General features: G+C 54.0%; 47 protein-coding genes, 3 tRNA genes and 2 pseudogenes (1 of these 52 running past the window's edge). 23 read left to right on the plus strand and 29 right to left on the minus strand.

Annotated features, from left to right (window positions below; translation table 11 throughout):
* Positions 1–41 precede the first annotated feature (41 nt).
* The 7 genes from AC2A1E_RS13300 to AC2A1E_RS13330 all read right to left on the minus strand — a co-directional run bounded on the left by AC2A1E_RS13300 (position 42) and on the right by AC2A1E_RS13330 (position 5,044).
* A complete protein-coding gene (locus AC2A1E_RS13300) occupies positions 42–632 on the minus strand; it encodes a DUF2913 family protein (RefSeq protein WP_484384241.1) in 591 nt (196 codons plus the stop codon).
* 328 nt (positions 633–960) lie between these two features.
* On the minus strand, positions 961–1,587 hold the full coding sequence (locus tag AC2A1E_RS13305; RefSeq protein WP_484384152.1) for an ECs1377 family protein: 627 nt from the start codon (positions 1,585–1,587) through the stop codon (positions 961–963).
* Positions 1,588–1,783: 196 nt separating this feature from the next.
* On the minus strand, positions 1,784–2,191 hold the full coding sequence (locus AC2A1E_RS13310; protein ID WP_484384153.1) for a putative zinc ribbon protein: 408 nt from the start codon (positions 2,189–2,191) through the stop codon (positions 1,784–1,786).
* 194 nt (positions 2,192–2,385) lie between these two features.
* A complete protein-coding gene (locus AC2A1E_RS13315; protein WP_484384154.1) occupies positions 2,386–3,015 on the minus strand; it encodes a hypothetical protein in 630 nt (209 codons plus the stop codon).
* A 180-nt stretch (positions 3,016–3,195) separates the two neighbouring features.
* Positions 3,196–3,804: a hypothetical protein gene (locus tag AC2A1E_RS13320; protein ID WP_484384155.1), complete on the minus strand. Its 609-nt coding sequence runs from the start codon at positions 3,802–3,804 to the stop codon at positions 3,196–3,198.
* A 288-nt stretch (positions 3,805–4,092) separates the two neighbouring features.
* The gene (locus tag AC2A1E_RS13325; protein ID WP_484384156.1) at positions 4,093–4,320 is read right to left on the minus strand and encodes a helix-turn-helix transcriptional regulator; all 228 of its coding nucleotides are present in this window, start codon (positions 4,318–4,320) and stop codon (positions 4,093–4,095) included.
* A gap of 154 nt (positions 4,321–4,474) precedes the next feature.
* The gene (locus tag AC2A1E_RS13330; RefSeq protein WP_484384242.1) at positions 4,475–5,044 is read right to left on the minus strand and encodes an inovirus Gp2 family protein; all 570 of its coding nucleotides are present in this window, start codon (positions 5,042–5,044) and stop codon (positions 4,475–4,477) included.
* 588 nt (positions 5,045–5,632) lie between these two features.
* Here AC2A1E_RS13330 and AC2A1E_RS13335 point away from each other — a divergent pair.
* On the plus strand, positions 5,633–7,633 hold the full coding sequence (locus AC2A1E_RS13335; RefSeq protein ID WP_484384157.1) for an autotransporter outer membrane beta-barrel domain-containing protein: 2,001 nt from the start codon (positions 5,633–5,635) through the stop codon (positions 7,631–7,633).
* 700 nt (positions 7,634–8,333) lie between these two features.
* Here AC2A1E_RS13335 and AC2A1E_RS13340 read toward each other — a convergent pair.
* The 7 genes from AC2A1E_RS13340 to rtcR all read right to left on the minus strand — a co-directional run bounded on the left by AC2A1E_RS13340 (position 8,334) and on the right by rtcR (position 17,305).
* Entirely contained in the window at positions 8,334–9,257 is a 924-nt protein-coding gene (locus AC2A1E_RS13340; protein WP_484384158.1) for a LysR substrate-binding domain-containing protein, read from the minus strand.
* A gap of 202 nt (positions 9,258–9,459) precedes the next feature.
* Positions 9,460–10,068, minus strand: coding sequence for a helix-turn-helix transcriptional regulator (locus AC2A1E_RS13345; RefSeq protein ID WP_484384159.1), 609 nt, complete (start codon positions 10,066–10,068; stop codon positions 9,460–9,462).
* Between the two features lie 761 nt (positions 10,069–10,829).
* Positions 10,830–11,753: a LysR substrate-binding domain-containing protein gene (locus tag AC2A1E_RS13350; protein WP_484384160.1), complete on the minus strand. Its 924-nt coding sequence runs from the start codon at positions 11,751–11,753 to the stop codon at positions 10,830–10,832.
* A gap of 136 nt (positions 11,754–11,889) precedes the next feature.
* Positions 11,890–12,867 (minus strand): GTPase, encoded by a 978-nt coding sequence (gene yjiA / locus AC2A1E_RS13355; protein ID WP_484384161.1) that lies wholly within the window; start codon positions 12,865–12,867, stop codon positions 11,890–11,892.
* Between the two features lie 22 nt (positions 12,868–12,889).
* Complete coding sequence (locus AC2A1E_RS13360; protein ID WP_459401157.1) at positions 12,890–13,093, minus strand: YbdD/YjiX family protein; 204 nt, start codon at positions 13,091–13,093, stop codon at positions 12,890–12,892.
* Between the two features lie 191 nt (positions 13,094–13,284).
* Positions 13,285–15,438 (minus strand): carbon starvation CstA family protein, encoded by a 2,154-nt coding sequence (locus AC2A1E_RS13365; RefSeq protein ID WP_484384162.1) that lies wholly within the window; start codon positions 15,436–15,438, stop codon positions 13,285–13,287.
* A gap of 292 nt (positions 15,439–15,730) precedes the next feature.
* A complete protein-coding gene (gene rtcR / locus AC2A1E_RS13370) occupies positions 15,731–17,305 on the minus strand; it encodes an RNA repair transcriptional activator RtcR (RefSeq protein ID WP_484384163.1) in 1,575 nt (524 codons plus the stop codon).
* 190 nt (positions 17,306–17,495) lie between these two features.
* Between rtcR and AC2A1E_RS13375 the strand changes: the two genes are divergently transcribed.
* The 3 genes from AC2A1E_RS13375 to AC2A1E_RS13385 are packed head-to-tail and all read left to right on the plus strand — an operon-like array spanning position 17,496 to position 21,170.
* Positions 17,496–18,719 carry an RtcB family protein gene (locus AC2A1E_RS13375; RefSeq protein ID WP_484384164.1) on the plus strand — a complete coding sequence of 408 codons (1,224 nt, stop codon included), beginning with the start codon at positions 17,496–17,498 and terminating at the stop codon, positions 18,717–18,719.
* Positions 18,720–18,721: 2 nt separating this feature from the next.
* On the plus strand, positions 18,722–19,516 hold the full coding sequence (locus tag AC2A1E_RS13380) for a nucleotidyltransferase domain-containing protein (RefSeq protein ID WP_484384165.1): 795 nt from the start codon (positions 18,722–18,724) through the stop codon (positions 19,514–19,516).
* 43 nt (positions 19,517–19,559) lie between these two features.
* Positions 19,560–21,170: a hypothetical protein gene (locus AC2A1E_RS13385; RefSeq protein WP_484384166.1), complete on the plus strand. Its 1,611-nt coding sequence runs from the start codon at positions 19,560–19,562 to the stop codon at positions 21,168–21,170.
* Positions 21,171–21,292: 122 nt separating this feature from the next.
* On the opposite strand, the pseudogene AC2A1E_RS13390 reads toward AC2A1E_RS13385, so the two are convergent.
* From AC2A1E_RS13390 to yncE, 4 genes and pseudogenes are all read right to left on the minus strand, one after another.
* Positions 21,293–21,698 (minus strand): annotated as a pseudogene (locus tag AC2A1E_RS13390) (UbiD family decarboxylase); the annotation flags it as partial.
* A gap of 174 nt (positions 21,699–21,872) precedes the next feature.
* The gene (locus AC2A1E_RS13395; protein WP_484384167.1) at positions 21,873–22,649 is read right to left on the minus strand and encodes a helix-turn-helix domain-containing protein; all 777 of its coding nucleotides are present in this window, start codon (positions 22,647–22,649) and stop codon (positions 21,873–21,875) included.
* 357 nt (positions 22,650–23,006) lie between these two features.
* The gene (locus AC2A1E_RS13400; protein WP_484384168.1) at positions 23,007–26,027 is read right to left on the minus strand and encodes an autotransporter outer membrane beta-barrel domain-containing protein; all 3,021 of its coding nucleotides are present in this window, start codon (positions 26,025–26,027) and stop codon (positions 23,007–23,009) included.
* A 276-nt stretch (positions 26,028–26,303) separates the two neighbouring features.
* On the minus strand, positions 26,304–27,380 hold the full coding sequence (yncE, locus tag AC2A1E_RS13405; protein WP_484384169.1) for a 7-bladed beta-propeller protein YncE: 1,077 nt from the start codon (positions 27,378–27,380) through the stop codon (positions 26,304–26,306).
* Positions 27,381–27,662: 282 nt separating this feature from the next.
* Here yncE and AC2A1E_RS13410 point away from each other — a divergent pair.
* Together AC2A1E_RS13410 and AC2A1E_RS13415 are read left to right on the plus strand one after the other, a co-directional pair.
* A pseudogene (locus tag AC2A1E_RS13410) lies at positions 27,663–27,806 on the plus strand (SDR family oxidoreductase); the annotation flags it as partial.
* Positions 27,807–28,150: 344 nt separating this feature from the next.
* Positions 28,151–29,071: a L,D-transpeptidase family protein gene (locus AC2A1E_RS13415; RefSeq protein WP_484384170.1), complete on the plus strand. Its 921-nt coding sequence runs from the start codon at positions 28,151–28,153 to the stop codon at positions 29,069–29,071.
* 65 nt (positions 29,072–29,136) lie between these two features.
* Here AC2A1E_RS13415 and AC2A1E_RS13420 read toward each other — a convergent pair whose 3' ends face one another.
* Complete coding sequence (locus AC2A1E_RS13420; RefSeq protein WP_459401170.1) at positions 29,137–29,853, minus strand: GntR family transcriptional regulator; 717 nt, start codon at positions 29,851–29,853, stop codon at positions 29,137–29,139.
* Positions 29,854–30,100: 247 nt separating this feature from the next.
* On the opposite strand from AC2A1E_RS13420, the gene mngA reads away from it, so the two are divergent.
* Both mngA and mngB read left to right on the plus strand, forming a co-directional pair.
* Positions 30,101–32,026 carry a PTS 2-O-a-mannosyl-D-glycerate transporter subunit IIABC gene (mngA, locus tag AC2A1E_RS13425; protein ID WP_484384171.1) on the plus strand — a complete coding sequence of 642 codons (1,926 nt, stop codon included), beginning with the start codon at positions 30,101–30,103 and terminating at the stop codon, positions 32,024–32,026.
* Between the two features lie 192 nt (positions 32,027–32,218).
* Positions 32,219–34,870 (plus strand): mannosylglycerate hydrolase, encoded by a 2,652-nt coding sequence (mngB, locus tag AC2A1E_RS13430; protein WP_484384172.1) that lies wholly within the window; start codon positions 32,219–32,221, stop codon positions 34,868–34,870.
* Between the two features lie 46 nt (positions 34,871–34,916).
* On the opposite strand, the gene AC2A1E_RS13435 is transcribed toward mngB, so the two are convergent.
* From AC2A1E_RS13435 to AC2A1E_RS13445, 3 genes are all read right to left on the minus strand, one after another.
* Entirely contained in the window at positions 34,917–36,029 is a 1,113-nt protein-coding gene (locus AC2A1E_RS13435) for a class II histone deacetylase (protein ID WP_484384173.1), read from the minus strand.
* A 200-nt stretch (positions 36,030–36,229) separates the two neighbouring features.
* On the minus strand, positions 36,230–36,889 hold the full coding sequence (locus AC2A1E_RS13440; RefSeq protein ID WP_484384174.1) for a LuxR C-terminal-related transcriptional regulator: 660 nt from the start codon (positions 36,887–36,889) through the stop codon (positions 36,230–36,232).
* A 387-nt stretch (positions 36,890–37,276) separates the two neighbouring features.
* Positions 37,277–38,911 carry a DUF4139 domain-containing protein gene (locus AC2A1E_RS13445; RefSeq protein ID WP_484384175.1) on the minus strand — a complete coding sequence of 545 codons (1,635 nt, stop codon included), beginning with the start codon at positions 38,909–38,911 and terminating at the stop codon, positions 37,277–37,279.
* 211 nt (positions 38,912–39,122) lie between these two features.
* On the opposite strand from AC2A1E_RS13445, the gene AC2A1E_RS13450 reads away from it, so the two are divergent.
* The 4 genes from AC2A1E_RS13450 to AC2A1E_RS13465 are packed head-to-tail and all read left to right on the plus strand — an operon-like array spanning position 39,123 to position 42,755.
* Positions 39,123–40,616: an APC family permease gene (locus AC2A1E_RS13450; protein WP_484384176.1), complete on the plus strand. Its 1,494-nt coding sequence runs from the start codon at positions 39,123–39,125 to the stop codon at positions 40,614–40,616.
* Complete coding sequence (locus AC2A1E_RS13455) at positions 40,591–41,178, plus strand: DUF3156 family protein (protein WP_484384177.1); 588 nt, start codon at positions 40,591–40,593, stop codon at positions 41,176–41,178. The genes AC2A1E_RS13450 and AC2A1E_RS13455 overlap by 26 nt, the downstream gene beginning before the upstream one ends.
* The gene (locus tag AC2A1E_RS13460) at positions 41,171–41,953 is read left to right on the plus strand and encodes an SDR family NAD(P)-dependent oxidoreductase (RefSeq protein ID WP_484384178.1); all 783 of its coding nucleotides are present in this window, start codon (positions 41,171–41,173) and stop codon (positions 41,951–41,953) included. The genes AC2A1E_RS13455 and AC2A1E_RS13460 overlap by 8 nt, the downstream gene beginning before the upstream one ends.
* A 10-nt stretch (positions 41,954–41,963) precedes the next feature.
* Positions 41,964–42,755 (plus strand): MoaF C-terminal domain-containing protein, encoded by a 792-nt coding sequence (locus AC2A1E_RS13465; protein WP_484384179.1) that lies wholly within the window; start codon positions 41,964–41,966, stop codon positions 42,753–42,755.
* A gap of 43 nt (positions 42,756–42,798) precedes the next feature.
* Here the strand turns inward: AC2A1E_RS13465 and hpaR are convergent, their stop codons facing one another.
* Positions 42,799–43,251: a homoprotocatechuate degradation operon regulator HpaR gene (gene hpaR, locus AC2A1E_RS13470; RefSeq protein ID WP_484384180.1), complete on the minus strand. Its 453-nt coding sequence runs from the start codon at positions 43,249–43,251 to the stop codon at positions 42,799–42,801.
* A 297-nt stretch (positions 43,252–43,548) separates the two neighbouring features.
* Here hpaR and AC2A1E_RS13475 point away from each other — a divergent pair, with 297 nt between their 5' ends.
* From AC2A1E_RS13475 to hpaA, 9 genes are all read left to right on the plus strand, one after another.
* Positions 43,549–44,181 carry a fumarylacetoacetate hydrolase family protein gene (locus AC2A1E_RS13475; protein WP_484384181.1) on the plus strand — a complete coding sequence of 211 codons (633 nt, stop codon included), beginning with the start codon at positions 43,549–43,551 and terminating at the stop codon, positions 44,179–44,181.
* A complete protein-coding gene (locus AC2A1E_RS13480; RefSeq protein WP_484384182.1) occupies positions 44,178–44,942 on the plus strand; it encodes a fumarylacetoacetate hydrolase family protein in 765 nt (254 codons plus the stop codon). Before AC2A1E_RS13475 ends, AC2A1E_RS13480 begins: the two co-directional genes overlap by 4 nt.
* Positions 44,939–46,393, plus strand: coding sequence for a 5-carboxymethyl-2-hydroxymuconate semialdehyde dehydrogenase (gene hpaE, locus AC2A1E_RS13485; RefSeq protein ID WP_484384183.1), 1,455 nt, complete (start codon positions 44,939–44,941; stop codon positions 46,391–46,393). Before AC2A1E_RS13480 ends, hpaE begins: the two co-directional genes overlap by 4 nt.
* Positions 46,394–46,498: 105 nt before the next feature.
* Positions 46,499–47,356 (plus strand): 3,4-dihydroxyphenylacetate 2,3-dioxygenase, encoded by an 858-nt coding sequence (gene hpaD, locus AC2A1E_RS13490; RefSeq protein WP_484384184.1) that lies wholly within the window; start codon positions 46,499–46,501, stop codon positions 47,354–47,356.
* Positions 47,357–47,365: 9 nt separating this feature from the next.
* Positions 47,366–47,752, plus strand: a complete 387-nt coding sequence (locus AC2A1E_RS13495; RefSeq protein ID WP_459401186.1) for a 5-carboxymethyl-2-hydroxymuconate Delta-isomerase — start codon at positions 47,366–47,368, stop codon at positions 47,750–47,752.
* 19 nt (positions 47,753–47,771) lie between these two features.
* Entirely contained in the window at positions 47,772–48,575 is an 804-nt protein-coding gene (gene hpaH / locus AC2A1E_RS13500) for a 2-oxo-hept-4-ene-1,7-dioate hydratase (RefSeq protein ID WP_484384185.1), read from the plus strand.
* A 360-nt stretch (positions 48,576–48,935) separates the two neighbouring features.
* The gene (gene hpaI, locus AC2A1E_RS13505) at positions 48,936–49,730 is read left to right on the plus strand and encodes a 4-hydroxy-2-oxoheptanedioate aldolase (protein WP_484384186.1); all 795 of its coding nucleotides are present in this window, start codon (positions 48,936–48,938) and stop codon (positions 49,728–49,730) included.
* A gap of 11 nt (positions 49,731–49,741) precedes the next feature.
* Positions 49,742–51,112, plus strand: a complete 1,371-nt coding sequence (hpaX, locus tag AC2A1E_RS13510) for a 4-hydroxyphenylacetate permease (RefSeq protein WP_484384187.1) — start codon at positions 49,742–49,744, stop codon at positions 51,110–51,112.
* Between the two features lie 62 nt (positions 51,113–51,174).
* Positions 51,175–52,062, plus strand: a complete 888-nt coding sequence (hpaA, locus tag AC2A1E_RS13515) for a 4-hydroxyphenylacetate catabolism regulatory protein HpaA (protein ID WP_484384188.1) — start codon at positions 51,175–51,177, stop codon at positions 52,060–52,062.
* A 45-nt stretch (positions 52,063–52,107) separates the two neighbouring features.
* Here hpaA and ampH read toward each other — a convergent pair whose 3' ends face one another.
* Together ampH and AC2A1E_RS13525 are read right to left on the minus strand one after the other, a co-directional pair.
* Complete coding sequence (ampH, locus tag AC2A1E_RS13520; RefSeq protein ID WP_484384189.1) at positions 52,108–53,247, minus strand: D-alanyl-D-alanine-carboxypeptidase/endopeptidase AmpH; 1,140 nt, start codon at positions 53,245–53,247, stop codon at positions 52,108–52,110.
* A 134-nt stretch (positions 53,248–53,381) separates the two neighbouring features.
* The gene (locus AC2A1E_RS13525) at positions 53,382–54,455 is read right to left on the minus strand and encodes a GGDEF domain-containing protein (RefSeq protein WP_484384190.1); all 1,074 of its coding nucleotides are present in this window, start codon (positions 54,453–54,455) and stop codon (positions 53,382–53,384) included.
* Positions 54,456–54,720: 265 nt separating this feature from the next.
* Between AC2A1E_RS13525 and AC2A1E_RS13530 the strand changes: the two genes are divergently transcribed.
* On the plus strand, positions 54,721–55,005 hold the full coding sequence (locus AC2A1E_RS13530) for a DUF1435 domain-containing protein (protein ID WP_484384191.1): 285 nt from the start codon (positions 54,721–54,723) through the stop codon (positions 55,003–55,005).
* A 78-nt stretch (positions 55,006–55,083) separates the two neighbouring features.
* Here AC2A1E_RS13530 and AC2A1E_RS13535 read toward each other — a convergent pair.
* The 4 genes from AC2A1E_RS13535 to AC2A1E_RS13550 all read right to left on the minus strand — a co-directional run bounded on the left by AC2A1E_RS13535 (position 55,084) and on the right by AC2A1E_RS13550 (position 56,633).
* Positions 55,084–55,170: transfer RNA gene (locus AC2A1E_RS13535), tRNA-Leu, on the minus strand.
* A gap of 43 nt (positions 55,171–55,213) precedes the next feature.
* A tRNA-Leu gene (locus AC2A1E_RS13540) sits at positions 55,214–55,300 on the minus strand.
* A 33-nt stretch (positions 55,301–55,333) separates the two neighbouring features.
* Positions 55,334–55,420 (minus strand) — tRNA-Leu (locus AC2A1E_RS13545).
* A gap of 319 nt (positions 55,421–55,739) precedes the next feature.
* The gene (locus AC2A1E_RS13550) at positions 55,740–56,633 is read right to left on the minus strand and encodes a LysR family transcriptional regulator (RefSeq protein WP_484384192.1); all 894 of its coding nucleotides are present in this window, start codon (positions 56,631–56,633) and stop codon (positions 55,740–55,742) included.
* A gap of 119 nt (positions 56,634–56,752) precedes the next feature.
* On the opposite strand from AC2A1E_RS13550, the gene AC2A1E_RS13555 reads away from it, so the two are divergent.
* Positions 56,753–57,671: the 5' portion of an aldo/keto reductase gene (locus AC2A1E_RS13555; RefSeq protein ID WP_484384193.1), read on the plus strand. Its footprint extends 74 nt past the window's final position; 919 of the gene's 993 nt are visible here — the first part of the coding sequence; it begins with the start codon at positions 56,753–56,755; the stop codon falls past the right edge of the window.

The following is a 57,671-nucleotide window of genomic DNA, read 5'->3' on the forward strand; positions in this document are numbered from 1 at the left end:
CACGGCTTGATGCTGTAGCAGCCTAAATAACGCCCCTTCTTTTATGAATACGTTCCTGTGGGCATCAGTGTCGCCGCCTTTTCTGATTCACTGGCGGTGAGGAAACATGTCGCCAGGGTATCGGTAAAAATCTGCACGTTGCCTGCAATCCTGAATTCAAGCGGCGTGATTAGCCGACCTTCAGGCGTAAACGCCACGTTGAGTGCTGATTTGACGACATACAGTGCAGGCTCAGGCCCTTCGATAATCCCGCAATCCCACTCGGTCTGGGTCACCAGCTCATTACGCCAGCCTTGTGCCTTCAGGCTCTCGATGGCGTAGGTGAGCCTGAACAGGTCGTTCTGGTGCTTGAGTTCGCCAGTGCAGGAGTGCCAAATATAGTCGAAGCGGGTTTTGAGTTTGGCCTCAATCCCCTGTTTACGTCCCTTGTCCAGCAATTGCTGAATATCTAACGCGACACTGCGGGAAAACCGTTTTTGTTTTTGCGCTGTGGCCAACCAGCGTACCAGAAACAGGTGTTCCGCCATCGGAGACGTGACGGTGCCTTGCTGAATGGCAGTGTGTAACGCCATAAGGGCACAAAATGCGAGGTGGGCGAGGTCTTGTACGGTCTGGTCGGGAGGTGTTGTCATCGGGTTGTTAATGGTAAGTAAAATTAATGCCAAGGGTAATGGAGCAGTGAGCCCGTAGCAACCTCATGAAAGCGTTTACCTTGTCACCCAGACGGTTTCATTATTCCTGGCATCGCTATCGACACGAGGTTAGCACGCGTCGGTTTTATTCAGCGTAACAATACGGGACCGTTGAAAATCCAGGCTACCCCGTACCGGCTTCGTGATGTTTTTTAGGGTTAAACATCGGTGATGGGGAGCTTCTATCATCCCCGTTGTACCGTCTCAACAGTCACCAATCTGCGGCGGGTCAGCGCCGCTGCGTCCAACGGTCAATCAATGCCTGTTTTCACCCGCAGCGGTAGACCGGTACCGGGCGGAGGGTGGCAGTGAGGCTATCCCAGACGGGGACCTCAGCGGTTGCAATACGCATCCCCTTTTTTCTAAGCACCGCCACGTCGGCAGCGATCCGCTGCATACCGAACCAGAACAGACCATCCAGCGCCGTCACCGCCAGTCCGCTCTCCAGCGCCCGCTTAAGCCGCTCGCTCGGCATTTTTATTTCCTTGGCAATCTCCCGGTAAGGCGCAGCAGTCTCACCTGACGCCTCTTCCCGGCGAATGCGGGTTGACAGACGGTAGTGAAACGCTTCCGGTATCTGATTTACATCAGATTTCACGCTGTAAACACAGCCAAAACGCTTGCCGTTAAACACGACGTTTTTCTGACTGAGTGGCAGTTCATCACGCAGCCCGGCAATCAGTTGCGGGGCACGCACCAGCAGCAAACGAAAAGGCAGTTCAAAGCTGGTGACATAATCCACATTCAGCAAGGCGATACGCAGACGTTCGGCACTTCCAGCCCTAACCTGACGGCATTCTTCGATAACTTCAGCCCATTGACGTGTGAGACGCTGCGTTTCACTGATTTCAGCGAAGTGGTATTTTTCAAGGTGGTAATCAATACGTTTGACCATGGTGGTTTTCCTTCGCCTACCCATCGACGACTTTATCAACGGGTTATGCGCAAAGGAAGCTGTTCTGCTCAAGAAGTTCACGACCGATAGCCATGCTAACCGCATCAATCCGTGATCGGTAATGGCGTTCTGACAGAGATATCCAGCTCGCCCAACGTCAATAGCGTCATTTTTTTGTTCAGCAATACTACCGTATTCATTTCAGCAGTCCCCCACCGCGATCTCGCAAGCTGACTTCGGTGGTGTAGTTATGATCTTTGCAATTGGGGCAGGTTTTCAGCCCTTCGTACTGCTTATCGCACAGTACACAAAAGTAAAGTTGGGCCGTTGGTTTACCCAACACAGTCACAAGCGCTCGCTCAACGTTGGGGGACGCATGATGTTCGCCCTGGGTCAGACGGTAGCAGCAATCCTGGGCTGTCTTAATGTCTGCCTGCTCCAGGTCATGTTCGAAGTATCGCCCTTCGGTGTGTGTGACGTGCAGTACCAACCGGTTACGGCAATCGCCACAGTAATAGTCGACCGTATTGCCAGGGGACAACGTGTCAGCCTGGATTAGTTCTCCGTGGATGTTATAAGCTTCGCGCAGTTTTTTAAATTGCATAGTGCGGTTCCTGGTAGGGAGATGATCGCCACAGTTCAATCAGCCAGAACGTCGGCACTGTGCTCACCGGTAGGGCAGCGTTCTCCATGGTATCGGTGTGGCAACGGGCACAGAGCCCGTCGGCTTTTCGGACCCAGAGATGAGCAAAGCGATGTGAGGCAACGGGCGGGTTAACTACGGTAACACGGCGGCGTTTATACGGGTGGTGGCTCACTCAGTCTGCTGCCGTGTGGGGCGCTGACGCCACCGTTAGGCGATCTTTGGCAACTGGGGCTGTTTAACAGCACATACTCATCCATCATGAACGTCAGTGTGGTGTTTTCTGCCTGCCGCTGGTTAATCCAGTCGTTGAGATCGGAAGATGCTTTGAATTTCAGCGTCTCGATCCCGTCGAGTGGTGGGTAACCAACCAACAAATCGTACCAACTCAGCATCACCAGCTTGTGCTTGATTTCACTGTTGCCGAACTGACGAAACAGCGAACCCAGCCGGTTCGCCAGTGAATATTGCTTGAGGCGAAGGCATTCACTTAACAAGACTCCTTCCAGCATCGGGTGGTGCAGCAGCGAATACCTGTCCATCTCCAGGCTGCATGTCCGGTCGTCGACCAAGAGCTCACTGGGGAGAACCAGCCGGTAAAGAAATTCCGGGACAATGGCCACCTCGGCACGATCGGGAAAACGCAGGCTGGACACCACCAGTCGGTGGTAGGTGTGGGTCTGCGGGTCGCACATGCCCTGGCAAACCAGGAGTTTGGTGAAATCGGTCAACCAGGTCTGGCAGTACCCTCGCAGGTCATCATGACGGCTTTTCATTTTGCTCATAGCAATGGTCCAGAGAGGATTGGCAGACAGCCAGACGCCGCCAAGGTTATCGGGCAGTGACGCTGGCTGTCTGATGGGGTTGTAAGGTGTGAGACCACAAAGAACGGTGGTGGCTGACTCTCGGTACGAAACAGACTCAGAGTGGCTGTGCAGCGTGGTGATACCCTTCCGTCAGCGTCGTCAGGAAAAAGCCGGTCGGCTGCTGTCTGTGGTTGCTCGGTGGGAAAACGTCACATATTCATCCATCAGGCGGGTCAGTGCCCAATCCTCATTTTGCCGGGTATTGATCCAGTGATGCATTTCTTCCTTCGTTTTAAACTTCAGGTTGTCGACCCAATCCGTTAAGGGTGCACCCAGCATCAAGTCGTACCAACATAGCCAGACCAGTTTCAGGCGGATTTCCGTTCCGCTAAACTGCTGAAACAGGTTGGTGAGTTTGTTCGCCAGTGAGCGCTGCTTCAGGCGCAGGCACTCGCTGAGCAAAACCCCCTCCAGCAAAGGATGATGACATAACAGGTATTCCTGCGTATCCAGACTCACCGCCATATCATCTTCAACAGACACCCGAACAGGCTCTGTTTTACCGTTGATCAGGCGATACAGGGACTGGGGCACAACCGCAATCAACGGCTCCTCACCGGGAAAGCGCAGGCAATCCACCATCAGGTTGTGACTGAAATAGATATTCTGGTGACACATGCCTCGACGTACCGCCAGTCGGGTGAAATCCGTCAACCAGGTCTGGTAGTATTTGAGCAGTTCATCATAACGGGTTTTGGTTTCTTTCATTCAAATCATCCTTGGGTTGCCTCACAGCAGAGCAGACAGCCAGACGCCAACCGAGAGCCTCAGAGGATAACGCGGGCTATCGGGGTATATGGAGCGTTACGGTGTGGGGCGAAAAGGAACAGTCATCGAGATATAAGATAACTCACTGTATGGAATAGGCTTTATTTGCTCCTCTACAGGCTACTGTTGCGTTATTGGAAGGAAAGGCAGGCTGACCCCTGCGTTTGCCATCCAAAGCTCACCATGGACTCCGCGTTGATTTGTATCTAACAAATTCAACCTGTTGACTCACAACGACGGTCCACGGGATTGTTCGATCCGCTCCTGCATCCAGGTATGCACCTCGCTGTGAAACCAGCGGGAGCTACGGCCGAGTTTGATCGGTTTGGGAAACTGACCTTCGCTGATGAGTTTATAAAACCATTTGTCGGTCATGCCGGTGTAGGTGGTGATGAACGTCATGTCGACAAGTGGGTCTTCTGCACAAAACTGAGTGGCGGTGTTAGGGGTCGTCATAGGGTCAATCTCCCTGGCTGAATGGTGAATATTGGGAGACGTCCGATACTGGTTGAATCACTGATAACTCGGTTCGCCTCAGAAGATAGGCGACATTTGTTAAAAAAAACCGGTGTGCTCTGGCCAGACAGTGTCGGGCCTGTCAGGCAGTCGTTCAGCCCCGGCTACAGCCAAAGTTGCGTTCCCTGTGACCGCTCGCTTTGGTGTCGTGTTTGGCGAGGTAGTCTGCCCTTGCCAATCCCTGCTGCAATTGCTCAGGGTTTCCCCGGTCAAGCCACAGCGCCGGATTTTCAGGGAAGTTCGCCAGGGTGAAATACTGCTGTGGATCAACCTGTAGTGCGCTGCACCAGGCCTGTTTAATCATTCCCGCCAGTGAGTCTGGGTCGCAGTAGTCACCGAGCCTGCACCAGGTATCGCGATTCAGCAGCAGAACAACGTGATAATGTTTCTTACCGTTGACCGGCCCGTACTCTCTGGCCCAGACAAAACGCAGGGTTGTTGGGTGTACCCGTTTGCCTTCGCGCTGTTTACGCTGCTGGTATGCGGCTATGCGGGCCTTCAGAGCGTCGGTGAAACGAGATATCACAGCGGCATCGCTGGCCGCTGGGGCGTCAGGGATGCGCAAGTCAACCCGCAGCATCAGTACACGGGCGTAGGCCTCAAGGGCGTTCAGGAAGGTGTCGTTGATGCGTTGTTGCCAGAAGGGATTGAAAGTCGGGTTCATTTGCAGGGTCTCCGGTGGATTAGGGTTCATATCCATGACCGGTGGCGTAAAAAAAGATTTTTAGGGGTTCAGGCAGGGGTGCATGAGTTGGGGAGGTCGGGGGAGCGGATTGGCGGGATAGCTGGAGATGGATGAGTCAGGGTCGGTAACGATGTCAGTTGCAAAGGCGTCAGTCGCGATTGTGATCTGATACGTCACGTTGAGATGACGGCTTTTTGAGTTAGTAAAAATTCCAAGGTTGAGCAATCAACACGGTACGAGAGCCTCCCCATCGCTCTACCGAATCCCTCACCATGACAGCGAAATGGTTGAACATGCACGAGGTGTTACCCTATACTCCTGCCCGGTTTATAGCCACAACCCATGGAGGTCAGTATGCTTTTAATGAGCCATCTGCCATCCTATGGCGGTAAAGCATGGATGCACACCTAGTTCAATTCCAGTGTCAGCTTAATCCTCTTTTTTCCGTCAGTTTTTAACCAGGATTGTTTTCCCGATATCGTGCCTGTAAAGGGCCAACATCGGCGAGTCTTACGAGACTAGAGGGAAACGATCCACGGTCCAATGTAATTATTCTCTGAGGCATGGATGAAAAAAAACGCTTTAACACTGGCGATAACACTCTGCTATTGCGGGCTGGCGACTCAGGCACTGGCCTATACCCAGCAAGTCAATGGAATTACCGTCAATAATGAATCCGTCTTTAAAACAACTGAAACTTCACCCTATGCTTCACAGTTTGTGACTCAGGGTATTGTTAATAACGGTATCGTTTATAACAACGGCATGATTGAACTTGCTGACTCATCTCAGGGGAACGCCATCACCGTCAATAAGGACGGTTGGCTACAGGTTAAAGACGGTTCAACAGCAAATGATACCGTGGTCAACCAAGGCGGGCGGTTGTCGGTCAATCCTCTGGGTACTATCAGCAACACCCTGATTAATAGTGGCGGCCATATGTCAATGGAGGCCAATAGCCGTTCGCTGGGAGAGTTGATGGTAGGAGCAGGAGGGGATCTGTATATCGCCAACACCGATAGCAAGCTGATTGATGTCACCTCTAATGCGCCCGCTACCCCAACCAATATCAGCCTCGAAAACCTGACGATCGCAGGCAAGGTCACAATAGGTCCTTCCTGGTTTGGACAACAAGGCGATCTGGGCACCGCGCCACCCGCAACGCAGCTTGGCCCCGTGATGGTCACCCAGGTTGGTACTTTAACCATGCAGGGGGGCAGCCTTGAGATGATCCCTTATATTTCAGCTGACCAGGTTAACCGCCTGGACGTTGAAAACCTCTCTGGCCAAGGGACCTTTATCCTCACCAGTAGCCTGGCAGATGGTGTGAGTGACAGTCTGCGAGTAACACAACGCGCCACCGGTCAGTTTGGTCTGTTGGTTCAAGACAGTGGACGGGAGATTGGTTTTCCCGTCAATGTGCCGTTGGTCTACATCAACAGTGGCGATGCCAAGTTTAACCTGCTGAATCAGGGGGGGATCGTTGAAGCCGGTGTCTATCAATATCGGCTGTATAACACCGCCCAGGATGGTCATACCCAATGGTATCTGGTTGGTGGTCAGGCGGGAACCGTGCCAGAGCAAAACAATGTGGCTCCCGGAGTTCTCCCAACGCCTGGGCCTACCCCTATCGAACCCACGCCGGTTTCTGCTCCCACTCTCAGCGCCAGTGCGCAAGGCGTGCTGAGCATGGCGGCAGCGTCACAGCATATTCTTAATACTGAACTGAGCACGTTGCGCCAACGGCAAGGCAACCTGCGTAGCAGCGTGGCAGACGTTGGCGTCTGGGCTCGCTATCTGAGTGACGACAGTAGATTGAACGATCACCGCTATGCGTCATTCAAAAATACGCTGAACGGTATGGAGATTGGTGCCGACAAATCATTGGATATGGTTGAGGGTAAATGGTTGCTGGGTGCCTTTACGGCATACAGCAAGTCCAACGTCAGCTTCAACCTAGGTGGTAACGGCGATGTGGCGAGCTACAGCGGTGGCCTGTACGCTAGCTATCTGGCTAACTCTGGCTGGTATCTGGATAGCGTGCTGAAGGGCAACCGTCTGAGCCAGACAGTCCGTGCCCGTATGAATGATGGCGCTGTCGGCAAAGGGGATTACAGTCAGAGTACCTTTACTGCCTCGTTGGAAGCCGGTTACACACTGCCCCTTTCCAGCCTGTTCGCTCTGGAACCCTATGGCAAAGTGAATTACTCACGCCTTGGTGCTGCTGATTATACCTTGAGTAACGGTATGCAATCCGCTGTTCATGCCGCCAACAGTGTACAGGGTGAATTGGGAACACTCCTGAGTACCAAGTTGACGTTGGGAGAGGTTGAGGTAGTACCTTACGCCAAACTGGCCATCGCTCGTGAATTCACCCGTAACAATACGGTGACCATCAACGATATTACCTTGGATAATAACTACTCCGGTAATGTCGGTAAGTATGGCTTGGGTGTCAGTGCCAACATCACCAAGAACACAGCCGTTTACGCCGAAATCAATTATCTGAATGGTAACAAGGTGGAAAGCCCGCTGAATGCCACCAGTGGATTCCGCATTATGTTCTAACTCTACGCCCCTCATTGAGGAACAATGGGGGGCGTATTTTACTTTCAACATGATGACCGTAAATTATCGTTTGGGCTTATGGCGTCAAGCGTTACCTTTGGTTGATATTAATTCGAGTTGATATGCTGAAGTATTTCTGTACGTGCCGGTCAGTGTGTCAAAAACCTCAACCCCATGCGTGCCAATCGCTATGCTAGATTGCCGAAGTTTCAAGACATCAGCAGTGATACGCTGACCCAGCCAGAAAAGCCCATCCAGCAAGTTCACCTGTAATCCACGCTCCAATGCCAATCTGAGACGCTTGCGTAGGGCTTTGATCTGCTTCGCTATCTTGTTGCTAGGGCCCTGCCCGTGGCGGTAAACCGGAGTAGAGTTGCAAGGGGGCGGTAAGTGTCAATGAACGTTAACGCTGATCATGGAAGAACCTCAAAAGCAGGCATTATAGAGCGGATTCAACCAATTAGAGGCATCATCCTTAGAAAGTGTTTTTTGACGAAGAATAAAGAGCCAGCAACAGAGGTAGGCTCGGAAAATTTAGTGTAACACTTGAGTTATTTCTATGATTTTTTATAGAGAAAATACCCGAAAACTGATTGTTCATGCTATAAAGATTCACATAAATAAAGCCATATCTCCCAGTCATAAATAGGCGCAATGCAAGTTTATAAATAAATTTTTGGCATTTATAGAGTTGATATTGCTATTGATAATCATCATATTCATATCTTAATTTGTTGATGAATTTTCTCGCTATCTGAGTCAACGGGAAGCGCTGAGAGTAAATAAAACTATAGTCAATATCGGGTAATGTCTCTTTTATCAAGATAGGGTGCAAATCTTTATTGAAATAAGGGACTTTGAGAATCTCTTTGGCGCCCACGGTAAGATAATTTTCATTTAATACCATCTGCAATGCCATGATCATAGTATTGGAACGTACCACGGTCGTAGCTCTTTCGTGATCGTCAAAGAAAAGTTTCGAGTTTAGCCTGTCATAATAACCAATTTTTGATGAAGGTAGACACCAGTTGGCATACTTAAGATCCTCCAGTGAGGTAGAGTGTGCCAGTGGATGTTTCTTGTTGGTGAAAATATGCGCCGATGTCTTAAAAAATGGCTCTATAGTGATATCACTAAGCGTGAAATCCGCAGATATGGCATCGATAATAAAATCCAACTCGCCTTCACGCAAGGCGGGAAGCAGTTCTGATACCTGTCCTTCGGTGATATAGATTTTTACATTAGGATAACGCTGCTGAAATCTCTGTATGGAGGATGACAGGATCGTGAAAGGCAATAATGACGAACATCCTAATGTTACAGCACCTTGTGATGCCCCATTGATGATTTCGATCTCATTAACGGCTCGTTCCAGTTCTTTCATGATGAGTTGCGCACGGCTCTCGAAAATCCGTCCCATTTCCGTGAGGACAATGCCACGGCTGCCCCGAATAAATAATGGGCTGCCTAATGTTTTCTCGAGCTCTTTTATCGCTCTCGTGACACCGGGTTGAGTTTGCTTGAGTTCAATCGCTGCCGCACGAATGCTGCCACATTCGATTATCTTTAGAAAAATATTGATCTGGTGAATTTTGGGTAATCGTGTCATGAGAATTCTATCCATTTCTATTATATTCCATCAGCAACGTAGTAAAATTAACAAGAAAATTTTCTGATATTTTTTATGGTGTCAATTAACCTGGTTTTAACTGGGCTTTCTGGAGTGTTTACTCCACGGTGATTAAAGTGAGTTGCATAAAAACATGATGGGATACACTATCTTGATTAAAATGTTATCTCATTTGGCCAAATAATCAGCTTTGCTTTCAAAAGGGAATAAACAGCGGGTGAAGAGTCCTGATTCCCAATTTACTCATTGCCGAGCGTTTATAATGACTAATGGTTTTGTAATTAAGAGAAAGCTCTTTTGCTACTTGCGAAATGCTTTTTCCATGTAGTAATTTTTTGAGTATTGTTAATTCGCGCGCAGAGAGTACGCAATTTACGTTGGCTACTGGCTTGTTTAACGCTTTTTCTGGTTTGCCTACTTTTGAAAGCTCACACTGTATTTTTTCAATAGGCACGTTAATTTCCAGAATGGTACCAATATTCTCTAGCCCTTTCAGATGGCGTTTTAATGCCCCGATACACTTATTATCTGTAAAAATAATTATTTTGCTATCAGGATGATGTAGAGGAATACGACGGCTCAGTACATCCAATAGCTCAACGGCATTGTAATAAAGACTGCTTAATGTCAGGATGATAATATCCAAATTAGTATTCATGACTAATACATCTTCAGCTTGCTCAAGGTTACTGACGTTGACGATCATATTGGTTTTCGAGTCAGGGTCATGGGAGTTTAATAAATCCATTATTCCAACTCGAGTAAATTCACAAGGGCACTGCAGTAATATTTTTATACTTTCCATGTTTTTCATTCCTTATATTCACGAGCATCTTGAGCTGTGAGGTGGTGGTTTTCCCCACCGGTAATAGGCTGCCTCATGTGACGTGTGTCTAACCAATTTTTATTATGCATGTGTTTTATAGCAGTAATGCAATTTATGGTGCCTGAGGTCACCCCTGTTTTTGTATGGGAAAAATTCTACGGAGGGAAAAGTTACTTCCCTCTAGTGATGTAAATGCACTATAGGATTTATCTCGGGTAGTGGGAAGATGATATTTTGTTTTGTGTGATGCCAAAAAAGCATTTATTGGTTAAATTCATTATTAAACAGAGTGATAAAAAAATAATTTCAATTAAAATTGGAGGGGTTTACATGAAATTACTCAATTTAGTAAGAAAACGGTATTTTTACGCGCGCTGTAAATCCCGGTAGCTGAGAGGCGTATTTAACGTTCTGTGGCGGTACTTCACCGGTTAATGGCACACTGTAATGCAGACTATTTACGGGAAATACTAAGCCAGATAATCTTCAGGCCTGTCAATAGAATAAATTAGCCGTGTTTGATAAAACCAACATATCGCTTCACTATTCGTCAGTGTTGCTGGTGGTTGCTTGCACCGCGAGCAAGGGTGGGGCTCTACTGGAAGCGGTACTGCATATTTCATGTGTCATCCCTGACTGAACAGTACTCAAATTAAAGCCTGCACTTTTCAGCTGCTTCTGTAGCGCTGATATTTAAATTACCTGCCGCAATAGTTCTGAATTGCGCCTGCCTGAGCCGGTCAGTTTATTTTCTGAATCACCTGCTTGCCGCATTCCAGGCGAATTTCGCTGATCAAATGTTTGGCTAGCGGGGTCAAAGATGCATCTTGACGATAGAGTAGGCTGTATTGGCCATGAGGGAATTTTTCTTTCACAGGGATAATGCAAAATCGATCGTTCATATAATCGATATCGAGCATCGCCAGCGGAGCAATTACCAGATAATCTGCCTCCAGCACCAGTCGTTCACCGACAGTAAAGGAATCCCCCTTCAATATCATGTTTTCAGGCCCCTTTCCTGAGGGAAAAAGGACCGCTTCAAGATGGCTGTAATACCCGGCATCGGCTACGGGGAGATACCATTTGGCGTTGCGTAATTCTTCAAGTGAAGTGCAGTGCGCCAGGGGGTGCCCTTTCCTGGCAACCACGCCAAATGGGCAAGTCATCAAGGGTTCTTCGATAAATTCGCCCAAAGATATCTCTTCGGAAATGATGCCGATAAAAAAGTCCAGTCTACCCACTCGCAGCGAGGGTAATAGCTCAGACTGTTGTCCTTCAAAAAGAGAAATTTGGGCTTTGGGATAAGTTTTATTAATACGTTGCATAACACTAGGAATAATCCTCAGTGTCTTGAGATGAGAACACCCGAATGAAACGGTGCCATGCTGTGATTGATTAATTTGTTTTATTTCGTCTACGGCACGCTCCAACTCATATAGCACCAGCTTCATCCGTTTTTCGAAGATCCTTCCGGCATCAGTCAGGACTATACCGCGGGTTCCTCTGACCATCAACGTTGCGCCGAGCGTTGCTTCGAGCTCCTGGAGAGTACGCGTTATACCAGGCTGTGTCTGGTTCAGGGCTTTTGCGGCAGCCCGGATGCTGCCGTGCATAATAATGGCTTCGAAGACTCTCAGATGATTTATCTTGGGTAGGTATGGCATAAGGCACCTTCCGCATCGTTTAAGAAAAAAACAATGAAGCATCCATGCGCCCACACCCCGCTAAAAACGGGGGAATATGCCAAAAGTATAGCAGGGAGTTGTTTGATCGGAGGATTTGCCTGCGGCGAAGAAACCCTTAATTCATAAACTCCCCTTCCAACGCCGCAAATGCACCGCGAATCTCTTCCTCGGGCAAGTCGACCCCAATAAATACCAGCGTGCTTTGGCGCGGTTCGTCCGGTAACCACTCGCGATCCCAATCGGCGTTATACAAGCGCTGTACGCCCTGGAACAGTAAGCGACGTGATTCATCTTTAATCGACAACATGCCTTTATAGCGCAGCAGGTTATCAGCGAATTTCAGCAGTAAATTTTCCATCACGGCGGAAATTTGCATCAGTTCCAGCGGTTGGTCTTGATACACCACAATCGACCGGATATTATTCTGCGGTTGCGGGATACGCCGAAACAGCAGTGCCGGAGGAGCCACGTTCAGGCGATCGTTAAGCACAAAACCTTCAATATCGAATAAGACAGCCAGATCGATATCACCATGGGTGACGTGATAAATCGGTGCGCGGGCGTTCATTAATTGCAAACGCTGGATCAGTGCTTCGTTGTTGGGTGCGACATCGGTTTTGGTCAGCAAAATGCGGTCGGCATAGCCTACCTGCGCCTGCGAGAGGGTGAACTGGTTCAGTTGCTGTTCAGCATGCACCGCATCCACCAGCGTGATGATGCCGTCCAGCAGAAAACGTTCGCAGATGACGTCGTGCGAGAAGAAAGTCTGGGTAATCGGGCCGGGATCGGCCATGCCGGTACATTCGATGATCAGCCGGTCAAACTCCAGTTGGCCTTGATCAAGCGCATCCAGCAAGTCCAGCAGTGCATCCGCCAACTCGTTGGATTTACTGCAACAGATGCAGCCGTTGCTGAGGGTGGTGATACGGCTGGCGCGATCGCCAATCAGGGCGTTGTCGATCGGCACTTCACCGAATTCGTTTTCGATAACGGCAATCTTGTAACCGTGGTTTTCGTTCAGAATGTGGCGCAGCAGGGTGGTTTTACCCGCGCCCAAAAAGCCCGTCAGGATGGTGACTGCGATGGGTTTCATCTTTTGTCCTTATTGATGTTCACTAACAGCAGCGCATGCCACCTTTGCCATTGCCACCGTAGCGGGCCTCCTGGCGTTCACGGAAGAACTCTTTATAAGTCATCATCGGTTTATCCGGATGATTGTCTTGCATGTGCTGGACATAGGTATCGTAGTCAGGTACGCCCACCAACATGCGTGCTGCCTGCCCGAGATATTTACCTGCCTGGCCAAGGTTGCCGAACATGGTTCTTCTCCAAAGAAAAATACCCCCTACCCTTCGTCTTTCAAACCACAGCGTTGTTGACTGCGTTCGTGAACCCCAGTCACTGACCTGAGTCAGCTCCTGGGGATTAACGATCTTGTCGCCTAGCTGTGGCTTGAAATCCGTTGGGTACTAATTAGCTTTCATTATGCAGGGTATCTATTAAATCACCATCAGTGGTGCGACGAAACTTTGACGCCACCCTCAGGAACCGGCACGTATGGCGTTTCCTGATCGGTTCGTTGCGGGTTTTTGTACGCCGCCATGGCGGTTTTGATGCCAAAGAAGATGATGCTGTAGACCACCAGCAGGAACAGAATGCTCAAACCGGCGTTGGTGTAGTTGTTCACCACGATATGGTTCATGTTGGCAATCTGCTGTGCGGTTAGTTCAGTACCGCCTTCGGCGATTTTGTTTTTGTACAGACTGGCCTGGAAGAAGAAGCCTTCCAACTGCGGGTTGTCGCTGAACAGCTTCAGACCCAGCGCGTAAGTGGTACAGATCAGCAGCCAAACGGCTGGGACCACGGTCACCCAGACGTACTTGGTGCGCTTCATCTTGATCAATACCACAGTGCTCAGGACCAGTGCTACGGCCGCCAACATCTGGTTGGAGATGCCGAACAGCGGCCACAGGCTCTTCACGCCGCCGAGCGGATCGACCACGCCTTGATACAGCAGGTAACCCCACAAGCCAACGCAGCCCGCAGTACCGGCAATACCGGCCACCAGCGAATCGGTTTTCTTCAGGAATGGGACGAAGTTACCCAACAAGTCTTGCAGCATGAAGCGGCCGGAACGGGTACCCGCATCCAGAGCGGTCAGGATGAACAGCGCTTCGAACAGAATACCGAAGTGGTACCAGAAGCCCATATTCGCACCAGGGATGACCTGGTGGAACACGTGAGCGATACCGACTGCCAGAGTGGGTGCGCCACCGGCACGGTTCAGTACCGAAGGTTCGCCGATGTCTTTGGCGGTTTGCAGGATCTGCTCTGGGGTAATCACAAAGCCCCAGGAACTGACGGTAGCCGCTGCATGGGCGGTTACGTCACGTAGAGAGGCCATGATCATTGGCGCATCTTCGGTCCCCAAGCGGTGCAGGTCTGGCATGGTGATGCCGAGCGCAGCCGGTGGGGTGTTCATGGCAAAATACAGGCCAGGCTCGATGATCGAAGCCGCTACCAGCGCCATAATCGCGACGAAGGACTCCATCAGCATCGCGCCGTAACCGATAAAACGCGCATGGGTTTCGCTGGCCAGCAGCTTAGGTGTGGTACCGGAAGCGATCAGCGCATGGAAGCCAGAAACGGCGCCGCAGGCAATGGTAATAAACAGGAACGGGAACAGAGTGCCTTTCCACACCGGACCAGTACCGTCGATGAACTGCGTCACCGCAGGCATTTTCAGCTCAGGGTTGAGGATCACGATGCCGATCGCCAGCCCGACGATCACGCCGATTTTCAGGAAGGTCGCCAGATAATCACGCGGTGCCAGGATCAGCCACACCGGCAGCAGGGCAGAAACAAAGGCATAACCAATCAGCGTATAGGTGATGGTGGTGTCTTTAAAGGTTAGCGCCGGGCCCCAGTAGGGGTCTTGGGCGATCACGCCGCCGAACCAGATGGAGGCGATCAACAGCACGATACCGATGATCGACACTTCACCCACCTTGCCAGGGCGCAGAAAGCGCATATACACGCCCATAAACAGCGCGATTGGCACAGTGGAACAGACGGTGAATACGCCCCACGGGCTTTCTGCCAGGGCTTTCACTACGATCAGCGCCAATACCGCCAGAATGATGATCATAATCAGGAAGCAGCCAAACAGCGCGATGGTGCCAGGTATTGGGCCCATTTCCTTTTTGATGATCTCGCCCAAAGAAGCACCGTTACGGCGTGAGGAGATAAACAGCACCATAAAGTCCTGTACCGCCCCCGCCAACACCACGCCGCCTAGCAGCCACAGCGTGCCGGGCAGGTAGCCGACCTGTGCCGCCAGCACCGGGCCAACCAGCGGGCCAGCACCGGCAATTGCCGCAAAGTGGTGGCCGAACAGCACGTTCTTGTTGGTTGGCACATAGTTGAGGCCATCGTTATTCACCACCGCCGGTGTGGCGCGGGTGGCGTCCAGTTGCATCACCTTGGTGGCGATGTAGAGGCTGTAGTAGCGATACGCCACCAGATACACCGCCACCGAAGCCACGATGATCCACAGCGCACTGATGCTCTCGCCACGGCGCAATGCCACCACGCCCAGGCAGGAAGCACCCAGTATTCCTAATAATATCCATGGGATATGTTTTAAAATTCCCTCGCGTTTCATTGAGGTGTCCTTATTCCTATCTGTAAAAAATGAGTGATCAATCTGGTTATTTGTTATTGCAGGCAAACAGCGGCCTGTTGTCATACATAGGTGTTGTAACGTCTTCCCCCGGTGTTAAGGGGTAGGTAGAGGAACAGCCCATCATCACTAGCCTGGGGAGGGGAATACATCTGATTTTCAGTCAGTGGTTTAATACGCGGATGAACGGTTGGAATCGGAAGATGAGCGGTTAGGTAATGTTGACTTGGGGGCAGAGTATGCCCCACGGATGCACTAGGCCACGCTTGGCAGGTTACGGCAACCGCACCTCATCCCAGCTTAAACCGAAGCGCGCCAGGTACTTCCGCAGCCGGTCGGCATCGTTGGGCTGCTTTTTCTGCTGGCGCGAAACGGCAAACAGTTGCCGTCCGGCTTCGGAAAGCGAAGAGGAAGCTCGGCACACTTTAAGCACCGTTTCCAACTGACTTTGCTCAAACAGATCGATATCAGCCAGTTCGGCGGGCAGTTGTGTTGCAGGGGCGTCTTGCCAGTGGAGTTTCAGCCGGGCAATTTCCTCATCCACCAACGATTGGGTGATGCGCCCTTGCTCTGCTAACGTTGCCATACGGGCGATGGAGGAACCCAGCTCGCGGAAGTTACCGCGCCAGGCCGCCTGCGGGGAACGGGCAAAGGCCAGGTAATGCTGCCGGGCGTGTTTGTCGAAGCGTACCTGCGTCTGGTTGCTGCGGGCAAAGCGCTGTAATTCGTAATCGATATTCGGCTCGATATCTTCACGGCGCTCCGCCAGGCCGGGCAGCGGAAAGGTCCACATATTGATACGTGCGTATAAATCCTCGCGAAAACGCCCTTGGGCGATCCAGTCGCGCATATTGCGATGCGTACCGGCAATCAGTTGGAAGTCGCTGCTGGCTTCTTTGTCGGAACCGAAAGGGAAGAAGCGTTTCTCTTCAATGGCTTTCAGCAGCATTGCCTGCTCGTCTAACCCCAACTCGGCGATCTCATCCAGGAACAACACACCGCCGTCGGCCTCACGCAGCAGGCCCGCGCGGGCCTGTAAGGCACCGGTAAAGGCACCTTTCACATGGCCGAACAGCGTAGACATAGCGTTATCACCGCGCAGGGTGGCGCAGTTCACTGCTACAAAACGGCCTTTGACCAAGTGGCGTGAGTGCCGCAGTTGATAGATACGCTCGGCTAAAAAGGATTTACCCGCGCCGGTAGGCCCGGTGAGCAGCAGCGGAGCATTGGAGCGCAGGGCAACGCGTTCGATCTGGTCAATCAGGGCATTAAAGGTGGTGTTACGCGTCTCAATGCCGGATTTCAGGAAGGATACCGAGCGCTGCTGCTCATGCAGGAAACGGCTGGTGAGGGCGGTATAGCGGCTGAGATCCAGATCGATCACCGAGTAGACCCCCTGTGGTGCAGGGCGGTCGGTTTTTTCGCCGGGGGCGGTTTGCAGCAGTTGAGCGGGCAGGTAACGTGCTTCCGTCAACAAGAACCAGCAAATCTGCACCACGTGCGTGCCGGTGGTGATATGCACCAGATAATCTTCGTTCTCGGTATCAAACGGATAGCGGCTGGCGAAATCCAGAAAGGCGCTGTACACCTCTTCCAAATCCCAGGGATCCTTTAGCGCAACCTGTTGCAGCACCACCTGGGTGGCAGGCGACACCGCTACGATATCTTCTGCCACCTGCTGAGCCATACCTTTATCACGCGGCTGGTGCAGCAGTTCCAGGCGATCGATCGGTAGATCGGCTTGCTGACACAGCCCCACCGTAGGCCGCCATTTGCTCCAGCGGTTTTCCCGCTTGCCACGCCTATCCAACGTGGTACCCAGAACGCCAATCACTACCTTACGCTTCATCTTATCCCTTGTGATAAATAGCTATCCTGCAAGATAAAATACCGGCTTGTTGACGATCGCTCCAGTAGAATGTGAAGAATTATTTATTTTTTAAATATCAGTTAATTAAATTATTTTTGGCTGTTTTATTTCGAGTTGGCACGCCTTTCGCTATATCCATCGGGTCAAAAGAAAAAGGATGACTAACACAATGAAAAATAATTATGAATTGATGGCACCGGTTAACAGCGCACCGATCAAAATGTGGACACAAGGCGTGCCCGTTGAGCCAGAAGCGCGTGAGCAATTGCTGAATACGGCGAAAATGCCATTTATTTTCAAACATCTGGCGGTGATGCCGGATGTGCATCTGGGTAAAGGTTCCACCATTGGCAGCGTCATTCCAACCCGCGGCGCGATTATTCCTGCGGCGGTGGGTGTGGATATCGGTTGCGGCATGATTGCGGTACGTACTTCGCTGGTGGCCGCCGATCTGCCGGATAGTCTGGCGGGGTTGCGTAGCGCTATCGAGCAGGCGGTGCCCCATGGCCGTACCTCAACCCGTTCGAAGAGAGATAAAGGGGCTTGGGCTACCCCGCCGCAAACGGTGGATCAGCACTGGGCCACCTTGGCACCGCGTTTTAAGCGCCTGACTGATAAATACCCGCAGTTGCTGAAAACCAACAATTATCAGCACTTGGGAACGCTGGGTACGGGTAACCACTTTATTGAAATTTGCCTGGATGAGACGCAGCAGGTGTGGGTAATGCTGCACAGCGGTTCCCGTGGCGTGGGCAATGCCATCGGCTCGCTGTTTATCGCTCTGGCGCAGCAGGATATGCAGCAGCATATCGCCAACCTGCCGGACCGTAATCTGGCCTATTTCGAAGAGGGCAGCCTGCATTTTGACGATTACATGGAAGCGGTTGGCTGGGCGCAGGATTTTGCCCGTCATAACCGGGAAGTGATGATGGAACACGTGCTGGCAGCGCTGTCGCGCATCGTGACCAAGCCGTTTACCACCCAGCAGGAGGCGGTGAACTGCCACCATAACTATGTGCAGCGCGAGACGCACTTCGGTGAACCGGTACTGGTGACGCGTAAAGGGGCGGTATCGGCGCAAAAGGGGCAGATGGGGATTATCCCCGGCTCGATGGGGGCGAAAAGCTTTATCGTGCGCGGTTTGGGCAACGAAGAAAGCTTCTGTTCCTGTAGCCATGGTGCCGGGCGAACCATGAGCCGTACGGCGGCGAAAAAGCGCTTCACCGTGGCCGATCAGATTCAGGCAACCCAGCATGTGGAATGCCGTAAAGACAGCGATGTGATCGATGAGATCCCAATGGCTTATAAAGACATCGACGCCGTGATGGCAGCGCAATCTTCGCTGGTAGAGATCGTGCATACCCTGCGGCAGGTGGTGTGTGTGAAAGGATAGGAATGATGGAACAGCAGTTAAATGGCGTAGGCAGCGCCATGCGGGAAAAAGTCAGGCAGGTGCTGCGTGAAGTGGAGCAGCGTTACGATGTGCGGGTGCTGTACGCCTGCGAATCCGGCAGCCGAGGTTGGGGGTTTGCTTCGCCAGATAGCGACTACGACGTGCGTTTTTTGTATGTCCACCGGCCAGAGTGGTATCTGCGGGTCGAACCGCAGCGGGATGTGATCGAACTGCCGATCGATCATGAATTGGATGTGTGTGGTTGGGAATGGCGCAAAGCGCTGGGCTTGCTGAAACGGGCTAACCCGACGCTGATCGAGTGGCTGGATTCACCGGTAATCTATCAGGAAACCGCTGAAAGCGTAGCAGCGTTACGTGGCGTGGTTCCGGAGTGGTTTTCCGCCCAGCGGGCGCGTTGGCATTATCTTTCGATGGCGCGGAAAAACTTTCGTGGTTATTTGCAGGGTGAACAGGTGCGGTTGAAGAAATATTTCTACGTACTGCGCCCGTTACTGGCAGTGCGCTGGATAGAGGCAGGTAAGGGCGCACCACCGATGCGCTTTGATCGGCTGCTGGCCGGAACGGTGCAAGATCCGCTGTTGTTGGCAGAAATCCACCAGTTGTTGGTGGCGAAACGGCGTGCTGGTGAGGCGGAATATGGCCAGCGGCGGGAAACGATCCATGCGTTTATCACAAGGGAACTGGCGGCAGATGCCCGGCAGACGGCTTTGCCGGAAAGCCCAGCGCGCAGCGATCGATCGTTAGATCAGCTGCTTTATCGGACGGTGATGCGGTAATTTGCGGGGGAGAGGCATTTCCCCGCTGATATAAGGATAAAAAATGAAAGCATGGTTAGCTCGCTTTTTAGGCAAAGAGGATTCAATTCATTTTCCAGCCCCTTGGGCTGCTGATAGCACGTCAATTTATCGTTGGTTGGCGGCTTGGCAAAATAGCACTGAGCCGTTGCCAGCAGAGGCAGAAATCTTACCGGATGAACCCCCGGTCATTGATGGCAAAATCCGCTGGTCGGCAGGGGCACTTGACGGTGTTTTTGGTCACCATATGGGGGCTGGTGGTGATGAATCACCGGTTGAGGCCATCATGACCGCATTGAAAAATGTGCTGCATAAGCCGCAACCACAGCATGTCGAGCGGCTCTACAGCTTGTTATCTGAGGATTCTCCGCTCAATTATATCGATGCATTGCTCTCTGCGGTTGCTCAAGACCAGCAACTGCCTGCCAACAAGTTACAGGTGTTGACGGAATGGCTGGCAACGGAGAGCCCGGATCGCAACGTGGTCAAGGTAGCCATGGCGCTGTTGGCCTTTTTCCCAACGCAGAAAAGTTGCCAAATACTCAGCACGTTGGGGACACATGATGAATTTACGCTTTACGCGGCAGTGGCATTGAGCGTCATACTGCCAGCGGACGAATATGAGCTTGTCTGGCTTGCTTTGGCCAAGCGTACCCTTGGCTGGGGAAGAATACATCTGATCGAACGTTTGCCAGAACCTCTGAGTCAGCAAAGCCGCGACTGGTTGCTGCGTGAAGGCTATCGTAATGCGGTGATGAATGAATACACCGCTTGGCATTGTGCTACTCACGGGCAATTACTCCAGGCGATGCAGCAATCCCCTGATGCGTCGATATTATTGGGGGCTGCAGAGATTTTGCAGGCGTTAATCAATGGCGGCCCGGCGCAGTGTATGAACGACTATGCCGATGGGGCACTGGCTTGCGAAAGTTACTTGCGCTGTGTGCTGGCGGCTAACCCGTCGGAAATACAGCATTATCTGGCAGCGAACGATATTGTGCGCTTTGCGCAGGAACAAGGCAGCGAAGAGGATAGTGTCTGGGATCCGACGCAGTGCAACAGGTTGATTGAACAAGCAACGGCGGTGATGGCACGGCTGGAATGGCCGGATATCATCTCCAATAACTTACGTGGAAGTGATAATTACCTTTTTAACTTGGCAATTTCCGCCAGCCGTTTGCGTCAGCAGGATCCGTGGGAGGCTATTTATTCGCGGCAGTTAGCCGATCCAGAGGATAACAACTGGTATCAGCTAATGCAGACCGACCAACCTGAACGCATCGCCAAGGTAATACGGCTGGCCGAACAGCAGCTGGATTTAGACGCAATTGCCTCTGGGCCGGGAACGTCGATGGGCCTTGGGTTGGCTTATCGACAGCATCAGGCATTGGATTTTGTGCTGCAGGATCTGAAGAAATTCCCAGGAATGGGGTGGTCATTGCTGGCGGTAGGGTTACGCAGCGAAGTGATTCGCAACCGCCATATGGCGCTTAATGCCTTGGATGTGTGGCCTTCCACAGGTTGGCTACCCGAGATGTCACAAGTTTTAGTCGAGAGCTTACGTCATGAATCCGATGAGAAAGTGAGTGAGCGCTTGCAAGCATTGTGTGCAAACCTGGGTTTAACGACGGATTGAGCTGATATTGACAGAATAGACAGCCCTGGGTTGACGTTACTTGACAATCCTGAGGGGATACGTCTGATTTTCAGCCAGTTGCCAAGAGAGACGTGGCTCACAAAAGCCGCGTCCTTGCTCGGTTATTCGAAGTCAGGCAGGGAACGTTTCACATCCACTTCTTTGAACTGCGAACGCTCAAAGTGGCTTTTCAGGTGGAAGGGGACGATGCAGTCAAACAGAGTTTTGCAGGAGATACCTTGCTGTAGAATGCTCAGGCTATAGGCCGGTATCTGTGACGGATCCAGCGGATGGCAGCGCACGCCGGGAATAAACACGGTATCCATCCCCTTGGTAGCGAGCCTGCATTGCTCACAGAATGTCGTCGCTATCGAAAATATCCACGTCTTCATCCACCAGAGTCACATGTTTCAGTTCTGGGAAAGCGGAAAATGCCAACAGAGCGGCCCGGCGCTGACGCCCCTTATCTACTGAGGATGACTTTTTAAATTGCATAACCGCCAGTAGCGTTCCACCAGATCGAGGATGTTGGCTTCGGTCAGGATCCCTGCCATGTCGTGGATATATACCCGTCATACTTCAAGTTGCTTGGGTGTTGGCTGCCTTCACTCACCCCAGTCACTTACTTGAGTAAGCTCTTGGGGATTCGTTCAGTTGCCGCCTGCAAGCAACTCGAATTATTTTGGGTATATTCGCCATACTTCAATTTTTTACCTGGTCATGAAATTTTTCGTTTTTATCGGTAGCAATTTGATGAGCGAGAGGCTTTTTAAACAACACGTCAAATATAGTATGTAAAACAGTTCTTCCTCTCTGTGGGGGCTCGGTATTCAGTGATGGAGATAATTTACGCTCCATTTTTTCTTTATTATCTTTACCCAGCAGCAGAGGATTCAACGAGCGAACATTGAGCTTAACGAGTGCGGAGCGTTTATGACAGCTCACCGTTTTCTCACTAATGCCTAGCTCCTTGGTTATCTGAAGGATTGATTGTTCGTTCAATATTCGATACAGCACGGTCAATTCACGTGGTGTGAGCGTGGTCGCGGTCGGTTGAGAATACTGATACATGTCAGTAGACATTAAAGCTGCATTTTGCAACTGTTGCTGTAACTGCTTTAGTGGCATTGAGATATCGATAAATGCCCAGGCATTTTTTAGGCTCGCAAGGTAGTAGCGAAACTTATTTATATAGGCAATATTGCCGATGAATAATATCCTACCGTTTAGCGGTACTTTGGATAAACGCTCATAAACCAGATTGATCAGCGAAACTGGATCATAGTCATTATCGCGTAATACGATGATGACGATATCTCCAGATGTTAAATTACTGACATCTGATTCGAAATTTTCTTGGGTATTGACTCTGTCAATAAAATTAACGCTTTCAGCGAAGGACGTATTGTTAATTAACGTACCTAACCCAATGCGCGTAAAATGGCAAGCGCATTGCAGCACAATCTTTTTTTGATTCATGATGTAATCCTAAAACTCTGAGCAAATCTGAAGTGGTTTTCTATCAGGCCAGAGGGGTGATAATAAAGTTTAACCAGTAGTGTTCTGTTTTAACGAGGTGATTGCAGAAGATAAAGAGTATTACGTTCAATGCTTGCTCCACCGATAGGGCGCACTATAAGAGTTATCTTGTGCTTGGGGGAGATGATATTTTGTTGGGCGTTATGCGTATATTTATTTTTTAAAAATAAAGTTATAAAAAACAATTTGATGGCGTTAATTTTGTAGGATTGGCAAGGCGGTTAATACTGGCCGAAAATAAGCCATTATATTTGTAGGGGAATAGCCCATATCCATCGGTATGGGCTGGTGAAATAATCAGAAACGCCAGCTAAAGCCCGCGTTAACGCGGTTATCCTGATGGTTTTGTGAGAGCAAACCACCGTAGCCCAGTGACAGAGCTGCATTCTTGCCAACGGCGACTTCTGCGCTGGCTTTCAACACCGCGCCATCGCGGGATACCGGCACGCTGTTGATCACAAACGATGAGCTGCTGCCGCTAAACATCAACCCGGTAGCGCGATCTAACTCGCCATACTGGTGTTGCCAACCCAATTCACCACGCAGCGTGACGGCTTGCAACTGGGTATCAGCACGTAACCCCAGTGTGGAAACCGTCACGTCAGTGTGCTGCTTATCTGCACGTAGCGCAGCGGCACCACCATTTTCAGCAATACCGTTATTCTGGAAATTGATGTAAGCCAAGTTGGCAAAGGGCTCGAGGTTCACTTCTGCAGCTTTGATGCTGTAGCCTGCCTCGGCGAACAGTTGTTGGGTGCGGGCACTGTATTTGGCCGAAGCATTGTCTGACTGCGCGCCATAGTTGATGGTGCGGGCGGTATCAATGCGGTGCCAGGTATAGGAACTGCCAGCGCGCAATGCCAACTCATCAAACTGCTTACTGCCGTACATCCCCAGGTGATAATTGTCGCTGTTAGCGTTAGAACCGTAGCCGCCATCCAGCGAAGTCCGGGTATAACCTGTCGCGATACCGAGCTGCCAGTCTTCGGCATAGGCAGAGTCCAACCCCATCAGCACTCCGTAGGTTGATGCCTGATAGCCGGTGGCGTTTGCATTACCGGAGGCGTGATCCCAAGCGCCTAACAGTTGCGCCCAGGCGCCGCCTTCGTTCGCCTTGATCTCCGGCGAACTGGCCAGCCCTGCGGCCTGACGCAACCGCCCGTTCAGGGTTTCACGCAGGTAACGGCTGTCATTCAGCTGGGCGGAGGCGAGATCGGCATGGATTTGCCCCGACAGTTGGCGAAACGCCTGTCGAGCTTCCCAAGGTGCGCCGCTGCTCAGGATGCTTTCGTACACCGGGTTGCCTGCGCCCAGCGTCTCGGCGGCGCGCGCCACGGCACGCTCGTTCTGCGTTTGTGCCACATCGGCGAAGGCGGTGGCGTTACGCCCAACGTTCAGGGTCACCTGATTCGGTTGATAGTTCAGCGTGCTACCCAGGAACAGATAATCCGGTTGTACGCTGTCAAACTGCCCGCTGATGCCTTGCTGTGCGGTCAGGATGGTGTATTGCTGGCCCAGCAGGCTGCGTACTTCGCTCTGGTTGAGCAGGTTGCCGCTGTTTTCCAGCGAAACATCCACTTCGCCGCCATTTAATACGGCAGCCCCGGCGCTCTGGATCAGATCGCTGCTGCCATTGGCAGCGACTTCGACGGCATAGTGCGCTCCAGGCTGGAAGGTGAGGTCATTAGCCACCTGCAAGGTGCCAATCGAGTTACCTGGTGCGATCACTGCTCCAGACAGCGCGTTCAACGCACCGACCGTGCCGGAACCGCCGAGCAATGCGCCGTCATCGACCGTGACGGCAGAGTTACCGTGATAACCATTGACGATCAGCGCGCCGCCAGCAACCTCTGTGGTGCCTGAAAAACGGTTATTACCGGTAAGTTCGAGGATGCCTGACCCGTTTTTCACGAAGCTGCCGTTACCGGCGATATCATTGTTCCAGGCGTCGTAGGCGCTAAAGCCGCCTTGGCTGGCGTCCATGGTGATGGCAACGTTGCCGTTGAAGGCACCGTATCCATCGGCAGCAGCATAGAGATTGAGGCGCGCCCATCCTGAGCCGTTATCCAGCGCGTGGCCGGATTCGATCTCCGTGGTGGCGAGCACTTCGCGCCGCTGTTCGGCGCTCAGATAGGGGAAGCGGCTGGCGATCAGCACTTCGGCCCCTTCCGGCACCACGGGGGCGAGATCGGTGGGGCCGATCGGATCCAGGCCGTAAGTCAGGCGATAGGTGTAATCGGCCTTGTTACGTGCCGCCTGCTGCAAGCGCTCCGCTTGGTCGGCGGCGGAACAGGCTGCCAGCGTGGTGCCGCACCCTTGTTCCAGCAACGCGCGCAGATCCGTTTGCGCCGCTGCCATCAAGGTTTGAAAATCGTTGGTGGTGGTGATCGGCCCGCCCAAGAACCCCGAGATGTTTTTTCCCAAATAATCCGGGTTATTGTTGAGGATTTGCGCCATGGCGTAGGTGGTCATAATGCGCGCACCGATAACGTCCAGCGCATAGTGAGCGCCTAGCGTGACGCGGCTGTTGCCATATTCAGAGCCGCGCAGGAGAAACTCTTGGAAACGTTCCGGTACCATTTCTGCAAACAGATAGGTGCTGGCAAAGCCGAAAGCGGTATGGCCGCTGGGGAAAGACGCATTTCCCTTGAGGGTCGGCAGGATGGATACCGCGCTGTCGGTCTGTGCCCCGAAGAAATCGAGCGCGCTGAAGCTGTCGATCCTGTCTGGCGCAACCTGCACCGGGCGTGAGTCGCCTACGGTGTTACGGTTTTCCTCCGTAGGCTGGTAAGCCAGATCGTAGACGTTATACACCCCGCCTTCCGGCAGGCTGATGCCGGTGGCCTGCATCGCCGGATTGCCGTTGGTGCTGCCATTGGCGAAATAGTTTTTGGCAAAGCTCGAATCTATTTGGATCAGCGCATTCACCTGCGAGAACAGGGCCGCGAAGCTTGGGGAAAAGGTGCTGGCCTTATAGGTTGCCGCGTTGATGCTGTTGTTGGCGGAGAAGATAGCGCTCATTTTCGGCCCCAGCGCATTGGCCACCAGCAGGCCGTTGTCCATGGAGCCGATCAGTGCCGCTATCGTATTGTCCGCAATCGCCCTGGCACGCTGTGCGGTAGAAGAGTCGTTATTGATGGCGATTGAGGTGTTGAGGTTTTCAGTCAGGGCATTACGCCCTTCCACGCTGTTGTTAAGCTGGCTGAAGCCTGCGATCAGCTCTGTGGCGTTGATCGTACGGCTATCAACGGAATAGGAGGGGGCGACAGAAACAATCACGGCAATAGCGATTGCAGAGCGCGCTGTATTTTTTAGCATTACTAATCTTCCCTAATAAATCTATGAATTATCGCGGCAATTTATTAGCAGCTTTTAATGACAGTTCTATGAACAGGCGTTGGAGGGCGGGGTAAGAGAAAGGGGCGCTGCTGCGCCCCAGAGGTTGATGACAAAGTCGCCTTCTAGCCCGAGATACTCGGGTCTAGCGCACCGAGGGGCACTCCGACGGCTTACGCCGTTACGACCCCTTCGGCACGCTCCCCCTAATAACCAGCTTTGTCAGCCGTCTGAGGGGCGCTGCTGCGCCCCAAGGGGTTACTTCAACGCAATACGGATCACGTCGTCTGGCTCTGTGGCTTCTTTATCGCGGCTGGAGGCCTGCTTCACGCTCACATACAGGGTCTGGCCATCCGGTGACAGCGCCAGGCTGTTTGGGTGAACCGGGGTTTTGAGGGTGCTTAGCAACTTGTAGCTTTTGGCGTCGATCACGCTTACCGAGCCTGCTTTGCGATGAGTGACATACACTTCATCACGCGTCGGATTGAACAGCACCGCCAGCGATTCTGGCAGGTCGATTTTCTGCAAGATATTGCCGCTGCGGGTATCCACCACCAACACCTGCGGCTGTTTGGAGTCGGTGATAAATGCGCGGTGCGTGGCGGGATCCAGGCTGATATTCAGGAAGAAATGCTCTTTCGACTCATCCAGCTTTTTGCGTGACAGAACCTTGTCGGTTTTGGTGTCGATAGTCACCAACTCGCTTTCGGCATTGGTCACATACAGACGACTTGCCGCTGCATCCAATGCCAGACCGGTGGCGAACTTGCCGGTCTCGGTGATGGTGGTGCGCAGAGTCAGATCCTTACCATCGACCACCCACACTACGCTGGATTCCCCCAGGCCGGTGATATACAGGGTATCGGTAGTGGCATCGGCCACCAGTTCACGCGGGGCCAACGGTTTGACCGTATCTGAGCGTTTGCGGGCGTCCAGCACCAGGCGGCCTTTCACTTCGCCGGTTTTGCTGTCGATGGCGGTGACCGAATTATTGACGGTATTGCCAAAGTACAACGTGCCGGTTTGGTGATTGATGGCGGCACCAAAGGGTTTCAGATCGTTATGAATAACTTGCGTGATATCGAGCGTTTGCGGATCAAGGCGATAAACGATCCCTCCTTTATCCAGCTTGCGGCTTTGCGAGGTAGCCAGATACAGCGCATTTTCGCTTTGGCTGTACACCATCTCGTAAGCCCCTTTGCCGATCGGCTTACGCAGTAACTCCGGTTCTGCCTGCGCTCGCAGCGGGGTGGTAAACATCAGAGTGGTGAGGAGTAACAGAGGATAAACCGCACGTCCGCTAAACCGGCGGCCCATTGTCATTACAGCATTCATACAAGCTCCATTTCATCAAAGTACAGATCGCCGCGGGGCAGAAGCTCAGCGGCCAAATTCAGGCTCAGCATTGAATCAAAGATAAATCTCGATCGGTCACGGCGTTGCATGCCGATCTTCTTATTTGGTAATGATAATCATTATTGATAAAGAAAGGGAGCGTTTTTCATGGTGCAGATGACGAAAAGCCTAATATTCGCCTTGCTCGATGGTCTCCACCAGCGCCTGCGCGGCGGCAGAAAGTTGGTGCTGCGCCAGCCGGATCAGCCCCACTCGTTTTTCGATCTTCTGGCCGAGAAACAGCCTTCGCAGGAGTTTGTCACCCCGGAGCAACTCGGTGAATTAGCATTGTTCCTGTGTAGCGATGCGGTTATACAGGTGCGCGGTGCGGCGTGGAATATGGACGGTGGTTGGTTGGCACAGTGATTAGCCCGGTGGCGAATATCTGGCTCAGATTTGGCGCTTCTGGGCCGATATCTACACAAAGTTTACCGTGCAGCACATCTGGCTACAAAAAAGTGTGATATTTGCTCCAGTAATGTTTCACTCTTGGGGGGAAGTGCACATATAATGCGCATCCGGTCACACTTGGCCGGCTATACCCGGCGCCCTTCAAGCCGCAGGGGGGTTGGCTGCCTTCGTTCACCCCAGTCACTTGGTTTACCAAGCTCCTGGGGCTTCGCTCAGTTGCCGCCTACCTGCAACTTGAAGTAGCTCGGGTATAAATACTTATTAATCATAGCCAGTGCGGCCACCACTCTAATACGAAGATGAAAATGAGCATTCGCGCGTTATTAACCCTGTTTACGGCACTGGCTGCGTTTAGCCAGGCTGCCCTCGCCGTTGTATACCCTTTACCCGCTAAAAATAGTCGCTTAGTCGGGGAAAATATCCAGATTACCGTACCAGCAGACAGCAAACTGCCGTTGGAAAGTTTTGCGGCTCAGTACCAGATGGGGTTGAGCAACATGTTGGAAGCCAACCCGGGCGTGGATCCGTTCCTGCCGTTACCGGGCAGCACGCTGACTATTCCGCAGCAGTTGATTCTGCCGAGTGCACCGCGTGAAGGCATCATCATCAACAGCGCTGAAATGCGTTTGTACTATTACCCGAAAGGCACCAATACCGTGGTGGTGCTACCAATTGGTATCGGTCAGTTGGGTAAAGACACCCCAATGGACTGGGTGACCAGCGTACAGCGTAAGAAAGACGGCCCAACCTGGACGCCGACCGCCAAAATGCGTGAAGAGTATGCTGCCGAGGGGGAAATCCTGCCAGCGGTCTTCCCAGCAGGCCCGGATAACCCGATGGGGCTGTACGCGCTGTACGTGGGCCGCCTGTATGCCATTCACGGCACCAATGCCAACTTTGGTATTGGCCTGCGTGTGAGCCATGGTTGCGTGCGCTTGCGTGCTGATGACATCAAATACCTGTTCGACAGCGTGCCGGTCGGCACCCGCGTGCAGTTCATCAACGAGCCGGTGAAAGCCACCGTTGAGCCGGACGGTTCCCGTTACCTGGAAGTGCATAATCCGCTGTCTTCCAGCGAAGAGGAACTGAAGTCAAAAGAGCCAGTGCCAATTCTGTTCTCTGAGGCCGTTGGCAAAACGCTGATGGATCCAAGCGTTGACCAGAATGAAGTCGACGCTGCGGTTAAAGCGCGTTCGGGTATGCCAGTCCGCGTGGGCTGAGGGTTCTGAGAGGTTAAAAGCGCCTGCGGGCGCTTTTTTTATGGTGTAAAGTCGGGGGAAAGTGCTTAGCGTCCGCGTTTTGCCACCAGCGTAAACTTGTAGTCTTCGCTTTTAAAGAAATTACGGCTGAATTCAAACACCCTGCCATCGCTCAGAAAGCCGGTGGAGACTTTCTCCAGAATCGGCTTCTGTGCATCAATCCCCAGCGCGTTCACTGCATCTTCGGAAGGCATCACCGGTATGATTTCCTGCTCGCTGCGGTCGATCACCAGCTTTTTCACCTGCTCGATATAGTGATACTTGGATTTTTGCATCACCTCGTAGCTGAGATCGGGGAACAGCGCCAGCGGCATCCAGGTTTCTTCCAGCGTGACCGGTTTCTGTTTGATGTAACGCACTCGCTTGACGTAATACACCTTGTCGTCGGTGGTCAGACGCAGCGCTTCGGCGATCTCCGGGCTGGCTTTGGCGACCTGAAAGATCAGCACATCGCTATGGGTTTCCACATTGCGATCGGCCAGTTTTTCATAAAAGCTGGTCAACTGATAAATATCGTAATTAACCCGCTCTTCTTTCACATACCAGCCGCTGCCCTGAAGGCTTTCGATCACCCGCTCTTCGGTCAGCAACTTCAGCGCCTGGCGCACCGTTACCCGGCTGACGCCGTACTGTTCACACAACAGGGCTTCTGTCGGGAGCGCATCGCCTGGTTTCAGTTCGCCGCTGGCAACCTGTTGGCGCAGAGTATCCGCAATCTGGCGATAAATAGGCTTCTTGCTCAAGATGTTGGCATCCCCGATGGTGTATGGCTTTCTGCCTGCATTCTAGCCTTCACATTAGGATAATAAAACCAATAACCCGTCTTTCGTTGAATTATTGGCCTACACAGATAATACAAATTTAATACAAAAATAATTGTGATTTGAAATTGATCACAAAATGGTATGGTACTACTTGTTATTATCGCCACCTGTCTGGTGATGGAGCCGTGTTGGCTTCACAGCGAAAGCAGTTAAACCGAGGATAGCGATGAACCTGAGCAGCCTGACCCACCCCAGCCTGATCAACCTGCAAACGGAGTTTGCGGGGCGCGACCGGGCCATTCATCTGCTGGCCGAACAACTGGCCGAGCAAGGCAAATTGCACGACAAAGAGGCTTTCCTGCAGGCGGTATTCGCCCGCGAAGCGCAGGGCCCTACCGCTCTGGGGGAAGGGCTGGCGGTGCCGCACGGTAAAAGCGATACGGTCAAAGAGGCGGCATTTGCCGTCGCTACGCTGAAAACCCCGATTGAGTGGGAAGGCATTGATGGCCCGGAAAGCGTCAACCTGATCTTCCTGCTGGCGATCCCCGAGGCTCAGGCCGGTTCCACCCATATGCAATTGCTCACCACGCTGACCACCGCGTTGGTGGATGACGACATTCGTGCGGCGGTATTGCAGGCCACCACGGCGGAACAGTTGCTGGCCCTGTTGTCCCGCGATGCGCCAGAGCCTGAACAACCGCAGCAGGATCCCGCCCGGCCAACGATCGTGTGCGTGACCGCCTGCCCGGCAGGGATCGCCCATACCTATATGGCGGCGGAATATCTGGAAAAGGCGGGGCGTAAGCTCGGCATTAACGTCTATGTGGAAAAACAGGGTGCCAACGGCATCGAAGGCCGCCTGACGGCTGAGCAGTTGAATCAAGCCACCGCCTGCGTGTTTGCCGCTGAGGTGGCGATCAAAGAGGTGGAGCGCTTCAACGGCATTCCACGTATCGAAACGCCGGTGGCGGAGCCGATCAAACATGCTGAACGCATTCTTAATCAGGCGCTGGCAGCGGGCAAATCCGGCAACGGTGCTGAACGCGTCAGGCAACAGGACTTGCCTGCGCAGAAACCGAGCGTGAAAACCGAACTCAAGCAGGCGCTGCTGAGCGGTATCTCTTTTGCCGTGCCGCTGATTGTCGCGGGTGGCACGGTGCTGGCGGTGGCGGTGCTGTTGGCACAGATCCTCGGCCTGCAACATCTGTTCGATCAGGAGAACTCTTGGCTGTGGATGTATCGCAAATTGGGCGGCGGCATGCTTGGCACCCTGATGGTACCGGTGCTGGCTGCTTACACCGCCTATTCGCTGGCCGATAAACCGGCGCTGGGCCCCGGCTTTGCCGCCGGGCTGGCGGCGAACATGATTGGCTCCGGCTTCCTCGGTGGTGTGGTCGGCGGTTTGATCGCTGGTTATCTGATGCGTTGGGTAAAAAGCCATGTGCGCCTCAGCCCGAACTTCAACGGTTTCCTGACGTTTTACCTGTACCCGGTGATTGGCACTCTGGTGGCGGGCAGCCTGATGCTGTTTGTGATTGGCCAACCGGTAGCCTGGTTGAACAACGGCCTGACCCACTGGCTCAACGGCTTGTCCGGCACCAACGCGCTGGTGCTGGGGGCGATCCTCGGCTTTATGTGCTCGTTCGATCTCGGTGGCCCGGTGAACAAAGCGGCCTATGCCTTCTGCCTGGGTGCGATGGCCAACGGCGTGTTCGGCCCTTATGCGATTTTCGGCGCGGTCAAAATGGTGTCTGCTTTCACCGTCACCGCTTCCACGATGTTAGCACCGCGCCTGTTCCAGCAGTTTGAAATCGAAACCGGTAAATCCACCTGGCTGCTGGGCCTGGCGGGCATTACCGAAGGGGCGATCCCGATGGCGATTGAAGATCCGCTGCGGGTGATCGGCTCCTTCCTGGTGGGATCGATGGTGACTGGCGCTATCGTCGGTGGCATGGGCATCGGCCTGTCGACACCGGGCGCGGGGATCTTCTCGTTGTTCCTGCTGCATGACAATGGCTTGGGCGGGTTGCTGTCGGCGGCGATTTGGCTGGGCGCGGCGCTGATTGGCACGGTGATTTCCACACTGGTGCTGATCCTCTGGCGGCGCCAGGCGACCAAGCAGGGCAAATACACCCTTGTTCAGCCACAGTAATTTCGGGTTCGCATTACCCCCTCACCCTAACCCTCTCCCTCAGGGAGAGGGAACTGAGTCGGTGTAGCAGAGGAAATAGTGTTCCCCCTTTCCTTGGGGAGAGGGCCGAGGTGTTAGCAACCTCACCTTGAACGGTTTAGCGTTAACTGATTGGCAGTCTATTGAATGCGCTGCCCTATTTAGGAATTGAAGATGAAAGCAGTATCACGAGTTCATATTACGCCGCACATGCACTGGGATCGTGAGTGGTATTTTACCACCGAGGAGTCACGCATCCTGCTGATTAACAATATGGAAGAGATCCTGACCCGGCTGGAAACCGATCCCGAGTATCGGTTCTATGTATTGGATGGGCAAACGGCGGTGCTGGAAGACTATTTCGCCATCAAGCCGGAAAACAGCGAGCGGGTGAAGGCGTTGGTGCAGGCAGGTAAGCTGATTATCGGCCCGTGGTATACCCAGACCGATACCATGGTGGTCTCGGGTGAATCCATCGTCCGCAACCTGATGTACGGCATGCGTGATTGTCTGGCCTTCGGCGAGCCGATGAAGATTGGCTATCTGCCGGACTCTTTCAGCATGTCCTCACAGTTACCGCACATCTTCAACGGCTTTGGCATCACGCGCGCCATGTTCTGGCGTGGTTGCTCCGAGCGCCACGGCACCGACAAAACCGAATTCCTGTGGCAGAGCAACGACGGCAGCGAAGTGGCGGCACAGGTGCTGCCGTTGGGCTACGCGATTGGTAAATATCTGCCGGAGGATGAAGCCGGGCTGCGCAAACGGCTGGACAGCTACTTCAAGGTGCTGGAAAACGCTTCGGTTACCCAAGACATCCTGCTGCCTAACGGCCACGATCAGATGCCGCTGCAACAGAATATCTTCGCGGTGATGGCCAAGCTGCGCGAGATCTACCCGCAGCGCGAATTTGTCATGAGCCGTTTTGAAGAAGTTTTTGAGCGCATCGAAGCCAGCCGTGAACGTTTGGCGACGCTGAAAGGTGAATTCAACGACGGCAAGTACATGCGCGTACACCGCACCATCTCTTCAACCCGCATGGACATCAAGATCGCCCATGCGGAGATCGAGAACAAGATCGTCAATATTCTCGAACCGCTGGCGGCGATCGCCTGGTCGTTGGGCTTTGAATATCACCACGGCCTGCTGGAGAAAATGTGGAAAGAGCTCCTGAAAAACCACGCACACGACAGCATCGGCTGCTGCTGTAGCGACAAAGTGCATCAGGAGATCATGACACGCTTTATCCTGGCGGATGACATGGCCGAGAATCTGGTGCGCTTCTATATGCGCAAGATTGTCGACAACATGCCGGTGCAGCACAGCGATGCGGAAGGTCAGGTGGCCGACAAACTGACCTTCTTCAATCTGTTGCCTTACGTCCGTGAAGAGGTGATCAACACTACCATCCGCATTCGTGCCCAGCAGTTCTCGCTGGTGGACGACCAAGGTCAGCCGGTGGAATACTTTATTCGTGCCGCACGGGAGATCGACCCGGGCTTGGTGGATCGCCAAATCGTCCATTACGGCAACTACGATCCGTTTATGGAATACGATATTCAGCTGCGCCAAAGTTTACCGGCAATGGGGTATTGCACCCTGCATATCCACGCCAATCAGGCCGGGGTTCTGCGCCAACCTGCGGCGCAGCCAGCGAACCTGCTGGAAAACCGCTATTACCGCATCGGCCTGAATGCTAACGGCACGCTGGATATTGAAGATAAACAGACCGGTTGCCGCTATCAGCAGGTGCTGCAACTGGAAGACGGCTCGGACGATGGCGACGAATATGATTATTCCCCTTCTCGTCAGGAGTGGGTGATCGACTCCACGCAGAGCGCTGTGACCATCGCCATGCGCCACGAAGCCTGGCAGAGCACCGCCACGCTGGCCCTGCGTATGGCGTTGCCTGCCAATCTGCAACAGCGCGCCGAACGCCAAACCGCCGGCTATCTGGACGTACAGTGCCAGATCACGCTGGCGCACGACAACCGCCGCATCGACATTGAGATGCAACTGGATAACCAGGCCGACGATCACCGCGTGCGCGTGCTGATCCCGACGCCGTTTGCCAGTGAAAGCGTGCTGGCGGATAACCAGTTTGGCAGCATTACCCGCCCGGTGGACGATCCGGCGATGGCGTATTGGCAACAGGAAGGCTGGAAGGAAGCGCCGATCCCGGTGTGGCAACTGATGAACTTTGCCGCGTTGCACGATCGGCACCATGGCTTGGCGCTGTTCACCGAAGGGCTGCGCGAGTTTGAGATTATCGGTGAACGCCGCGATACCTTTGCGCTGACGCTGTTCCGCTCGGTCGGCGTGCTGGGCAAGGAAGAGTTACTGCTGCGCCCAGGCCGCCCTTCCGGCATCAAACTGCCGACGCCGGATTCGCAGATGCGTGGCAAATTGCACTGCCGCTTCAGCCTGTTCAGCTTTGCCGGCGATCCGCACCAGGCGGGCGTGATGCAGCAGGCGCGGGCCTACGTCACCCCGGTACGTTGCTACAACAAAATCCCGTTCGATGCGATGAAGCTGAACCTGGCGGCGTTCCGCACCCCGTTGCGTTTCAGCCTGCTGTCGATGGCGGAATCTGGCCCGGTGTTGAGCGTGTTGAAAAAGGCCGAAGATGCCGAAGCCCTGATCATCCGCGTCTACAACCCTTCAGAACAGGTGACGATCGGCGGGCAGTTAACGCTGGAAACACCGCCACAGGCGTGGTTGGAAACCGGTATGGATGAACAACCGCTGGCGCAGCAGAGTGCAGCGAGCGCGGATTTCGGTCAGCTTGCGCCGTGCCAGTCGAAGACTTTCCGGTTTATTCGTTAAATATGTTGGAGACAGAGGCGTGGATGTCCACGCCGCTGTACAGGAATTACAGATCAAGCTCCTTCACCAACCTATCAATAGCTGCGCGCTGGAACTGGTTGAAGGCTTCTCTAGGCTGCTGTTGCTGAATAAACCCCAGCAGCGGATCCTGCACTTCGGTGCGGATCCCGCTCAACTCCTCCATCACCGCCAGCCCGCAGAACGGCACGTAGGCTTCGGCATAACCGCCTTCATGTACCATCACCAGTTTACCCTCGCATAACCGATCGGCAGCGCTTTGCACCAGCGCAGTCATGGCGCGGAAGCTGTCGCTGTGCAGTTGCATGCGCGCCAGCGGATCGAGGGCGTTGGCGTCGTAACCGCAGGCGATAATGATTAATTCCGGCTTGAAACGCTCCAACGCCGGGATCACCATCTGCTGCATGGCGTATTGATAGCCGTCGTCACCGGCACCGGCCAGCAGTGGAATATTGAGGTTATAACCGCGACCGGCACCTTCCCCACGATCCTGCTCACCGGCGTAACCCGCAGGGAAACAGCCGTCCTGATGCAAAGAAATGGTTAACACGTCATCGCGCTGCCAGTAGATATGCTGAGTGCCATTGCCGTGGTGCACGTCCCAGTCGATCACCGCTACTTTACCCAACCCGAGTTTGGCCTGAGCGCGTTCGATGGCGATCGGGATATTGGCCAGAAAACAGAATCCCATCGATTGATCCGGCAGGCAGTGGTGGCCCGGCGGGCGCGATAGCGAGTAGGCATTGTCCAATTCGCCTTTCAGCACCGCCTCGACGGCGGCGCAGGCCAAGCCGGCGGAGAGCTTGGCGATCTCATAACTGCCTGGCCCCAATGGCGCTTCTTCCCCCAGCATGCCGCCGCCGTTGTCGCTCAGTTGCTTGAAGCGTTGCAGGTAGTGTGCGGGGTGGATACGCAGCAGATCCTCTTCTTCCGCCGGTTCTGCGCTCAGCAGGTTGAGCTGGCGCGACAGGCCGGAAACGTCCATCAGGTTTTTCATCCGCCGCTTGGTTTCCGGCGATTCCGCATGGCCTGCGCCCGATGGCGGTTGCACCCAGCCGCCCACTGGCAGAGTGGTGGCGTGCAGGCCAGTGCTGTGCCAGAAGCAGCGTTCATCAAAGAAGAAACCGGTTTTTCTTTTCACCTTATAACTCCTGTTATTGCCGTGAGCAGCCCGGGCGGGCAGGGGAGCGCGGCACCGACAGCAGGCATTGCGATTGAGTGCTTGGGCATAATAAATATCCTTGATTTTCATCCATAAATACCCGCCACGCCGTTTTTTGCGCATGCGGAAGCCACGCCAGAGTTGGCGGATCTTGTGCTGTGATATTTTGAGTAAAACGATCAGCCGTGAGCGATAAAACCGCTGGAAACCAACTCAGTGCGGTTAACCACCGCCGTTTTGGCAAAGATATTGCGCATATGCGTTTTCACCGTCGAGAGCGAAATCCCCAGCTTCAAGGCAATGCGTTTATTACTCGCCCCTTCGCGCACCATATTGACGATCTCCTGCTCTTTGGCGGTGAGCAGTGGTGCCTCTGCGTCGGGCAGCAGATCGCGGGTAGCCAGTTCGATCAAAGGCATGATCGCCCGCAGCCGGCTGCGTTCGGGCTCGGTGAACGGCGTATCGCGGATCAACGAAACCCCGGCGATGATCCGCTTGCGCTGGCGAATAAAGATCTCGGTCATATCGCGCATCTGGTTCGGCAACATAAAGTCGTGATAGTAGTGACTGTTATTGGCGAATGCCGCCGGGTTCATGCCCACCATGGTGATCTCCTGCTGGTGGAAATTGGCGGGTTTATGTGGATCCAACTGCTGAAAGTGACTCAGATATTGCTGGTGGGTGTTATCAGAAATGCCGTGCAGGATATAGTGTTCGGGCCGCAGATCCGGATCGACCAGATAGAATACCGCCGCAGAAACCGGGATCAGATGCGCAATGGTATTCAGACAGCTTGAGATAAAAGCGTCGTTACGCACGGGGGATGATGTGGTTTGCATGATTCATTTTCCTCCCTTTCTTGATCTGCCGCTTGTGCAATATATGAACGTTGCAAGCATAGTTATAGTTGCAGCAAATAATTAACACAATAAGAACATATTAACAACGTGAGCGTTATTGCAATAAAACACATTAATAACAACATCTCGGTGTTGGGTTGGTAGGCTTTTTATCTCTGATTAATAGCAGTTTCATTAATACATTAATAAAAATGATGTGGTAGTTTCCCGCTGAATTTACAACGGTTTCTGCGATTTCTATCTCTGCCATATTTGGCGTAGCGGCGTGCTACAAATAGCACCGCGTGTGGGCTGGCCTCGTTCTTAAGAACGATAGCCAGGCCTGTTTGTGGTTTTCTGCGGGGGAAAGGATGACTTAAATGCGTTCTACAGACCGTTAACCCGTTGGTCTTTCGGGTATTTCACCGTATAGGATAAGCCCAATTTACGGGATTGATTTGGCGCCAGATCCAGCGCCCATTGAACTTCGCCGGTATCTTTATTGTAATTGGCACCGTCATAGTTGAGGTTATCGACCGTGATGGTGGAGTCACGGCTCATCGGCACCTGATCCAGCACCACCAATTTAACCGGCTCTTTACGGGTGTTTTTGACCTCCATAACGTAGGAATATTGCTGGCTGACGGAATTACCAAAAAACTCGGATTTAGAAGTGAGCTGTTTGTCATTCTCACGGTTAATAATAATTTTCTTATCCCGGCCTAAAGACAGATCCAGCGTCTCTTTGGCGTTCTTGATATTGATATAGCCTTGCCCAACAAAGGAACCTTCAAAGAAAATGCTGGATTGACCCGGCAGCAGATTGAGGTTTTCCCACTCTTTTAGCTGAACCTGTAAAAATGCATCCTGCTCTAACTTTGGCACTACCACATAACGGTAGTCGCCTTGCACATCGACATCTTTAATTAATACCGCATGGCCTTTGCCGTCGGCGGCAATATTGTAGGGCAGGGAAATGCTGAAACGGGTATTAACACCGCCGACATCGGTGACCACATAATCTGACAACGATTGACTCTTAACTTTTCGCTCTTGCGCCCCTGCCAGGGTAGCGGTGGACTCATCAGCCATCGGCGCGGGGGCCATGGCGGGCATCGGCGTTTCTTGCGCCACCATTTTGCTGCGCGAGTAATCCTTATACAGATCGAGATACCAAGGATTTAAGCGCGGAGCCTGTGCGCCCTCGCTGGGGTTACCGCTGGAAAGCGTCAGATTCACTTTATTCCAGTTAATCCCACTGTTTTGGAAGACGTTGGCTTTATAGCTGAGCTTTACCGGGCGATTAATATTCTCCACCCGCACATCATAGGTTGGAACCCAACCCGCATCCTGAATCACGTAGGATAATTTAATATCACTGGTCACGGCTTTCGGCGTGTAAAACTTCACTACCACCTGATTCACCGCCTGGCCGGTTTTTTGCTGCGCTTCCTCAAGCTGGCTGTTCAACTTTTCGATATTTTTATCGATGGCGGCGATCTTTTCTTTAAGATCAATATCCGCCAGCAAAGCTTCGCTCATTCGCTTGCTGACCAGTTCAAGCATCTGGTTAATTTGTTCAACCGAAGCGCCTTCTTTCTCACCGCCTAGCGCTTTATTGCTTTCCAGCACCGAGAGCTGAGCCTGAATCACTTCCCGCTGCACGTTCAGCTTACTCTGCTCACGGGTTGCCGTTTCAATCTGCGTGGTCAGTTGCACCACTTCTGGTGAGATATTCTCGGTCAGAAAGTCCCGTTTTACGCTGGAGGATTGAACCACCACCCCGTTATCGGCATCCAGCATCAGGCTTTGTTCATTCACTCCGCTGGCAATATTGGTAAATATCACTTCGCTTTCACCCGCCGGTAAGGTGACTTTAGCGCTATTGAATAACTCGGCGCCGCGAATAAACACCGTCACATCATTGAGCTTAATGTCCTGTATCTGCGTTGCGGCATAGGCTGGGTAGGCTAAAACTAGCGAGGCGCACAGCAATGTGGTTTTAAATCCCTGCATCGTCATTGATTTATCCTTAAATATCGTATGGTAATAGGCCTACATTATTCATACCGACGCCGAGAAGCAAATACGCTGCGCTCGCGTGATATCACCCACAAGTTAATTCTCCTCGTTCTTAAGGACGATAGTCAGACTTTTCTTTTCCTTCTTATAGTGAGATTGCCGCTTCTTGCGGCCACAACACCGGGTCAAAAACTATAAAGAGGATGTAACCATGAACCTGTCATCACGGCTCCATGCCCAGCTTGAACGGGGCAAGGTCGGGTTCCCCACCACGTTAGCCAGTTCGGTTGGGGTGATAATGGCCAGCCCGGTGATCCTGACCGTGACCAGCGGTTTTGGCATCGGGGGTGATACCTTCGCGCTGGCGATGCTGATCGCCTTTATCATGATGCAAGCACAGCTCACCACTTTTTCCGAAGCGGCGGCGATCATGCCGACCACCGGCTCGGTGTATGACTATATCTCTTGCGGCATGGGGCGATTTTTTGCCATTACTGGCACCCTGTCGGCCTATCTGATCGTGCATATCTTTGCTGGCACTGCCGAAACCATTCTCTCCGGCATCATGGCGCTGGTGAACTTTGAGCATCTCAACACTCTGGTGGAAAGCCACAATGCGTCGTGGATGATCGGCATCGGTTTGGTGATCATCTTCGGCCTGCTGAATGCGCTGGGCATTGAGGCTTTCGGCAAGGCGGAAGTGGTGCTGACGTTCTGCATGTGGACCACGCTGATGATCTTCTCGATCGCCGGGTTGCTGCTGCCCCACGCGGTGCCGCTGGAAGGCTGGTTCGGCAGTACGCTCGACGTCGGCGATCCCTGGGCGGTATTCAGCCTGATTGGCATGGCGATGTTTATGTTCGTCGGCTGCGAACTAGTGACGCCGATGGCACCGGAGATTAAACGCTCCCACCGCGTCATCCCGCGTGCCATGTCGTTAGGATTGTGCGGCGTGGCGACCTGTATGGCGTTGTACGGTGCGGCGCTCAGCCATCAGGTGGAAAACGTAGTGCTGGATGCGGCCAACAACGTGCATCTGCTGGATACGCCGATGGCCATTCCGGCGTTTGCTGGCCGAGTGATGGGGGACTTTGGTAAATACTGGCTCGGTATCGGGTTGCTGTTGGCCGGTGCCGCCACCATCAACACCCTGATGGCGGCGGTGCCACGCATTATGTACGGCATGGTGCTGGACGGGGCATTGCCGCGCATTTTTGCTTACCTGCATCCACGGTTTAAAACCCCGGTGGTAGCCATTGCGGCGGCGGTGTTGATCCCTTGTGTGCATGCTATTGCCATTCAGGGCAATCTGGATCGCATCATTCCGATGGTGCTGGCCGCCGTCTGCGCCTGGGGCGTGGCCTATCTGCTGGTGACCTGCTCGGTGGTGATCCTGCGCGTCCGCCGCCCGGATCTGCCGCGTGCCTATAAATCGCCGTGGTTCCCGCTGCCGCAGATCGTCTCTAGCATCGGTATTCTGCTGGCGATTTTCAATATTACCCCGCCGGGTATGAACCCGAGTGACGTCTATATCCCGTTCGGCATCATGATTGGCCTGACCGCTGCCTATGCGTTGTTCTGGACCCTGTGCGTGCAGCGAGTTAACCCGTTTAAACCGGTGCCGGTGGAAGAAGTGCTGGAACGCGCCTTTACCAGGGCAGAAAACGAGGAGGTGGAATTTGATCGGCTTACTTCCCTCACTTAATCGCGCTTGGCGGCGCGATCCTCCCGGTTATCAACCGGGGGTGACGCTGAACCGTTTGGCTAATAATTTGCAACCCTATGTCTGTGAACGGCTGGCGGCCAACCAACTGCGGCTGACGCTGCCGCAGGGGCCGAGCATCGATATCAGCGAGCAGGTGCAATCGCTGTTTCTGGCGCATATCGTCACCCACCGTTTTCGCTTGCAGGGCCTGACCACGCTTGCTGAACCGCTGGTGCTGAAGGTGATTACCGGCGGCTGGCTGCGCCGCAACGGCGTGATTTATCGCACCAAAGCCAAACATGCGAGTGCCCAGCGGCTGCTGACCATGCTGCATCAATATCCACAAATCGGGGCAACCTTGGAGAAGCTTGATTTCCGCCATGTTACGCTCCAGGTGAAAGACGGTGGCTGGCAGTTGGAGATTGAACATTTCGCGGCTTCCGAAGTGGTCAGCCGTTTGCCCGCCAGCCGTCGCTATTTGCGGCTGGAGGCCGAGCAGCGGCGTTTGCTGCTGAGCAGCTTCCTGATGATTAGCCAGTTGATGGAGAAGTGCGATGAGTAGAGTGGTGGTGATCACCGGCGGCGGCAGCGGCATTGGTGCCGCCTGCGCGCGCTTGCTGGCACAGCAGGGCGATCGGGTGTTTATCGTTGGCCGCCGCCATGCACCGCTGAACGCGCTGGCGGATGAGATTGGTGCGCAGGCGGTGGTCGGCGATGCCGCCAGTGGTGACAGCTGGCAAAAGGTGATGTTACCGGCGATTTTAGCGCAGGCCGGGCGTATTGATTGCCTGATCGGCTGCGCCGGTGGCATGGGGTTGGGGCGAATTACCGACGTGAGCGACAGCCAGTGGCAGCAGGCGCTGGACAGCAATCTTAACAGCGCGTTTGCCAGCGCGCGGGCTTGCCTGCCGGAGCTGGTGAACAGCGGCGGCAACCTGCTGTTTGTGGCGTCGATCGCTTCATTGGCAGCCGGGCCGGAGGTGTGCGGCTACGTTACAGCCAAACATGCGTTGATCGGCCTGATGCGCTCTATTGCTCGCGATTACGGTCCGCAGGGCGTGCGCGCCAACGCGGTATGCCCCGGCTGGGTGACCACGCCGATGGCGGATGAAGAGATGCAACCACTGATGGCGGCGCATAATTTAACGCTGGAACAGGCTTACCAGCGGGTCTGCCGCGATGTGCCACTGCGCCGCCCGGCCAGCGCCGAAGAGATCGCGCAGGTGTGCCGTTTTCTCTGTTCACCGCAGGCATCGATTATTACCGGTGCCGCGCTGGTGGCCGATGGCGGTTCCACGATTGTCGATGTCCCTACCTTAGCGTTCACCTCTTTATAAGGAGCAGCAGATGAGTTCAGAAGCGGTATTTATTCAGGTTGGCGCGTTGGCAGAAGGTTTCGCCCCGCACAGCCATACGCTGGAGCAACAGGATTTAGCGGGTATGACGCTGGCTTTCTGTTTTGCCGAAGGGGATTCAGTGAGCTGCCATTTCAATGACGATCAAACCTTGCTGTGGCAGGATCGGCGCGTTGACTACCGTGCCACCAGCATTCGCCCGGGGATCCTGTTTATCGATTTTCTCGATCCGCAGCGCGCCAACGGCAGCATCACGCTGGTGTGCGATCGTCAACAGGGCAACTTTACCGCAGTGTATGGCCAATTGCCGGATGAGCCGCAGGTGCGGCTGGATGCCTTCAGCCGGGTCGAGCAGGGGTTGCCGTTGACGGCGGTGAATGTGCAATTGCGCTTTGGCCGTCTGGATCACAACGCAGCGCCGTTGCCGCAGTTGACCGACGAACTGATCGGCATGCGTAATCTGTACACCTACAGCCCAACCGAGCGTTACGAGCATATCTATCTGAATGATAATTTCTACGCCTGGCAGTGCTTAGACGGCGTTGAGCAAGGGTTGGCGGACGTCGATCGCTGCCATTATGTGAAAGTGGCGGAACGGCTCTACCTGTTCGTCTGGCGCGAAAAAATTGTGCCGACGCTCGGCGTGGTGCTGATCGATCTGCAAGGGATGCGCACCGATGGCAAGATCCTTGGTTATCAGGGCAGTGATTTCAACGCCTTGAGTAACTTTGCCGTGGGAGCGCATGCGCAGATCCTCAATATCACTCAGCATCCGCTGGCCTGAGCCGAGAAATTGCACGTTGCAGCGCCGTTGGCTGCAACTCTCATTATTGCTCGCTGGAGTCCACCGCCACGTCGTCCGGCTGCTTATCACCCAACAGAGTCAACTCACCCAGCAACCCCATCAGTTGTTCCATTTTCTGCCGTGAAAACGCCGCTTCAATCTCTTGATAGCCCTGTTCCACCTGATGACGTGCCAACTCATACAGCTCCTGACCCTGCTGGGTCAGCGAGACATACAGCTTGCGCTGATCGTTGACCGGTTTAAGGCGGAAGATCAGTTTATCCCGTTCCATGCGCGACAGAATGCCGGTCAGGCTGGGGCGCAGGATGCAGGTTGCTGCGGCTAATTCATGGAACTCAATCGAACGGCTGTTGGCCAAGACGCGAATGATACGCCACTGCTGTTCCGTCAGATTATGGCTTTTCAGGATCGGGCGGAAGAACCCCATGGCGGTTTCACGCGCCTGCAACAGGGCGATGGTGAGCGATTCATGCATGTGTATGGCCTTTAGCTTTCAAAACGTTCTGTCTGTTGAGAGGGGTTTGTTAATAACTTAATAGTAGCCAACTTTGCGGCGATGAAGGAAGCAAAAGTACCCGCCGTGATGAAAAAAAACACTAGAAAAGGTTAACGGATTGAATAATAGCAGCAATGTTTTTGTTTTGTGAATATTTCGTTATCGCGATCACAAATTAAATTAACCGCGTTGCGTAAAAGCTGAACAGCGTATAAAACTAATCATTAATATATTAACGAATAGTGATTGTGCTGTTTTGCCATTGAAGGAGTCTCTATGAAAGGCACCGTATTTTCCGTTGCACTGAATCACCGCAGCCAGCTTGATGCCTGGGATCAGGCGTTTCGCGCGGCCCCGTATCAAACCCCGCCGAAGACGCCAGTGTGGTTTATCAAACCTCGTAACACTCATCTGATCAACGGCGGCAGCATTCCCTTCCCGGCCGGTGAAACCGTGCAAAGTGGTGCCACGCTGGCGGTAGTGATCGGCAGCATTGCCCGTAAGGTTCCAGCAGCGAAGGTGGCTGACTACATTGCCGGTTATGCACTGGCCAATGACGTTAGCCTGCCGGAAACCAGTTTTTACCGCCCGGCGATCAAAGCCAAATGCCGCGACGGTTTCTGCCCGCTCGGCGAAGTGGTGCCGTTAAGTAGTGTGGGTCAACTGGAGATCGTCACCGAAATCAACGGGGTAGAGCAGGATCGTTGGTCAACCGCCGATCTGGTGCGTTCGGTGCCGGAGCTGATCGCCGCCATCAGCGATTTCATTACCCTACAACCGGGCGACGCGGTGCTGGTTGGCACGCCGCACCAGCGGGTGGAAATCAAACCGGGTGATGTCGTCACGGTGCGGGCCGCAGGCTTGCCAACTCTTAACAACCGCGTGATGCAGGTAGGAGAATCATCATGAAACATGCTCGTATCCGCCATCATGGCCAGATTGTGAACGTCACCGTTGATGACCAGTTGCAGGTCACGCTGCCGGACGGCAGCAAGTTAGATGAATATGACGTCGAGTGGCTGCCGCCTGCGCAGGGTACGGTGTTCGCCCTCGGCCTGAATTACGCCGATCACGCCAGTGAGCTGGAGTTTAAAGCGCCGGAAGAACCGCTGGTGTTCCTGAAAGGGCCAAACACGCTGACCGGCCATCGCCAGGTATCGGTGCGTCCAGCGGGCGTCGACTATATGCATTACGAAGCCGAACTGGTGGCGGTGATCGGCAAAACCGCGCGCAACGTCAGCCGCGAACAGGCGATGGAATACGTGGCCGGTTACACCCTGTGTAACGACTACGCGATCCGCGATTACCTGGAAAACTACTACCGACCAAATCTGCGGGTGAAGAGCCGCGACACGCTGACGCCGATCGGCCCTTACATTGTCGATCGTGACGATGTTAACGATCCGCACAACCTGGCGCTCAGTACCTACGTCAACGGCGAGTTACGCCAACGCGGCACCACTGCCGATATGATCTTCGACATCCCATTCCTGATCGCTTATCTGAGCGAATTTATGACGTTGCAACCGGGCGACATGATCGCCACCGGTACGCCGAAAGGCTTGGCCGATGTGCAGCCGGGCGACGAAGTGGTGGTGGAGATCGAAGGCATTGGCCGCTTGGTTAACCACATTATCAGTGAAAAAGATTACGAGGAGAGCCTGAGATGAAAACCATCAACCATTGGATCAACGGCAAGAACGTTGCCAGTAAAGAGTATTTCACCACCGTTAACCCGGCCAACGGTGAAGTGCTGGCGGAAGTGGCCTCCGGCGGCCAGTTGGAGATCGATCAGGCGGTAGCGGCCGCCAAAGAGGCTTTCCCGAAATGGGCGAATACGCCAATGAAAGAGCGCGCGCGCCTGATGCGCCGCCTGGGTGAACTGATCGACCAGAACGTGCCGCAGATTGCCGAAATGGAAACCGCTGACACCGGTTTGCCGATCCACCAGACCAGAAACGTGCTGATCCCGCGTGCTTCACACAACTTTGAGTTCTTTGCCGAAATCTGCCAGCAGATGAATGGCCGCACCTATCCGGTGGACGACAAGATGCTCAACTACACGCTGATCCAACCGGTGGGGGTGTGTGCGCTGGTGTCGCCGTGGAACGTGCCGTTTATGACCGCCACCTGGAAGACCGCGCCCTGCCTGGCGTTGGGCAACACCGCGGTGCTGAAAATGTCCGAACTGTCGCCGCTGACTGCCGATCGCCTGGGCGAGCTGGCGCTGGAAGCCGGTATTCCGGCCGGGGTGCTGAACGTGGTGCAGGGCTACGGCGCTACCGCAGGCGATGCGCTGGTGCGCCATAAAGACGTGCGCGCGGTGTCGTTCACCGGCGGCACCTCCACCGGCCGCCGCATCATTGAAAGCGCCGGGCTGAAGAAGTTCTCGATGGAATTGGGCGGTAAATCGCCGGTGCTGATCTTTGAAGATGCCGATATTGAGCGCGCATTGGACGCCGCGCTGTTCACCATCTTCTCAATCAACGGCGAACGCTGCACCGCCGGTTCGCGCATCTTTATTCAGGAAAGCATCTATCCGGAATTCGTCAAACGCTTTGCCGAGCGCGCCAACCGCCTGCGCGTGGGCGATCCGCAGGATCCGAATACCCAGGTAGGCGCACTGATCAGCCCGCAGCACTGGGACAAAGTTTCCGGCTATATCCGCCTGGGCATCGAAGAGGGGGCCACCCTGCTGGCGGGCGGCCCGGATAAACCGGCGGGCTTGAGCCACGGCAACTTCCTGCGCCCGACGGTGCTGGCGGATGTCGACAACCGTATGCGTATCGCGCAGGAGGAGATTTTCGGGCCGGTGGCCTGCCTGCTGCCGTTCAAATCAGAAGAAGACGGCCTGCGCATGGCCAACGATGTGGAGTACGGCCTGGCGTCGTACATCTGGACGCAGGATGTGAGCAAGGTGCTGCGTCTGGCCCGCAATATTGAAGCGGGTATGGTGTTCGTCAACACCCAGAACGTTCGCGATCTGCGTCAGCCGTTTGGCGGGGTGAAAGCCTCCGGCACCGGCCGCGAAGGGGGCGAGTACAGCTTCGAAGTGTTTGCCGAAATGAAAAACGTCTGTATTTCCATGGGGGATCACCCGATCCCACGCTGGGGTGTGTAACAGGTTTCACACCCTTTAGATTAACCAAGGACTTATACCCAGATTTCGAGTTACGGCACAGCTAACGCACCTGTAACTCGACGTATGAAGGGTATGGGAGGATATATGGGTAAGTTAGCATTAGCCGCAAAGATCACACACGTTCCTTCAATGTATCTGTCTGAGCTGCCGGGCAAGCACCACGGCTGCCGCCAGGCGGCCATCGATGGCCACAAAGAGATCGGTGCACGCTGCCGCGAACTGGGCGTCGATACCATCATTGTGTTCGACACCCACTGGCTGGTGAACAGCGCCTATCACATCAACTGCACCGGGCATTTCAAAGGGGTCTATACCAGTAACGAATTGCCGCACTTTATCCGCGATATGACCTATGAGTACGACGGTAACCCGGAACTGGGCCACTTGATCGCTGATGAAGCCTGCAAGCTCGGGGTGCGCGCTAAGGCGCACGAGATCCCAAGCCTGGAGCTGGAGTACGGCACGCTGGTCCCGATGCGTTACATGAACAGCGATCGGCACTTCAAGGTGGTGTCCATTTCTGCCTTCTGCACCGTGCATGACTTTGCCGACAGTCGCCGCATGGGTGAAGCGATCAAAACCGCGATCGAGAAATACGACGGCACCGTGGCGGTGCTGGCCAGCGGCTCGCTGTCTCACCGCTTTATCGACGATCAGCGTGCCGAGCAAGGCATGCACAGCTACACCCGCCAGTTCGATCAGCAGATGGACGAACGCGTGGTGCAGCTTTGGAAAGCTGGGCGCTTCAGCGAGTTCTGCGAAATGCTGCCGGAATATGCCAACTACTGCTACGGCGAAGGCAACATGCACGACACCGTGATGCTGCTGGGTCTGCTGGGCTGGGATAAATACGATGGCCAGGTGGAGTTTGTCACCCCGCTGTTTGCCAGTTCCGGTACCGGGCAGGTGAATGCCGTATTCCCACTCCCTGCTGAAGCCTGAGGTGCCTGAATGCCCCATTTTTATGCTGAATGTACTGACAACATCCGCCGGGAGGCGGATTTGCCCGCGCTGTTTGCCAAGGTGCACCACGCGCTGGCGGAAACCGGCATTTTCCCGCTGGCGGGCATCCGCAGCCGCGCCATCTGGCTGGATACCTGGCAGATGGCCGATGGCAAGCAGAACTATGCCTTCGTGCATATGACGTTGAAGATCGGTCACGGCCGCAGCCTGGAAAGCCGCCAACAGGTGGCGGAAATGCTGTTCATCCTGATCAAGGATCACTTCGCCGCGCTGATGGCCAACCGTTATCTGGCACTCTCTTTCACCTTGGAAGAGCTGGATCCGGTGCTGAATTACAAGCAAAACAACGTCCACGCGCTGTTTAGTAAAAACTGAATAAGAGGAAGGGCCATCAATGCTGGATAAAGACGTACTGAGCCGAGCCGTGCAGCGCCTGCATCAGGCGGAACAGAACCGGGAGCAGATCCGCGCGCTGTCGCTGGATCACCCGGAGATCACCATCGAAGATGCCTATGCCATCCAGCGCCAGTGGGTTGAGCTGAAGATTGCTGAAGGGCGCACGTTGAAAGGCCACAAGATCGGCCTGACGTCGCGCGCCATGCAGATGAGCTCGCAGATCACCGAACCGGATTACGGCGCGCTGCTGGACGACATGTTCTTCAACGACGGCAGCGATATTCCTTTTGATCGCTTTATCGTGCCGCGCGTGGAGGTGGAACTGGCGTTCGTGCTGGCGAAACCGCTGCGCGGGCCGAACTGCACGCTGTTCGACGTGTACAACGCCACCGACTATGTGATCCCGGCGCTGGAGATCATCGATGCGCGCAGCCATAACGTCGATCCGCAAACCCAGCGGCCACGCAAGGTATTCGACACCATCTCTGATAACGCCGCCAATGCGGGCGTGGTGATGGGTGGCAGGCCAATCAAGCCGGATGCGCTGGATCTGCGCTGGATCAGCGCCTTGCTGTATCGCAACGGGGTGATTGAAGAGTCTGGCGTGGCGGCGGCGGTGCTGAATCATCCGGCCAACGGCGTAGCGTGGTTAGCCAATAAGCTGTTCCCGTATGACGTGGAACTGGAAGCCGGGCAGATCATCCTCGGTGGCTCCTTTACCCGGCCGGTGCCCGCACGGCGTGGCGATACCTTCCATGCGGACTATGGCCCGATGGGCTGCATCAGCTGCCGGTTTGTCTGATCGATCCCCCTCACCCTGACCCTCTCCCCGAGGGAGAGGGGACGGATCGAGTTCGTTGAGGCCGTTGTGCAGAGGCTAATCAAGTACAGCGATTGCCCTCTCCTTTGGAGACGGATCGAGTTTGTTGAGGCTGTTGTGCAGAGGCTAATCAAGTGCAGCGATTGCCCTCTCCTTTGGGGACGGCTGGAGTTCGTTGATGCCGTTGTGCAGAGGCTAATCAAGTGCAGCGATTGCCCTCTCCTTTGGGGACGGATCGAGTTCGTTGAGGCTGTTGTGCAGAGGCTAATCAAGTGCACTGATTGCTCCCTCTCCCTGAGGGAGAGGGCTGGGGTGAGGGGGAAATACCTAATGGAGAACACAATGCTAACTAACCAATTTAAACAGGCCTTGCAGGAAAAACGCCCGCAGATTGGCCTGTGGCTGGGGCTATGCAGCAGCTACAGCGCCGAACTGCTGGCCGGAGCCGGATTTGACTGGCTGCTGATCGACGGCGAACACGCGCCAAACAACGTGCAGACGGTGCTCAGCCAATTGCAGGCAGTAGCGCCTTATCCCAGCCACCCGGTGGTGCGCCCGGCCTGGAACGATGCGGTGTTGATCAAACAGCTGCTGGACGTTGGTACGCAAACCTTACTGATCCCGATGATCCAGAACGCTGAACAGGCACAGGCAGCGGTGCGCGCAACCCGCTATCCGCCGCACGGCATCCGCGGCGTGGGTAGCGCGCTGGCTCGAGCATCACGCTGGAACCGGGTGCCTAACTATCTTCAGCAGGCCGACAGCCAGATGTGCGTACTGGTGCAGATCGAAACCCGTGAAGCGGTGAACAATCTGGATGCCATTTTGCAGGTGGAAGGCGTGGACGGGGTATTTATCGGCCCGGCGGATCTGAGTGCCGATATGGGCTTTGCGGGGAATCCGCAGCACCCGGAAGTGCAGCGCACCATTGATGATGCTATCGCACGCATCAGCGCCGCTGGCAAGGCTCCGGGCATCCTGACCGCCCAGATGGAGCTGGCGCAGCATTATCTGGAATCCGGTGCGCTGTTTGTCGCCGTTGGGGTGGATACCACCCTGCTGGCGCGGGCGGCTGAATCCTTGGCAAGCCAATTCAAGCGGGGCAAACCGACAGAGCAATCCCCGGGCGTCTACTAATCGGAGTCACTATGAGCAACGTCGATTCGCTCAAGCCGCTTAACCCGGCTGAGCAACATAAAGCGTTAACCGCCACCGAGCAGTCGGTGATTAAAAAGTTATTTCGGCGCCTGATTATTTTCTTATTTGTGTTGTTTGTTTTCTCGTTTCTTGACCGCATCAACATCGGGTTTGCCGGGCTGACCATGAAGCAGGACCTCGGTCTTAGCTCCACTATGTTCGGCCTGGCGGCAACGCTGTTTTACGTTACCTACGTGATCTTCGGTATCCCCAGTAACATCATGCTGAGCAGGGTAGGGGCACGGCGTTGGATCGCCACCATCATGGTGCTGTGGGGCATTGCCTCTACCTGCACCATGTTCGCCACCGGGCCAACCAGCCTGTACGTGCTGCGGATGATCGTCGGCATTACCGAGGCGGGCTTCCTGCCGGGGATCCTGGTGTATCTCACCTACTGGTTCCCGGCGTTCTACCGCGCCCGGGCCAACGCGCTGTTTATGATTGCCATGCCGGTGACCATGGCGTTGGGTTCGTTGGTGTCCGGCTACATTCTGGCGCTGGACGGCATGATGAACCTGAAAGGTTGGCAGTGGCTGTTCCTGCTGGAAGGAATCCCCTCGGTGATCCTGGGTGTGGTGGTGTGGTTCTATCTTGACGATACGCCAGCGAAAGCCAAATGGCTGACCGACGAAGAGAAAAGTAGCCTGCAGGCGATGATGGAGGCGGACAAGCTGCAACTGGTGCAGCCAGAAGGGCCAAGCAGCCATCGGGCTTTGCAGCAGCGCAGTCTGTGGCGCGAAGTGCTGACACCGGTGGTGTTGATGTATACGCTGGCCTATTTCTGCCTGACCAACACCCTGAGCGCCATCAATATCTGGACGCCGCAGATCCTGCAAAGCTTTAACCAGAGCAGCAGCAATATTGTGATCGGCATTCTGGCGGCGATCCCACAGATCTGTACCATCGCCGGTATGATTTGGTGGAGTAAACGTTCGGATCGGTTGCAAGAGCGTAAATACCACACCGCGTTGCCGTACCTGTTTGCCGCTGCGGGCTGGCTGCTGGCTTCGGCCACCAACCACAGCATGATCCAGTTGCTGGGGATTGTGATGGCGTCGGTGGGATCCTTTACGGCGATGGCGATCTTCTGGACTACGCCGGATCAGTCGATCAGCTTTGAGGCGCGTGCGGTGGGGATCGCGGTGATCAACGCCACCGGGAATATCGGCTCCGCCGTCAGCCCGCTGCTGATCGGCTGGTTCAAGGATGTGACCGGCAGCTTCAACTCCGGGCTGTATTTTGTCTCGGCGCTGCTGATTATCGGTGCCGTGCTGGTATGGCGTATCCCGATGAAAGATTCACGGCCGCGTGCCACGCCTTAAAACTCAAAACCAAGGGGCTCAAAAAATGTTGAGCCCCGCTATTCTCATTTTCGGAGGACAGCGTGCAGAAAAATACCGGCTTTATCGTCAATATCGATATTTGCAAAGAGTATGACGCGCATTATGCCGCCGATGAGGTGCACTACGAAACCTTCGCGGGGCTGGCGGCGTTTTTCGGCCGTGACATGCAGGTGCACTGGCATGAAAGCTTCTTTCAGGTGCACTTTCTGGAAACCGGCAAGATAGAGCTGCAGCTCGACGATCAGCACTATTCGGTGCAGGCACCGTTGTTCATCCTCACGCCCCCTTCGGTGCCGCACGCCTTTTTCACCGAACCGGACAGCGACGGGCACGTGCTGACGGTGCGTCAGGAACTGGTTTGGCCGGTGCTGGAACGGCTGTACCCCGGTAGCAATCTGGCGCTGGAACTGGAGATGCCGGGGATTTGCCTTTCATTGGCCGATGCGCCGCAAGAGTTGGCGGCGCTCAGCCATTACTGGGCGCTGATCCGCCGTGAATTCAGCCAGAAGATGGCGGGGCGTGAACAGACGCTGGCGCTGCTGGCGCAGGCGGTACTGACGCTGTTGCTGCGCAATACTTCACTGGAAGATAAAGCCGCCAGCGGGATGCGCAGTGAACTGAAGCTGTTTCAGCGTTTCAATAAGATGGTGGATGAACGTTTCCGCGAACATCTGCCGGTGCCGGAATATGCGCAAACGCTGGGAGTGACGGAGTCGCGGCTCAATGATTTGTGCCGCCGTTTCGCCAACCGATCGCCCAAGCGGCTGATTTTCGATCGCATGCTGCGTGAGGCCAAACGGATGCTGCTGTTCAGTGCCTGTACGGTGCATGAGACCGCCTACAGCCTGGGATTCAAAGATCCGGCCTATTTTGCCCGCTTCTTCAACCGGCTTGAAGGCTGTTCCCCGTCGGTTTATCGCGCCCGCTAAAGTATCTCGGGCGAACAAGTACGTTCGCCCGCAATTTTTGCAGAATCAGCCCTTATTCGCCACCAGATCGCCCACCAGCCGATTGACCGGATCGCTCATATTGGTGAATTTGGTCAACTCTGAGCGGGTCACCACCACGAATACGCCGATATTTTTCTGCGGCACCATCGCCATATAGGTAATAAAGCCACCGCCGCCGCCGGTTTTCTGAATAATGCCCGGCAGGCCATCTTTCGGGGCCATATACACCCAACCTAATCCCAGCGCATCCGCCTGGCCTGGAACATCCATCCCTGTCAGCGATGCCAGTTCCCTACGCTGGAAATACATGGTTTGCTCGCTCTGCGCCGTCAGTTTACTCGAACCGGTGAGGTTGGAGGACAGGAACTGCTGCATCCAGCGCTGCATATCGCGCGGGGTGGAGTAGACGCCACCGCTGCCGGCGGCGGCTGTGGTATCGCGGCAGGTACTTGACCCGGTAGCGGCAATCATCAGGCGTGAACACTGTTCGGCGCTGGGCGTCAGCGTGGTATCCACCATCCCCAGCGGGGCGGTGATTTTCTCACGCAGCAGAGTGTTGTAGGACTTTCCTGCGGCGCGCGACAGGGCATCGGCCAACAGATCGTACGCCAGGTTGGAGTAGGAGGCCCGCACGCCCGGCGGCACGGTAATGCTGGCGTGCGCCAGCCACTGCCAGCGCTGAGCTTTGGTTGGCCAGGTAAACACCGGCGTTTTTGGCGGTTTCTTGCCGGGCTGCTCACGCGGCAGGGAACTGGTGTGCGTGGCCAGATTCAGCAGAGTGATCGGTTGACCTGCGTTGTAAGAGGGCACATAAGCCCCTTTGGGCGCGTATTTGCGCAGCGGATCGGTGAGCTTTATCTTGCCTTCTTCCGCCATCTTGACCATCACTTCGCTGGTCATCAGCTTGGTGATGGAAGCAATGCGGATCAGGGAGTCCGGATGCGGGCGCTGATCGTTACCCGGTTTGGTATCGCCAAAACTGCGGTTAACGACCTGATTATTGTCGATCACTACCAGCGCCATGCCGGTTGCACCGCTATTGAAGAAAATATGTTCAGCATACTGATCGACAATCTGTGACGTCAGTTGAGTGGCGGCCTGGCTGACCAGCGGCGCGGTACACAGGCCCAGCGCCAGCAATAAAGCGGAGAGTGAGGTCTTCAACGGTCATTTTCCATTTTCAAAATGCTGTAGGGAAAGGCAAAAGTCGCTGCTTAGTGTAATGCGCGATTGCCAGAATGGCATATGGAAAAAGGCTCGATGGCGAATTTTTTACTATGACAACAGGTTACGGGCCGTCAAGACAGGGCGCTTTGCGGGCTGCTGGCCCGTTGGATATTGTTACGGCCGCTGTTTTTCGCCCGATATAGCGCTGCGTCAGCAGAGCAGATGGCGGAATCGAGATCCAGTTTATCCAGCACGGTAATACCGGCGCTCAGCGTCACTCTGGTGATCTCCTGTGGATAGCGGTGATGGGGGATGATCAGTTCCTGCACGCATTGGCGCACGCTCTCTGCCAGAGAGGTGGCGTACTCTTCGCTGACGTTGATCAGTAGCACCAGAAATTCTTCACCGCCGTAACGCACCACGATATCCCGTGAACGCACCGTATCACGAATGGCGGTAGCGACCTGGAGCAGCGCCTGATCGCCCATGGTATGACCGTAGCGATCGTTGTAAGCCTTGAAGTGATCGATATCGAGCAGCAGCACGAAGTGGCTGCCTGCGGTAGGTGCGAGCAGCTGATTGAGCCTATTTTCCAGACCACGGCGGTTATACAGGCCGGTTAACGGATCCAGCATGCTCAGATCGTTGAACTTATCCCGCTCGTGATACAGATTGGCCACCAGATCTTGGGTAAAGGCTTCGCTGCGTTTCAACATCAGGTGATGGATTGAAAAAGCCACGATCGGCAACAGGATGGTGAACAGGATGCGCAGGGTGTTGTGCATATCGTCCAACCACAGAATGGTCAGCGCCGAAGGCAAGGCGTTCAGGCAGAAGGCGATAACGTTATCCGTCAGAGAAATTGCGCTGATAAAGAAAATGCTGAACAGGCTGATTAACAGAAAGCTGTGACTATCGTTGGGCAGGTATTGATGTTTGATATAGATATGTGCCGCCCACAGCAGACCGAGAACCGTGGCAGACAGGTTTAGCTTTCTGATGTATTGCCGTGGCGAGCGTCGCGTATATCCGATTGCCACCAGACAAAACAGAGGAATGCCGATTAATGGCAGAGTAAAGGCTGGATTCGCCTGAAAGGGTAACAATAAAGTGAAGATGGCAGAGACGCTATTCATTGATAAAAAAAGCAATAACGATAAGCGGTGCTTGTTGCTTTGCAGCTCCAGATAAGAACGCGCATTCATACAGGGATCACTCTTTGCCCAATTGCTCTGCCGGAAGAATAAGGTTATGAAAAATTCCTGGTGCGTGAATTAAGCACCTGCGATGAATGGTTTCAGTTAAGTATTATTAATGCACTAATATTTATAGGAATTTTCTTAAGTCAAATTATCATTTTTTCACCAGGCTGTCATCTGTGTTAAGCCTGATGGAGGGGGAAATTGCTGTGCGGGGTAAAAAGTGTTATATGATATTGGTTATCATTATCATTTGTGAAATGAGGCTATCATGATTGCTGCGATAATCATTGCATGTGGGTTATGGATCGTCAGTATCTGCTTGGGCAAACGGCTGGCCAGCGCCTGGGGCGTATTGCTGCCTTGCGCTCTGATGCCGTTAATCGCGCTGATTGATCTCAATATGATGCAACTGCGCACCCTGATCGTCATTGCCATGCTGGTTACGCTGGTGATGTTGTTTAACAGCCATCTGCGCCATTATCTCTTGCTGCCTTCGTTTATGGCGTTGGCCGGCGGATTAGCCGCCATCAGCCTGCATTTCAGCTTTAGCTGAAACGACAAAATCACGCATGAGCGTGTTGGTTTTTCAGAGGATGTAATACGAAAGAAAAAGGGAGTAGAAGTCATCAATTGGTGCGAAGAGAGGGACTTGAACCCTCACGTCCGTAAGGACACTAACACCTGAAGCTAGCGCGTCTACCAATTCCGCCACCTTCGCACAGTCGATGTTGTTGCTTTGTTTTCGATTTATATCACCAGCTTGGTGCGAAGAGAGGGACTTGAACCCTCACGTCCGTAAGAACACTAACACCTGAAGCTAGCGCGTCTACCAATTCCGCCACCTTCGCATTGATGCTGTGCAATATAAATCATGTGGTTATTGGTGCGAAGAGAGGGACTTGAACCCTCACGTCCGTAAGGACACTAACACCTGAAGCTAGCGCGTCTACCAATTCCGCCACCTTCGCTTACCAGAAACATTACCGGAGTAATGCTACCACGGAGGCGAATTCTAGAGATTTTGGCGGGTACGTCAATAGTTATTTCCTGGTTTATGGGCGTTCGCTGGAAAAAACGCCTATCCCCTTCATCTTTCAAACTGCAGCGTTGTTGACTGCGTACAATTACTCGGCCCATCCGTGGGCCTCGCCCCTTCGGGGCCGCTGCAAGCAGCGTTCAAATCTGCTCCCGGCAGATTTGTCACCCCAGTCACTTAGTTGTCTAAGCTCCTGGGGATTCGCGTACTTGTCGCCTAGCTGCAGATTGAAATCTATTGGGGATAGCGGATTAATATTTGTTGAACAGACCAATCAGCCAATCAATCAACACCCTAACGCGTGGTGCGAGGAAGCGGCCAGGGGGATACATGATGTAGATCGGCATCGGCGGCGGCGGTGTTTCTGCCAAGACTTCCACCATTTCACCCGTCTTTAACCAAGAGGCCACCGAGTAGCGGGATCCCTGAATCAAGCCCATCCCGGCGCGGCAGGCGCTGGTATAGGCATCGGCACCGCTGACGCTCAGCTTGCTGGGTAATTCGCGCAGTTCCAGCTTGCCGTTGCGGCAGAATTCCAGCGGATAGTTACGGTTGTTGATCAGCGAGAAATAACCCACCGCCTGATGGTGTTGCAGATCGTCGATCGATTGTGGAGTACCGAAGGTGTGCAGATAGGCGGGAGATGCGCAGGTGAGCTGTGGCATCTGGGCAATCAGCCGGGCAACCAGCGCGTCGTCTTCGGTTTCCCAGGCGCGCAGCACGCAGTCCACGCCTTCACGCAGCAGATCCACATGGGTATCGTTGGCGCCGAGCGCCAGCTCAATTTCCGGGTAACGCTGATAAAAATCCGCCAGTGCCGGGATGACGATCTCCCGCGCCAGCGAGTGCGGCATATCAATACGTACTTTGCCCGCGGGTTGCAGCTTATGCTGGTGGAATAACGTATCCGCCTCTTCCAGCGCATCCAGCAGTTGCAGGCAGCGCTGATAGTACAACGAGCCCTCGGTGGTGATCTGTACCTGGCGCGTGGTGCGCAGCAGCAGGCGGACACCGAGCCGCTGCTCCAGCCGCTTCAACGCATTACTGACCGTGGCGCGCGGCAGTTGCAGGCGTTCAGCCGCGCGGCTGAAGCTGCCCAGCTCGACGATCCGGGTAAAGATACGCATGGCTTGAATCTGATCCATGTTGCTACCTGCCATTGTTAGCGATTTATGAACAGTGATGTGCAGTCTTCATTATTTATCTTTGCAGCGTAAACAACCAGACTGGATTGCAACATAGACCGTTCAATGAGGACAACACAATGCAACAACGTCAATTAGGCTCTAACGGCCCCGTCGTCTCGGCTCTGGGTTTAGGCTGCATGGGAATGAGCGACTTTTACTCCACCAGCAGCGATGAAAAAGAGGCGATTGCCACGCTGCACCGGGCGCTGGAACTGGGCGTCACGCTGTTGGATACCGCCGATATGTACGGCCCACACACCAATGAGCAACTGATCGGCAAAGCAATCAAAGGCCAGCGCGATCGCGTATTTCTGGCGACAAAGTTCGGCATTGTGCGCGATCCGGCCGATCCCCATGCCCGTGGCGTGAGCAGCAAGCCGGAGTATATCCGCCGCTCGGTCGAAGGCAGCCTGCAACGTTTGGGGGTGGAAACCATCGATCTTTATTATCAGCACCGGGTTGATCCGCAGGTACCGATCGAAGAGGTGGTGGGCACCATGGCGGATCTGATTAAAGAGGGCAAAATCCGCTATATCGGTTTAAGCGAGGCTTCCGTTGCCACGCTGGAGCGCGCGCACAAAGTGCATCCGATTACCGCATTGCAGACCGAATATTCGCTGTGGACGCGGGATGCGGAGCAAGGTCAGCTTGCGGTCTGTGAACGGTTGGGCATCGGTTTTGTGGCCTACAGCCCGCTGGGGCGCGGCTTTCTGACCGGGGCGATCCAGCGTCCGGAAGATCTGGCTGAGGACGATTTCCGCCGTGCTAATCCGCGTTTTCAGGGGGAAAACTTTGCCCGCAACCTGGCATTGGTGGAAAAGGTCAGTGAATTGGCCCGGCAGAAGGGGGTTGCGCCTTCACAGTTGGCACTGGCGTGGGTGATGGCGCAGGGGGAACACATCGTGCCAATCCCTGGCACCAAGCGCAGGCGCTATCTGGAAGAGAACGTAGCAGCGGCGGAGATTACGCTGAGTGAACAGGAACTGGCGGCGATCG

The sequence above is a fragment of the Serratia sp. HNCC26DJ206 genome (assembly GCF_057180605.1).

Coding starts and splice junctions, on each gene's coding strand:
- hpaD (WP_484384184.1), top strand. CDS start 46,499: ATGGGTAAGTTAGCATTAGCCGCAAAGATCACACACGTTCCTTCAATG.
- AC2A1E_RS13375 (WP_484384164.1), top strand. CDS start 17,496: ATGAAAAATAATTATGAATTGATGGCACCGGTTAACAGCGCACCGATC.
- AC2A1E_RS13475 (WP_484384181.1), top strand. CDS start 43,549: ATGAAAGGCACCGTATTTTCCGTTGCACTGAATCACCGCAGCCAGCTT.
- AC2A1E_RS13415 (WP_484384170.1), top strand. CDS start 28,151: ATGAAAATGAGCATTCGCGCGTTATTAACCCTGTTTACGGCACTGGCT.
- AC2A1E_RS13310 (WP_484384153.1), bottom strand. CDS start 2,191: ATGCAATTTAAAAAACTGCGCGAAGCTTATAACATCCACGGAGAACTA.
- AC2A1E_RS13530 (WP_484384191.1), top strand. CDS start 54,721: ATGATTGCTGCGATAATCATTGCATGTGGGTTATGGATCGTCAGTATC.
- hpaH (WP_484384185.1), top strand. CDS start 47,772: ATGCTGGATAAAGACGTACTGAGCCGAGCCGTGCAGCGCCTGCATCAG.
- AC2A1E_RS13325 (WP_484384156.1), bottom strand. CDS start 4,320: ATGACGACCCCTAACACCGCCACTCAGTTTTGTGCAGAAGACCCACTT.
- mngA (WP_484384171.1), top strand. CDS start 30,101: ATGAACCTGAGCAGCCTGACCCACCCCAGCCTGATCAACCTGCAAACG.
- yncE (WP_484384169.1), bottom strand. CDS start 27,380: ATGAATGCTGTAATGACAATGGGCCGCCGGTTTAGCGGACGTGCGGTT.
- AC2A1E_RS13440 (WP_484384174.1), bottom strand. CDS start 36,889: ATGCAAACCACATCATCCCCCGTGCGTAACGACGCTTTTATCTCAAGC.
- AC2A1E_RS13335 (WP_484384157.1), top strand. CDS start 5,633: ATGAAAAAAAACGCTTTAACACTGGCGATAACACTCTGCTATTGCGGG.
- AC2A1E_RS13305 (WP_484384152.1), bottom strand. CDS start 1,587: ATGGTCAAACGTATTGATTACCACCTTGAAAAATACCACTTCGCTGAA.
- AC2A1E_RS13400 (WP_484384168.1), bottom strand. CDS start 26,027: ATGCTAAAAAATACAGCGCGCTCTGCAATCGCTATTGCCGTGATTGTT.
- AC2A1E_RS13340 (WP_484384158.1), bottom strand. CDS start 9,257: ATGGATAGAATTCTCATGACACGATTACCCAAAATTCACCAGATCAAT.
- hpaX (WP_484384187.1), top strand. CDS start 49,742: ATGAGCAACGTCGATTCGCTCAAGCCGCTTAACCCGGCTGAGCAACAT.
- AC2A1E_RS13345 (WP_484384159.1), bottom strand. CDS start 10,068: ATGGAAAGTATAAAAATATTACTGCAGTGCCCTTGTGAATTTACTCGA.
- AC2A1E_RS13460 (WP_484384178.1), top strand. CDS start 41,171: ATGAGTAGAGTGGTGGTGATCACCGGCGGCGGCAGCGGCATTGGTGCC.
- AC2A1E_RS13465 (WP_484384179.1), top strand. CDS start 41,964: ATGAGTTCAGAAGCGGTATTTATTCAGGTTGGCGCGTTGGCAGAAGGT.
- AC2A1E_RS13320 (WP_484384155.1), bottom strand. CDS start 3,804: ATGAAAGAAACCAAAACCCGTTATGATGAACTGCTCAAATACTACCAG.
- AC2A1E_RS13315 (WP_484384154.1), bottom strand. CDS start 3,015: ATGAGCAAAATGAAAAGCCGTCATGATGACCTGCGAGGGTACTGCCAG.
- AC2A1E_RS13385 (WP_484384166.1), top strand. CDS start 19,560: ATGAAAGCATGGTTAGCTCGCTTTTTAGGCAAAGAGGATTCAATTCAT.
- AC2A1E_RS13380 (WP_484384165.1), top strand. CDS start 18,722: ATGATGGAACAGCAGTTAAATGGCGTAGGCAGCGCCATGCGGGAAAAA.
- AC2A1E_RS13365 (WP_484384162.1), bottom strand. CDS start 15,438: ATGAAACGCGAGGGAATTTTAAAACATATCCCATGGATATTATTAGGA.
- AC2A1E_RS13350 (WP_484384160.1), bottom strand. CDS start 11,753: ATGCCATACCTACCCAAGATAAATCATCTGAGAGTCTTCGAAGCCATT.
- AC2A1E_RS13525 (WP_484384190.1), bottom strand. CDS start 54,455: ATGAATGCGCGTTCTTATCTGGAGCTGCAAAGCAACAAGCACCGCTTA.
- rtcR (WP_484384163.1), bottom strand. CDS start 17,305: ATGAAGCGTAAGGTAGTGATTGGCGTTCTGGGTACCACGTTGGATAGG.
- AC2A1E_RS13330 (WP_484384242.1), bottom strand. CDS start 5,044: ATGAACCCGACTTTCAATCCCTTCTGGCAACAACGCATCAACGACACC.
- AC2A1E_RS13395 (WP_484384167.1), bottom strand. CDS start 22,649: ATGAATCAAAAAAAGATTGTGCTGCAATGCGCTTGCCATTTTACGCGC.
- mngB (WP_484384172.1), top strand. CDS start 32,219: ATGAAAGCAGTATCACGAGTTCATATTACGCCGCACATGCACTGGGAT.
- AC2A1E_RS13360 (WP_459401157.1), bottom strand. CDS start 13,093: ATGTTCGGCAACCTTGGCCAGGCAGGTAAATATCTCGGGCAGGCAGCA.
- AC2A1E_RS13445 (WP_484384175.1), bottom strand. CDS start 38,911: ATGACGATGCAGGGATTTAAAACCACATTGCTGTGCGCCTCGCTAGTT.
- hpaR (WP_484384180.1), bottom strand. CDS start 43,251: ATGCATGAATCGCTCACCATCGCCCTGTTGCAGGCGCGTGAAACCGCC.
- AC2A1E_RS13495 (WP_459401186.1), top strand. CDS start 47,366: ATGCCCCATTTTTATGCTGAATGTACTGACAACATCCGCCGGGAGGCG.
- AC2A1E_RS13300 (WP_484384241.1), bottom strand. CDS start 632: ATGACAACACCTCCCGACCAGACCGTACAAGACCTCGCCCACCTCGCA.
- yjiA (WP_484384161.1), bottom strand. CDS start 12,867: ATGAAACCCATCGCAGTCACCATCCTGACGGGCTTTTTGGGCGCGGGT.
- hpaI (WP_484384186.1), top strand. CDS start 48,936: ATGCTAACTAACCAATTTAAACAGGCCTTGCAGGAAAAACGCCCGCAG.
- AC2A1E_RS13550 (WP_484384192.1), bottom strand. CDS start 56,633: ATGGATCAGATTCAAGCCATGCGTATCTTTACCCGGATCGTCGAGCTG.
- AC2A1E_RS13450 (WP_484384176.1), top strand. CDS start 39,123: ATGAACCTGTCATCACGGCTCCATGCCCAGCTTGAACGGGGCAAGGTC.
- AC2A1E_RS13480 (WP_484384182.1), top strand. CDS start 44,178: ATGAAACATGCTCGTATCCGCCATCATGGCCAGATTGTGAACGTCACC.
- hpaE (WP_484384183.1), top strand. CDS start 44,939: ATGAAAACCATCAACCATTGGATCAACGGCAAGAACGTTGCCAGTAAA.